The organism is Parasphingorhabdus sp. (assembly GCF_039982395.1).
Lineage (GTDB): Bacteria > Pseudomonadota > Alphaproteobacteria > Sphingomonadales > Sphingomonadaceae > Parasphingorhabdus.
Window position 1 is genome coordinate 513,291 of sequence record NZ_JBDWYO010000001.1, and the last position, 57,671, is coordinate 570,961.

General features: G+C 55.2%; 49 protein-coding genes (2 of these 49 cut by a window edge). 29 read left to right on the plus strand and 20 right to left on the minus strand.

Translation table 11 applies throughout. The features are described 5' to 3' along the window. On the plus strand, window positions 1–384 hold the 3' portion of the coding sequence (locus ABJV08_RS02550; protein ID WP_348038847.1) for a GntR family transcriptional regulator. 270 nt of this gene lie to the left of the window's left edge; the window shows 384 of its 654 coding nt (coding positions 271–654); its start codon lies beyond the left edge, outside the window; the stop codon is at window positions 382–384. A 3-nt stretch (window positions 385–387) separates the two neighbouring features. On the opposite strand, the gene ABJV08_RS02555 is transcribed toward ABJV08_RS02550, so the two are convergent. After that, window positions 388–1,569 (minus strand): CoA transferase, encoded by a 1,182-nt coding sequence (locus ABJV08_RS02555; RefSeq protein WP_348038845.1) that lies wholly within the window; start codon window positions 1,567–1,569, stop codon window positions 388–390. Between the two features lie 64 nt (window positions 1,570–1,633). Here ABJV08_RS02555 and ABJV08_RS02560 point away from each other — a divergent pair, with 64 nt between their 5' ends. The 5 genes from ABJV08_RS02560 to ABJV08_RS02580 all read left to right on the plus strand — a co-directional run bounded on the left by ABJV08_RS02560 (window position 1,634) and on the right by ABJV08_RS02580 (window position 9,021). After that, window positions 1,634–2,554, plus strand: a complete 921-nt coding sequence (locus tag ABJV08_RS02560; RefSeq protein WP_348038843.1) for a hydroxymethylglutaryl-CoA lyase — start codon at window positions 1,634–1,636, stop codon at window positions 2,552–2,554. Between the two features lie 30 nt (window positions 2,555–2,584). Then, complete coding sequence (locus ABJV08_RS02565) at window positions 2,585–4,639, plus strand: hydantoinase/oxoprolinase family protein (RefSeq protein ID WP_348038841.1); 2,055 nt, start codon at window positions 2,585–2,587, stop codon at window positions 4,637–4,639. A gap of 1 nt (window position 4,640) precedes the next feature. After that, window positions 4,641–6,506 carry a hydantoinase B/oxoprolinase family protein gene (locus tag ABJV08_RS02570; protein ID WP_348038839.1) on the plus strand — a complete coding sequence of 622 codons (1,866 nt, stop codon included), beginning with the start codon at window positions 4,641–4,643 and terminating at the stop codon, window positions 6,504–6,506. A gap of 87 nt (window positions 6,507–6,593) precedes the next feature. Beyond that, window positions 6,594–8,222 (plus strand): FAD-dependent oxidoreductase, encoded by a 1,629-nt coding sequence (locus tag ABJV08_RS02575; protein WP_348038837.1) that lies wholly within the window; start codon window positions 6,594–6,596, stop codon window positions 8,220–8,222. Window positions 8,223–8,247: 25 nt separating this feature from the next. Continuing rightward, complete coding sequence (locus ABJV08_RS02580) at window positions 8,248–9,021, plus strand: SDR family oxidoreductase (RefSeq protein WP_348038835.1); 774 nt, start codon at window positions 8,248–8,250, stop codon at window positions 9,019–9,021. A 4-nt stretch (window positions 9,022–9,025) separates the two neighbouring features. Here the strand turns inward: ABJV08_RS02580 and ABJV08_RS02585 are convergent, their stop codons facing one another. Further along, the gene (locus tag ABJV08_RS02585; RefSeq protein WP_348038833.1) at window positions 9,026–10,342 is read right to left on the minus strand and encodes an MFS transporter; all 1,317 of its coding nucleotides are present in this window, start codon (window positions 10,340–10,342) and stop codon (window positions 9,026–9,028) included. A gap of 68 nt (window positions 10,343–10,410) precedes the next feature. Next, entirely contained in the window at window positions 10,411–11,181 is a 771-nt protein-coding gene (locus ABJV08_RS02590) for an SDR family NAD(P)-dependent oxidoreductase (RefSeq protein ID WP_348038831.1), read from the minus strand. 91 nt (window positions 11,182–11,272) lie between these two features. On the opposite strand from ABJV08_RS02590, the gene ABJV08_RS02595 reads away from it, so the two are divergent. Both ABJV08_RS02595 and ABJV08_RS02600 read left to right on the plus strand, forming a co-directional pair. Then, window positions 11,273–12,010, plus strand: a complete 738-nt coding sequence (locus ABJV08_RS02595; RefSeq protein ID WP_348039306.1) for an SDR family oxidoreductase — start codon at window positions 11,273–11,275, stop codon at window positions 12,008–12,010. A 114-nt stretch (window positions 12,011–12,124) separates the two neighbouring features. Then, window positions 12,125–12,556, plus strand: coding sequence for a DNA adenine methylase (locus ABJV08_RS02600; RefSeq protein WP_348114773.1), 432 nt, complete (start codon window positions 12,125–12,127; stop codon window positions 12,554–12,556). Window positions 12,557–12,994: 438 nt separating this feature from the next. Here the strand turns inward: ABJV08_RS02600 and ABJV08_RS02605 are convergent, their stop codons facing one another. The 11 genes from ABJV08_RS02605 to ABJV08_RS02655 form a co-directional block, all read right to left on the minus strand. Continuing rightward, window positions 12,995–13,447 carry a hypothetical protein gene (locus tag ABJV08_RS02605; protein WP_348038829.1) on the minus strand — a complete coding sequence of 151 codons (453 nt, stop codon included), beginning with the start codon at window positions 13,445–13,447 and terminating at the stop codon, window positions 12,995–12,997. Beyond that, window positions 13,444–13,761, minus strand: coding sequence for a hypothetical protein (locus tag ABJV08_RS02610; RefSeq protein WP_348038827.1), 318 nt, complete (start codon window positions 13,759–13,761; stop codon window positions 13,444–13,446). The genes ABJV08_RS02605 and ABJV08_RS02610 overlap by 4 nt, the downstream gene beginning before the upstream one ends. A 343-nt stretch (window positions 13,762–14,104) precedes the next feature. Continuing rightward, window positions 14,105–15,415, minus strand: coding sequence for an MFS transporter (locus ABJV08_RS02615; protein WP_348038825.1), 1,311 nt, complete (start codon window positions 15,413–15,415; stop codon window positions 14,105–14,107). 98 nt (window positions 15,416–15,513) lie between these two features. Then, entirely contained in the window at window positions 15,514–16,647 is a 1,134-nt protein-coding gene (locus tag ABJV08_RS02620) for an acyl-CoA dehydrogenase family protein (RefSeq protein WP_348038823.1), read from the minus strand. A 24-nt stretch (window positions 16,648–16,671) separates the two neighbouring features. Then, window positions 16,672–17,868: an acyl-CoA dehydrogenase family protein gene (locus ABJV08_RS02625; protein ID WP_348038821.1), complete on the minus strand. Its 1,197-nt coding sequence runs from the start codon at window positions 17,866–17,868 to the stop codon at window positions 16,672–16,674. Between the two features lie 119 nt (window positions 17,869–17,987). Further along, window positions 17,988–18,935 (minus strand): RDD family protein, encoded by a 948-nt coding sequence (locus tag ABJV08_RS02630; protein WP_348038819.1) that lies wholly within the window; start codon window positions 18,933–18,935, stop codon window positions 17,988–17,990. After that, entirely contained in the window at window positions 18,932–19,939 is a 1,008-nt protein-coding gene (locus ABJV08_RS02635; protein ID WP_348039304.1) for a stage II sporulation protein M, read from the minus strand. The genes ABJV08_RS02630 and ABJV08_RS02635 overlap by 4 nt, the downstream gene beginning before the upstream one ends. Before the next feature lie 11 nt (window positions 19,940–19,950). After that, entirely contained in the window at window positions 19,951–21,273 is a 1,323-nt protein-coding gene (locus ABJV08_RS02640) for a DUF58 domain-containing protein (protein ID WP_348038817.1), read from the minus strand. Further along, window positions 21,270–22,226, minus strand: a complete 957-nt coding sequence (locus tag ABJV08_RS02645) for a MoxR family ATPase (RefSeq protein WP_348038816.1) — start codon at window positions 22,224–22,226, stop codon at window positions 21,270–21,272. Before ABJV08_RS02645 ends, ABJV08_RS02640 begins: the two co-directional genes overlap by 4 nt. Next, a complete protein-coding gene (locus ABJV08_RS02650) occupies window positions 22,223–23,503 on the minus strand; it encodes a DUF4350 domain-containing protein (RefSeq protein WP_348038815.1) in 1,281 nt (426 codons plus the stop codon). The genes ABJV08_RS02645 and ABJV08_RS02650 overlap by 4 nt, the downstream gene beginning before the upstream one ends. After that, window positions 23,500–24,168, minus strand: coding sequence for a hypothetical protein (locus ABJV08_RS02655; protein WP_348038813.1), 669 nt, complete (start codon window positions 24,166–24,168; stop codon window positions 23,500–23,502). Before ABJV08_RS02655 ends, ABJV08_RS02650 begins: the two co-directional genes overlap by 4 nt. Window positions 24,169–24,288: 120 nt before the next feature. Between ABJV08_RS02655 and ABJV08_RS02660 the strand changes: the two genes are divergently transcribed. The 5 genes from ABJV08_RS02660 to ABJV08_RS02680 all read left to right on the plus strand — a co-directional run bounded on the left by ABJV08_RS02660 (window position 24,289) and on the right by ABJV08_RS02680 (window position 28,929). Further along, a complete protein-coding gene (locus tag ABJV08_RS02660) occupies window positions 24,289–25,050 on the plus strand; it encodes a hypothetical protein (RefSeq protein ID WP_348038811.1) in 762 nt (253 codons plus the stop codon). A 102-nt stretch (window positions 25,051–25,152) separates the two neighbouring features. Further along, window positions 25,153–25,632, plus strand: a complete 480-nt coding sequence (locus ABJV08_RS02665; protein WP_348038809.1) for a (2Fe-2S)-binding protein — start codon at window positions 25,153–25,155, stop codon at window positions 25,630–25,632. Window positions 25,633–25,635: 3 nt separating this feature from the next. After that, a complete protein-coding gene (locus ABJV08_RS02670) occupies window positions 25,636–27,855 on the plus strand; it encodes a molybdopterin cofactor-binding domain-containing protein (protein ID WP_348038807.1) in 2,220 nt (739 codons plus the stop codon). A gap of 1 nt (window position 27,856) precedes the next feature. Next, the gene (locus tag ABJV08_RS02675) at window positions 27,857–28,330 is read left to right on the plus strand and encodes a c-type cytochrome (protein ID WP_348052680.1); all 474 of its coding nucleotides are present in this window, start codon (window positions 27,857–27,859) and stop codon (window positions 28,328–28,330) included. Further along, window positions 28,327–28,929 (plus strand): nucleotidyltransferase family protein, encoded by a 603-nt coding sequence (locus ABJV08_RS02680; RefSeq protein ID WP_348038803.1) that lies wholly within the window; start codon window positions 28,327–28,329, stop codon window positions 28,927–28,929. The genes ABJV08_RS02675 and ABJV08_RS02680 overlap by 4 nt, the downstream gene beginning before the upstream one ends. Here ABJV08_RS02680 and ABJV08_RS02685 read toward each other — a convergent pair whose 3' ends face one another. Both ABJV08_RS02685 and ABJV08_RS02690 read right to left on the minus strand, forming a co-directional pair. Next, window positions 28,930–29,700 (minus strand): hypothetical protein, encoded by a 771-nt coding sequence (locus ABJV08_RS02685; RefSeq protein ID WP_348038801.1) that lies wholly within the window; start codon window positions 29,698–29,700, stop codon window positions 28,930–28,932. Next, entirely contained in the window at window positions 29,697–30,338 is a 642-nt protein-coding gene (locus ABJV08_RS02690) for a queuosine precursor transporter (protein WP_348038799.1), read from the minus strand. Before ABJV08_RS02690 ends, ABJV08_RS02685 begins: the two co-directional genes overlap by 4 nt. Before the next feature lie 125 nt (window positions 30,339–30,463). On the opposite strand from ABJV08_RS02690, the gene ABJV08_RS02695 reads away from it, so the two are divergent. From ABJV08_RS02695 to ABJV08_RS02720, 6 genes are all read left to right on the plus strand, one after another. Further along, window positions 30,464–31,033: a TIGR00730 family Rossman fold protein gene (locus ABJV08_RS02695; RefSeq protein WP_348038797.1), complete on the plus strand. Its 570-nt coding sequence runs from the start codon at window positions 30,464–30,466 to the stop codon at window positions 31,031–31,033. 40 nt (window positions 31,034–31,073) lie between these two features. Next, complete coding sequence (locus tag ABJV08_RS02700) at window positions 31,074–32,306, plus strand: NupC/NupG family nucleoside CNT transporter (protein WP_348039303.1); 1,233 nt, start codon at window positions 31,074–31,076, stop codon at window positions 32,304–32,306. A gap of 44 nt (window positions 32,307–32,350) precedes the next feature. Then, window positions 32,351–33,295 (plus strand): 2-oxoglutarate and iron-dependent oxygenase domain-containing protein, encoded by a 945-nt coding sequence (locus ABJV08_RS02705; RefSeq protein WP_348038795.1) that lies wholly within the window; start codon window positions 32,351–32,353, stop codon window positions 33,293–33,295. Further along, a complete protein-coding gene (gene udk / locus ABJV08_RS02710; protein ID WP_348038793.1) occupies window positions 33,292–33,912 on the plus strand; it encodes a uridine kinase in 621 nt (206 codons plus the stop codon). Before ABJV08_RS02705 ends, udk begins: the two co-directional genes overlap by 4 nt. Window positions 33,913–34,103: 191 nt before the next feature. Next, the gene (locus ABJV08_RS02715) at window positions 34,104–37,628 is read left to right on the plus strand and encodes a carboxypeptidase regulatory-like domain-containing protein (RefSeq protein WP_348038791.1); all 3,525 of its coding nucleotides are present in this window, start codon (window positions 34,104–34,106) and stop codon (window positions 37,626–37,628) included. Between the two features lie 259 nt (window positions 37,629–37,887). Continuing rightward, window positions 37,888–38,889, plus strand: a complete 1,002-nt coding sequence (locus tag ABJV08_RS02720) for an SDR family NAD(P)-dependent oxidoreductase (protein WP_348038789.1) — start codon at window positions 37,888–37,890, stop codon at window positions 38,887–38,889. 13 nt (window positions 38,890–38,902) lie between these two features. Here ABJV08_RS02720 and ABJV08_RS02725 read toward each other — a convergent pair whose 3' ends face one another. After that, entirely contained in the window at window positions 38,903–39,469 is a 567-nt protein-coding gene (locus ABJV08_RS02725; protein ID WP_348038787.1) for an NADPH-dependent FMN reductase, read from the minus strand. A gap of 153 nt (window positions 39,470–39,622) precedes the next feature. Here ABJV08_RS02725 and ABJV08_RS02730 point away from each other — a divergent pair, with 153 nt between their 5' ends. From ABJV08_RS02730 to ABJV08_RS02740, 3 genes are all read left to right on the plus strand, one after another. Beyond that, entirely contained in the window at window positions 39,623–40,783 is a 1,161-nt protein-coding gene (locus ABJV08_RS02730) for an acyl-CoA dehydrogenase family protein (protein WP_348038785.1), read from the plus strand. A 144-nt stretch (window positions 40,784–40,927) separates the two neighbouring features. Then, window positions 40,928–42,142 carry an acetyl-CoA C-acetyltransferase gene (locus ABJV08_RS02735; RefSeq protein ID WP_348038783.1) on the plus strand — a complete coding sequence of 405 codons (1,215 nt, stop codon included), beginning with the start codon at window positions 40,928–40,930 and terminating at the stop codon, window positions 42,140–42,142. Window positions 42,143–42,193: 51 nt separating this feature from the next. Continuing rightward, window positions 42,194–44,383 carry a 3-hydroxyacyl-CoA dehydrogenase NAD-binding domain-containing protein gene (locus ABJV08_RS02740; protein WP_348038781.1) on the plus strand — a complete coding sequence of 730 codons (2,190 nt, stop codon included), beginning with the start codon at window positions 42,194–42,196 and terminating at the stop codon, window positions 44,381–44,383. 54 nt (window positions 44,384–44,437) lie between these two features. On the opposite strand, the gene ABJV08_RS02745 is transcribed toward ABJV08_RS02740, so the two are convergent. Then, complete coding sequence (locus tag ABJV08_RS02745; protein ID WP_348038779.1) at window positions 44,438–45,166, minus strand: TetR/AcrR family transcriptional regulator; 729 nt, start codon at window positions 45,164–45,166, stop codon at window positions 44,438–44,440. Between the two features lie 121 nt (window positions 45,167–45,287). On the opposite strand from ABJV08_RS02745, the gene ABJV08_RS02750 reads away from it, so the two are divergent. From ABJV08_RS02750 to ABJV08_RS02780, 7 genes are all read left to right on the plus strand, one after another. Continuing rightward, window positions 45,288–46,910, plus strand: coding sequence for a carboxyl transferase domain-containing protein (locus ABJV08_RS02750; RefSeq protein ID WP_348038777.1), 1,623 nt, complete (start codon window positions 45,288–45,290; stop codon window positions 46,908–46,910). Continuing rightward, window positions 46,907–47,719, plus strand: coding sequence for an enoyl-CoA hydratase-related protein (locus ABJV08_RS02755; RefSeq protein ID WP_348038775.1), 813 nt, complete (start codon window positions 46,907–46,909; stop codon window positions 47,717–47,719). Before ABJV08_RS02750 ends, ABJV08_RS02755 begins: the two co-directional genes overlap by 4 nt. A gap of 106 nt (window positions 47,720–47,825) precedes the next feature. After that, window positions 47,826–49,823, plus strand: coding sequence for a biotin carboxylase N-terminal domain-containing protein (locus ABJV08_RS02760; RefSeq protein WP_348038773.1), 1,998 nt, complete (start codon window positions 47,826–47,828; stop codon window positions 49,821–49,823). Window positions 49,824–49,914: 91 nt separating this feature from the next. Further along, on the plus strand, window positions 49,915–51,069 hold the full coding sequence (locus ABJV08_RS02765) for a nitronate monooxygenase (RefSeq protein WP_348038771.1): 1,155 nt from the start codon (window positions 49,915–49,917) through the stop codon (window positions 51,067–51,069). A gap of 91 nt (window positions 51,070–51,160) precedes the next feature. Then, window positions 51,161–52,324 (plus strand): CoA transferase, encoded by a 1,164-nt coding sequence (locus ABJV08_RS02770; RefSeq protein WP_348038769.1) that lies wholly within the window; start codon window positions 51,161–51,163, stop codon window positions 52,322–52,324. 86 nt (window positions 52,325–52,410) lie between these two features. Further along, entirely contained in the window at window positions 52,411–54,054 is a 1,644-nt protein-coding gene (locus ABJV08_RS02775) for an acyl-CoA synthetase (protein ID WP_348038767.1), read from the plus strand. A gap of 59 nt (window positions 54,055–54,113) precedes the next feature. Beyond that, window positions 54,114–55,022: a diacylglycerol kinase family protein gene (locus ABJV08_RS02780; RefSeq protein WP_348038765.1), complete on the plus strand. Its 909-nt coding sequence runs from the start codon at window positions 54,114–54,116 to the stop codon at window positions 55,020–55,022. 11 nt (window positions 55,023–55,033) lie between these two features. Here ABJV08_RS02780 and ABJV08_RS02785 read toward each other — a convergent pair whose 3' ends face one another. Next, window positions 55,034–55,924: an alpha/beta hydrolase gene (locus ABJV08_RS02785; protein WP_348038763.1), complete on the minus strand. Its 891-nt coding sequence runs from the start codon at window positions 55,922–55,924 to the stop codon at window positions 55,034–55,036. 74 nt (window positions 55,925–55,998) lie between these two features. Continuing rightward, a protein-coding gene (locus tag ABJV08_RS02790) for a carboxypeptidase-like regulatory domain-containing protein (protein ID WP_348038761.1) crosses the window boundary here: on the minus strand, window positions 55,999–57,671 show its 3' portion. The gene runs 1,063 nt beyond the window's last position; 1,673 of the gene's 2,736 nt are visible here — the last part of the coding sequence; the start codon falls outside the window, past its right edge; its stop codon occupies window positions 55,999–56,001.

Below are 57,671 nucleotides of genomic sequence, written 5' to 3' on the forward strand. Positions count from 1 at the left end.
CGGGCTGCAAAACGGATGGACCCAGAGACCTTAAAAAAACTGCAATCCATCAATGGCGCTCTGACCGAAGCCGTCACGCGACAGCCACCCGACATCGGAAGCTTCCTAAGCGCCAATCGACAATTTCATGACTTGATTCTGCAGCGCGCCCAATCGCCAAGACTGAGCAAATTGCTGCCTGCGCTAGTCGAGCAACCCGTCGTCCGGCGGACCGCCAACCAATATTCCGAGGACGAACTAATGCAGTCCGCCAAGGATCACGATGAGCTAATTTCCGCCTTTACAGCCAAGGACCAAAATTGGGCTGGCGCGGTCATGACCAGTCATATTCGCCGCGCTTTTCACACATTTAGCGTCGCTGCGGGAATTCCAAGCGAGGATTGACCCTTAAATAATACCGCGGTTCCGAAGGTCGGTCATCGTAGCACTATCCATGCCGAGCAGCTCGCCGTAAACCGCTTCGTTATGCGCGCCTAGCTCTGGACCGACACTTTCAATATGGCCCGGCGTTTTCGATAGTTTCGGCGCCACATTCTGCATGACAAAATTATCATGCTGCGGATGGTCTATTTCGACCAATGCTTCTCGCGCTTGAAAATGGGGATCCGCCAGCATTTCAGGCGCTCGATAGACATTGCCAGCCGGAACGCCATGCTCCTCGCACATATCCAGCAATTGCTTGCTTGGGATCGTTTTCGTCCATTCTGAGATCAGCTCATCAAGTTCGGTTTGGTTTTCACCACGCGCGACATGCGTTGCATAGCGCGGATCTTCTCCCAATTCCGGACGCCCCATCATGCCAGCCATGCGCTTCCAGACGCTATCCTGATTGCCACCAATCAGGACGCTACCATCACTGGTGGGGTAAACATTTGAAGGAGCGATCTTAGGCAGAATGGAACCCGTGCGTTCGCGGATATGCCCAGAGACCGTATATTCTGCGACCGTCGATTCCATATTTGCCAGCACCGCCTCATAAATCGCCGAATCGACCACTTGCCCCTCGCCCGTCACGTGCCGGTGTTGCAGTGCCATGAGTCCACCCAGACAAGCATAAGTTGCTGCCAAGGAATCACCAATTGAGAGACCCGCTCGACTAGGCGGCCGATCAGGCTCGCCTATGATGTAACGCATGCCACCCATGGCCTCACCGATACCGCCGTAACCCGCGCGATGCGAATAGGGGCCCGTCTGACCATAGCCAGACACGCGAATCATGATCAGTCCCTTGTTGATCGCGCTCAGTGTTTCGTAATCCAGACCCCATTTTTCCATTGTTCCGGCACGGAAATTTTCGAGGAGAAAATCAGATTTTTCGACCAGTTTTTTGACAATGGCCTGGCCTTCCTTTTCACGCAGATTCAGCGTGATTGACTTTTTGTTACGGCCAACAACGGAAAACCAAAGCGGAGTCCCCTGACCCCAGCTACGCATGGCATCGCCAACCTTGGGCGGTTCGACTTTAATCACTTCAGCGCCGTGGTCACCCATCAACTGACCGCAATATGGGCCCGCAATAAGCTGACCCATTTCGATCAATCGCAATCCTGCCAATGCCCCTTGCGTCATAAGAAATACTCCCGCATCATCCTTTCTTCTATACAAAGCAGGTTCAGGATTGTATACAATTTAAATGAGCAAAGTTAGTCGCACAGCGGTTACTATTCTTGAGGTCGGTCCACGGGACGGACTGCAGAATGAATCCGAAATCATTTCAACAGCGGACAAGCTGGGGCTGATAACGCGCATGATTGATGCCGGAGCCAAGCGGATGGAAGTCGCGAGCTTTGTCCATCCTAAGCGTGTTCCACAAATGGCGGACGCCGAAGCCGTGATTGCCGGATTGCCCGATCGCGATGATGTTTCTTACATCGGATTATGCCTGAACAAGCGCGGAGTGCTGCGAGGCCTCGCAACCCGGGAGGGCAACAAGCGCGGAATCGACGAAGCCGGTTGCGTGATTGTTGCTAGCGACACGTTCGGCCAGAAAAATCAGGGCCAGACCATTAAGGAAGGCATCAAGGAAAACCGTGAGATGATTCGCTTTGCCAAGGCCGAAGGCCTGAAAGCGCAGGTCACTATCTCGGCCGCCTTTGGTTGCCCTTTCGAGGGTGCCGTGAAACCTGAAACGATATTTCAGATCGCGGAAGAAATCGCTGCGGAAGATCCGCTGGAAATTGCGCTAGCCGATACAATCGGCGTCGGGGTTCCTGCGCAGGTTACCGATCTGTTCGGACGGTTACAGGAACTGCTTCCTGACCATATCTCTATGCGGGCGCATTTCCATGATACACGCAACACAGGTATCGCCAATGCCTGGGCCGCCGTTCAAGCGGGTGTGAAAACGCTCGATTCCAGCCTTGGCGGACTGGGCGGCTGTCCGTTTGCTCCCAATGCTACCGGCAATATCGCAACCGAAGATCTGGTAAATCTGCTCGATCGCTCTGGCATCGCGCACGATCTTAATCTCGGCAAAGCTATTTCCACGAACAACTGGTTCGAAGGCGTCCTTGGTCGCCCGTTACCGTCTCTGGTCGCGAGAGCAGAAGCCTGAATGCAACATACACAACAGAAAGATTAAAATATGGGGTATCGATTGGGTGTCGACGTCGGCGGAACATTTACCGACCTGCTGCTGATTGACGAAGCTTCGGGCAAAACTTTCCGAGACAAAGTTCCTTCGACCCCGGCCGATCCGTCTCAGGCCGTCATCAACGGCGCGCGTGGGCTTTGCGAGCGCCAGAATATTGCATCCAGCGAAATAGATTTGTTCCTGCATGGCACGACCGTTGCAACCAATGCGGTGTTGGAAAAGAAGATCGCCAAGGTTGGATTGATTGTCACCGAGGGCCATCGGCATTTGATGCAAATCGCCCGCAGCCTGGTGCCCGGCGGGCTCGCCGCCTGGATCATTTGGCCCAAGCCCGAACCCATGGCAGCCCTACAACGGACCATTGAAGCGCCCGAGCGGATGGACGCCAAGGGCAAGACCGTCCGCAAGCTGGATGAAAAAGAGATGCGCGCCCGTCTCGAGCTTTTGAAATCGACTGAGGAAGTCGAAGCGCTGACGATCTGCCTGATGAACAGCTATGTTGATGGCAAGCATGAAAAGGCTGTCGCCGCGATTTGTGCCGAGGTCTTTCCCAATATTCCCATCTCTATCTCATCGGATATTTTGCCGGAGATGCAAGAATATGAACGCGCGCTCACGACCGTTGCCAATAGCGCGGTCCGGCCAACCGTCGCCCGCTATGTCGGCAATCTCGAAAAAGAACTTGCAGAATGGGGTACGAAGGCAAAACTCAATCTACTCCGCTCTGATGGCGGCTTGATGTCCGCCGAAAAAAGCGCAGAAGCGCCGGTCAATCTTCTGATGTCAGGACCGGCGGGCGGTGTCGCCGGTGCGGTCTGGGTCGCAAAAAGCGCTGGTGTACAGAATATTCTGACACTTGATATGGGGGGCACATCGACCGATGTCGCACTGATTGAAAACGGCGCGGCACGGCTCCAACGAGAAACATCGGTCGGCGACCTGAATGTCCGTGCCTCTTCCATCGACGTCAAAACTGTAGGAGCGGGCGGCGGATCAATCGCTTTCGTTCCTGAACTGACAAAGGCCCTTCGTGTTGGTCCGGAAAGCGCCGGAGCAGAACCCGGACCAGTGGCCTATGGCAAGGGCGGAGAGCAGCCAACGGTGACCGATGCAAATGTCGTGCTTGGCTATCTCCCGGAATCTCTCCTCGGTGGCAGCTTTAAGTTAGACCGCGAGGGAGCTAAAAAAGCTGTGCAGACCATTGCGGATGGACTGGGCATTGATCTGATGGACGCCGCGGCCGGCATTATCGATATCGTGAACGAGAATATGTTCGGAGCGCTCCGCCTGGTATCCGTGCAACAGGGCTATGATCCGCGCGAATTCTCGCTGATGGGCTTTGGCGGAGCCGGGCCCTTGCATGCCAATGCAATGGGCAAGCTGATGAACAGCTGGCCGGTTGTGATACCGCCTTCACCCGGCGTGCTTTGTGCTTATGGCGATGCAACCACGCGTCAGCGCGTTGAAACCCAGCGTAGTTTTAACGAAATGGTTCAAAACACAACCGACGATGAACTTACCGTCTATCTGGATAGTCTTGGCGCTCAGGTAACATTGGAGCTTAAAACCGAAGGCGTTGCGCCCGAGGATATCGAGCTGCTCTACGAAATTGATATTCGCTATGCCGGACAGGCTTTTGAAATTCCATTGTCCGTCCAGCCTGAAGGCCTTTCGATCGAAAGTTTGATCGCGCGCTTTGATACCGAGCACGAGCGATTGTTCACCTTCAATCTGGATGAAACACCGCACGAGATCGTCAATGTCCGCGCTGTCGCGCTGGGCAAGTCCGCGGATGTGGAACCGCCAACCATCGAAAAGGGCGGCCCCGATCCATCAGGCGCCAAGACCCGTGATCACCAGCTCTATATGGACGGCAAGATGCAGGATGCCGTCATCTACGATCGCGCCCTGTTAATGGCCGGCAATCGTATTCCGGGACCTGCGGTCGTAACCGAAATGGATAGCACGACGCTCGTGCACAGCGGCTGTGAAGCATTGGTCGACGACCATGGCAATCTCATCATCAACCTGGTGGAAGGAGCTTAAAATGCCCGCACAGATTATTGAAACCAACAACGCTCCGTTCAACAAGGCTGACGTCGACCCGGTCACGCTGGACATCATGGAAAACGCCCTGCGCAACGCACGTATCGAGATGGATGCAACACTTGTTCGCACCGCAATGTCACCAGGCATTCGCGAACAAGGCGATGCCTTCCCCTTGATCGCCGACCGTGACGGCAAAATGGTCGTTGGCCAGTTTGGCAGCTTCATTGACGGCTTCTTGCGTTCTTATCCCGGAACCATCGAAGAAGGAGACATGATCTTCCTCAGCGACCCCTATAGCTGCGACGGCGCGGTCAGCCATAACAATGACTGGCTGGTATTGTTGCCGGTTTATCGCGGCGGGCGGCTTGTGGCCTGGACCGCCATGTTCGGCCATCAATCGGACATCGGCGGCAAAGTCGCGGGCTCTATCCCGATCGACAGCAAGAGCGTGTTCGAAGAAGGTGTCCGGATTCCACCCGTCAAAATCTATCAAAAGGGTGTTTACAACGAAGAGATGGTGAAGGTCGTCCTGCACCAGAGTCGCAAACCGGACTGGTGTGCTGCCGACCTTAATGCGTTGATCGCCTCCTGCCGGGTTGCCGCCCGCCGGGTCGAGGAAATGTGCGGCCGCTTTGGTGAAGATGAATTTGCCAGCGCCACCGATTTGCTTCTGGCGCGAAACCATCGCGCGATGAAACATCTCATACAGACCAGCATCGGCGAAGAGCCGGTCAGCTTCACCGACTTCATTTGCGACGACGGTGTTGGCTTTGGCCCCTATAAAATCAGCTGCAAGATGTGGCGAGAGGGCGACAAGGTCATTCTCGACTTTGACGGCACCGATCCGCAGGCTCCCAGTTCGATCAACTTCTTCCTCAACGAGAATATGTTCAAGATGTTCTTCGGGATCTATATGATCATGGTCTTCGATCCGCAGATCCTGTTCAACGACGGCTTCTATGATCTGGTGGATGTGCGTATTCCGGAAGGATCTCTGCTCAAGCCGGTATATCCAGCCGCACTGGCAGGACGGACCCATGCACTCGGCCGGATTTTCGATATCCTGGGCGGGCTTTTGGGTCAGCGCCAGCCAGAATTCCTGAACGGTGCCGGATTTTCGTCGAGTCCGCACCTGATGTATTCCGGGTTCGATAAAGGAGGCGAATGGTTCCAGCTGTTCCAGATCGGCTTTGGCGGTATTCCTGGTCGACCCTTTGGAGATGGCCCCGATGGCCATAGCCTCTGGCCGGGCTTCACCAACGTTCCGAACGAGTTTCTGGAAAAATATTTCCCGCTCCGGATCGAGCGCTATGAGGCCAAGCCCGACAGCGGCGGTGCAGGCAGTTTCCGCGGTGGCAACGGTATCCATATGACCTACCGGTTCCTTGAAACGGGAACTGTAGCAATTCATGACGACCGCTGGTTTACTTATCCCTGGGGCGTCAACGGCGGACAGCCCGGTGACCGGGCAACCAAAATCCTGGAACGTGCTGACGGATCGAAAGAGGTGGTCGGCAACAAACAGGATGGTGTCGAAGTGCGCGACGGGGATCTGCTACATTTCATCACCTGGGGCGGCGGCGGATGGGGCAATCCGTTGGAACGCGATCCCGAGCTGGTTGCTTTAGAAATCCGCCAAGGACTGGTCACCGTACAAGGCGCCCGCGACTATGGCGTGGTCATTGCCGATGATGGCACCGTCGACGCTTCCGCAACAGAAAGCCTGCGTACGGAAATGGCGCAAAATGTCGTCGAAACTGACGGGCCGTTCAACTTTGGCCCCGATATTGAAACTTTGCGAGCCAATTGCCTGGAAGAAACCGGATTGCCTGCGCCGATCCAACCCGGGACCGTTGCCGCCTAAAATCACGCGGCTATTCAAAGTGCGGTTTGTGACTGGCTACGCAAAGCCTTAGACCTTCTCCAGGTCCGATGACGGGGAGCAGGTCCAATGGTTGATAGCGAAACAGACGTTCTTGTAATCGGCGGCGGTGCTGCAGGTCTGACTGCGGCTTTGGCGGCTCGGCAATCGGGCGCATCGGTCAGGCTGATCGAAAAGCAAGACCGGCTTGGCGGGACCGCGGCCATATCCGGCGGCGTCGTCTGGTTGCCCGATCATGACCAAATGGCGGCGCAAGGCAAGGACGACAGCCCTGCCGATGCGCTGGCTTACTTCCAGTCTCTCGATCATGGCGAAATGGATACAGCGGTGCTCACGGCCTTTGTCACCGAGGCAAAGCAGATGCTGTCGTTCCTGACCGATCTGGATGCCATCAAGCTTACCATGATGCCGGATTATCCCGACTATTATGAAGATAGGCCTGGCGCGAAAGCCGAAGGTGGCCGCTCGCTCGACAATGAACTGTTCAACTTCACTTCGCTTGGAGACTGGAAAGACCGGGTGTTCCAGCACGGGCCCTTGCCGCGCATGATGCTGCGCGAGACACCGCTTGGTGGCAGCAACGGCATGGTGGAACCGGCAACATTGGAACAACGTGCAACCCAAGATTTGCGCGGCTGGGGACAGGCGCTAATCGGCAGGCTGCTGAAAGCCTGCTTGGACCGCGGCATCGAACCGGCTCTCGGCTGTGGTGGCTATCGGCTCAGCGTGGAAAATGGCCGCGTAACCGGCGCCATTGTCGAACGGGATGGCGAACAGGAAACGATCCTTGCTCGACAAGGCGTCGTCCTGGCCACTGGCGGCTTCGAGTGGAATGAAGATCTAAAAAGCGCTTTTTTGCGCGGCCCGCTGGAGTCCCCTGCCTCCCCGCCAACCAATCGCGGCGATGGGTTGAAAATGGCAATGGCAGCAGGCGCAAGTCTCGGCAATATGACCAGCGCCTGGTGGGTGCCGACACTCGCCATACCAGAAGCCCAGTGGGAGAGCGGCGAAACCCGTTCGATGCCGGTGCTGATTGAACGGACTTTGCCGCACAGCATTTTGGTCAACGGCCAGGGGCAGCGTTTTTGCAACGAAGCAGCCAATTACTCCGCACTCGCCGGGGCCTTTCATAGTTTCGATCCGGCGACTTATGATTATCCCAATCTACCCGCCTATCTCATATTCGATTCCCAATATCGGGAGCGCTATCCGTTGGCGTCCTTCATGCCCGGTGATCCGCTACCATCATGGGTCGCTGAGGCTGACAGCCTGGAAAGCCTTGCCGAAAAAATTGGCCTTGATACGAACAGTCTTGCAATCTCAATCGCCCGCTTCAATGGCCTTGCCGAGAAACTGGACGACAGTGATTTTGGTCGCGGCAAAGCCAATTATGATCATTTCTATGGCGACCGATCCCGCAATGGCGCGGCCGCAACGCTTGGCGCTTTGACCAAAGGGCCGTTTTACGCGGTCGAGATTAAGATGGGAGCCCTTGGCACCAACGGTGGACCGAAAACCAACGCCTCGGCCCAGATTCTGGATGTTGATGGCGAACCGATTGCCGGTCTTTTTGGCGCTGGCAATGTCATCAGCGCGCCCACTGGCAGCGTTTATGCCGGTGCTGGGGGCACATTGGGGCCTGCCCTGACATTTGGCTATATCGCCGGACGTGCGGCAGCCAAACGCACCAATCAGTGAACAAACCTACCAAGGGAATGAAAATATGACTATTTTGGAGCAGTTCAAACTTGAAGGCCAAGTCGCAGTCGTCACCGGTGCGGGCAAGGGGATCGGTCGGGCCATTGCAATCGGTCTCGCCGAAGCCGGAGCCGATGTCGCCGTGGCGGCGCGCTCCGCCGACGACCTGGAGAAAGTTGTCCAGGAAATTCAAGCATTAGGCCGCCGCGCGATTGCTGTGCCGACCGATGTTACCAGCAAGGATGCGCTGGAGAATCTTGCGACACAAACCGTCGAAAAACTGGGTCGCCTCAACATCTGGGTCAGCAATGCAGGCGGTCTGCCCGATGGCACGCCCCGCTATTTAACCCGCACGCCTGAAGCAAGCTGGGATGCCCAGATCGAGCTAAATCTGAAAAGCGTTTGGATGGGGGCCGTTGCCGCAGCCAAGCATATGGATGCTGACGGCGGCGCCATAATCAATATTTCTTCGCGCGCAGCCATGGGCGGGCAAATTAAAAATGCGCCTTATGGCGCGTCCAAGGCAGCGGTGAACAGTCTGACCGCAAGCCTGTCGCTGGAGCTGGCTCCGACGATCCGTGTGAATGCGGTGGCGCCCGGCCCGATTCCGACCGAAAATTTCGATGATTCCATGGGTATTGATTCCGATGAAAAACGCGATCAGCTGTTGAAACAGTTCCAGATACCACTCGCGCGTTTTGGCCGGGAAGAGGATATTGCCGCTGCAGTGGTCTATATGGCCTCACCCGCATCGAGCTGGGTGACCGGCCAGTGTCTTTATGTCACGGGCGGCAAATGATCGCCTAGGTCCGCTGGCGCTTCATCCAGACCCAGACACGCCAATAGTGAAAACCGGCCCATAGATTGAACATGGCAAGAATCATGAGGGCCTCCTGGAGCGCAATGGCTTCCAATTCGCTATGTCCGTTCGCAAAATAGTCCGACAGACCACCCACAAAAACCGGACCAATGCCCAATCCGATCAAGCCCGCCACCATCAGATAGATGGCCACGGCCATCGCCCGTGTCCTATCAGTGGCCAATAGCTGGACCGCGGCAAAGCTCGGGCCAAAATAGAAAGTCGCGGCAAAAGTTGGAAAGCCCAGCAGGATGATCGCTAGGTTGGCATTCCCGGCATTGACGGCGGCGATCATGCCCGGCGCGGCGATAACCAGCACCATTCCGGAAACCAGCAACGGCAGCACCGGATCGCGTTTCCCGATTATATCACCGACCTTGCCGCCAAACCACGCCCCGAAGCCGCCCGTCAAACCGACCATCACGCCAAGCTTCCAGCCCAGTTCCCCATAGTCCATACCATGGACCCGGACAAACAGGCCGCCGTAGAAGCTCGCCAGGCCATAAGAGACAAATTGCACCAGCACGCCAGCGGCGACCAAATGCCAATAGGCCCGTTTACCAGACAGTTCGAGCAAAGCCTGCCGCAAGGTCATCTCACCGGCTACCGGCTGGAAGGCTTTTGCTAGACTGACTTTACCGCGCGGATCCCGCACGGTGAACCAGATCACCACAGCGATGATCAGGCCCGGTAAGCCCGCCAACAGAAACGCCGCCCGCCAGCTAAACATTTCGGTGATATAGCCGCCACCGGCATAAGCCAGAAACGCGCCAACCGGCACGGCTGCCCCCATGATCCCGAGCGCGCCCGCGCGACGTTCCGGCGGGAACAGGTCCGCGATCAAACTATGTGACGCCGGTCCTGATCCAGCCTCGCCAATGCCGACACCCACACGCGCCAGAAACAGCTGCATGAAATTACCCGCCATTCCACATAAGACCGTCATCAGGGACCAGATGGCAATAGAAATGGCGATAATCCGGCTGCGGTTCCAGCGGTCCGCCAGAGCGGCAAGAGGAATAGCTAAAGTTGTATAGAAAATCGCAAAGGACAGGCCGGTCATCAAGCCAAGCTGTGTATCGGAAAGCCCGAGATCGCGCTTGATCGGTTCGGCAACAATCGAGATCACCTGCCGATCAAGGAAGTTGAGCATCATCACGATGAACAGGACGGCGAGCGCATAATTGGCGCGTCGGCGCGAAGCAGATTCAGAATCTGCCGAATTCTCGATACCCTCATTGGGGCGGATGTCCTCTACCATCCGGCGGGTATGGCAGGATTATTTTCTTCCCGGCACCCTTTGTTTAGCTAGGGCGCGCTATCGACCCGTCAGAGCGACTGGCCGTCGTCGATGATGATATCCGACCCCGTCACCATCCGCGACGCATCGGAAGAAAAATAGAGCATCATCGGATCGAGCGATTCGATATCCTGCAAGCGGCGGCGATGGAAACCGGCGATTTGCGCCTCGCCACCTGCGGTCTGGTACCAGTCGCCCTGAATCTCGGTCGGAATATAGCCGGGGTGGATGGTGTTCACGTTCACGCCCATCCGCACCCATTCGCGCGCCAGATTGCGGCCCAGATGGGTCACACCGGCCTTGCTGGCGGCATAGGCGCTGTCCCCTTCCCCGGTTAGCCGCGAGGTGATGGATCCAATGATCACAACACGCCCGTTTTCCTTTTCGCGGCTGCCGCTTGCGATCAATCGTTTGGCGCCTTCACGCGTTACCAGATAAACGCCCTTGAAATTGGTATCGAGAAGGATTTGCAGTCGATCTGCCGGCACCTCGGTCGATCGGCCCGTCGCGGCAACGCCGGCATTGGCGACAATCGTGTCGACCGTTCCGAACCTTGCCTCCGCTGCATCATAGCAAGCGACGATCGAGGCTTCGTCGGTCACATCCAGCGGGACCGCCAAGGCCTCCCCGCCCGAACCATTGATCTTGTCTGCCAGTTCCGCCGTGCGGTCTGTTCGCCGCGCGCCCAGAACCACCCGCGCGCCAGCCGCCGCAAAGAGCTCCGCAAAACGGGCACCGAAACCGGAAGACGCACCTGCTATCAACGCCGTCCGTCCTGCCAGGGAAAAGGGAATGTCCATTTTTCTGCTCCGTAGATGATCAAATATCATGGCGGGTCTAGACGATCCCCAAATGCTCGGCCAATAGTCAATTGCATAGGAGAAGATCATGATAGACACGTCCCTCGATTATACCGGCAAAACCGTCTGCATCATTGGCGGCTCGAGCGGCATCGGCAATGCAACGGCACAGGCCTTTCGCACTTGCGGTGCCGAAGTCCATGTGACGGGCACCCGCGCCAGCACCGATGACTATGACATCGCGGACGGATCCGATCTGACGGGCCTCAGCTATCACCAATTGGACGCAGCGGACGACAAAGCCATCATCGCATTGCGGCAAAAGTTCGAACGCATGGATGTGCTGATCTGCTCTCAAGGCATGGTGCTATACAAACGTGCCGAATTTGAACCGGAAAATTTTGCCAAGGTCGTTCAGGTCAATCTCAACAGTCTGATGACCTGCGCCGGGCAATTTCACGATCTGCTGAAAGAAGCACAGGGTTCGCTCATCATTATCAGCTCGACCGCCGCTTTTCATGCCACTGTTGGCAATCCGGGTTATAACGCATCAAAAGCTGGCGCAGCAGGACTGACCCGAACGCTGGGCAAAGCGTGGGCCCCCGATGGCATCAGAGTGAACGGCATTGCACCGGGCTTGATTGCGACCAAGATGACCAAGGTGACAACCGATAATCCGAAACGACGAGACGCGACAATACAGTCCATTCCACTCGGCCGCATTGGCGATCCAGATGATATGGCCGGACTGTCGCTCTATCTAGCGTCGCCTCTTGCAGGCTATGTCGTGGGACAAACCATCATCGCGGATGGTGGATTGCTGCTTTAGCTTAAGGTGAAGCTGGATGCCCCGGATCAATGCGCACAGCCTTGCCGACCCACCAAAAGAATAGCGCAGCCATGTTCAGGCTCACCACCGCCACCGAAATGACAGGTCCTGTATCTGCAGCGGATGGGCTTTGGTGGCATGGCTCGGAATATGGGGATCGACTTCAATGGCGGCGCGCGCTTCAATCTAACCAAGCTCGAGCCGATGCTGCAAGATGTCCATGAGCGCCTGGCTTCCGTGATCATCGAGTGCATGAACTATGCTGAACTGATCATCAAATATGACAGCCGTCCTGGCACGTTGTTTTATCTCGATCCGCCCTATTGGGGCTGCACCGACGACTATAGTAAAAACCTATTCTCAGAGGACGATTTTACGGTTCTGAGAGACCTCTTATCGTCCATCCAGGGCCGGTTTGTTATGTCGATAAATGCCGTGCCGGAGATCCGTGGCTTGTTCGCCGACTTTGACATCGAGGAGGTAGAATTGAACTATCGGGTCAGTGGGAAGGTGACGCCAGCCAAGGAACTGATCATATCAAACTAGTGGTCAAAATCTGATATTTGGTAACTGATTCCAAGGCGGTTAAATCTATGGAGTTGTTTAGGGAAATGCCATTGAGGTTCACGTTAGCTCATGTCCGCTATATCCCGAAAGCGGACACTAGCTTGATGAACCGGGGCGGCGATCCTTCCATTTTTATTCCAGCGACAAATTGTCAGCCTTCCTCCAGCTCAGCGGACGGATCAACTGGCGCAAGGGATTGACCGCAATCTTAGGCTGCTTCCTGCTATTCGGTGCGAGAGCGATGTGCCGCCAGAACTAGATGTCTACGATCCCTATGCCGGAGCCGCGCCCAATCGGGAAGGCAGTTAAGGAGTATATAAAGGTTTTGACCAACTATTGCCGCAAGCTTGATAGTCAAACAGATGGAGTAAGAAAATTTTTGGCAATCATTGAACCTTGCAATCAAAGCGCATAATCTTACTTTAATTCTAACAAATTTTCTGTTCTATCAAATTGATAGACGGCCGATAGACCGTCAACCCCGTTAACTCCGGGTTGGGTTCTAAAAGCAAGTCTGAAAGACTTTGTATCTCGAAAATCGATCGAAAGGTCTTTAAAACGGTATAAATCGTTTTCCACATACCTAAACTCAATATTTTCAAAACAGAACGGCTCTTCGAATTCCATATCTTGACGAATTGGTGCAGCATTCGTCCGATCTATTACACTTAATCTAGTGACGCAGACTTCGTCTAGCCTCTGAGAAGTAAACAATCCTGGGCGATACGGCGTGGCTCTGAGTATATCTTGCTCCTCATTATACTCGACTTCCATGATCATATCGTTTGAACAGGCTGACAACGCCAAATTTCCAACCAAAATTGCAGATGCGAACTTAATTTTCTCGCCAACTTTAAAAACTTTTCTCATGGAGTCATTTTTTCACTTTTTGTTTGCTCTATTTTTTCTCTTTTTGGAATTAGAGAGCCCGTGACAGTGTACTCTCTAATAAATTGTTTGTCGCGAAATATCACTCGCTCGTTGGCTCTGCCGGTTGGAGAGAATTCACTTTTCAAAGCGGCGCACGAGCCGTCGCCCGACATGCATTTTGCGAAATAGTTCGCCCGCGCTTCAAAACCGTTTTGTAGAAATCCAAGGGATTCTTGGTATTCGTATAGATCATCATTTGATGTTCCACCAAATACCGCGTCTGCAATGGCAGTTCCAATTTGTTGGGCTGCCATGTTAGCAAACGACTCTAAGACGTTTCATCCTCATATTATGCATTAGCGGGTGAATGTCTGCAACTGACTCGTCAACGAAAGTGACGACCGTGGTTTTCTAATGTCCGCTTTTGCGCCCAAAGCGGACACTAGCGCAAGCTTGAAGAAACGTCGGCGATTGAGGCGGAAGCGGTCGTATGCTATCTGGATGACAGGTGTCAGATTTTACCACTAATACTGCGCCAATTTTTGCTAACTAGGATAGACATGATGATTTCCAGTGCTCTAAAACCTCTTGTCTCGATACAAGCGGGCTATCTCGCAGGACAAACCATCATCGCGGATGGTGGATTGCTGCTTTAGCTTAAGGTGAAGCTGGGTGCCCCGAATCGATGCGCACAGCCTTGCCGACCCACCAAAAGAACAGCGCAGCCATGTTCAAGCTCACGACCGCCACCGAAATGACAGAATAGTTAAGCGACATGGTGCCGTAAGAGTTAGCCCAATTGTCGCTCATCACTCCGATGAGCGCAGGCCCGATGCCGTAACCGAGTAAATTGGTCAACAGGCTGCTGATCGCTCCAGCCGTGCCGCGTTCCGTTGGCAAGACCGACGACTGGACCAACGAAATCGCTGCGCCTTGCGTCGATACCAGCAGTATATAGCCGCAGATATAAAGGGCGAGCGTCATTTCCAGGCTGTTTGACAACAGGCAGAACGTCCAAAAGGGTATCGTCAGCAACACGGCAAAAGCACAATACCATGGCCGCCATTTCGGATTTTTCTTCGCTAGAAAATCGGCAAGAAATCCGCCCAGAATCATCGCAGGCACGCCGCCAACAAGCAGGGCCCCTCCCAGATACACACCTACCTCTCCGGATGTGACTCCAAAATTACGCATCAAAGTCGGGGCAAGCCATATGGCAAATGCAAAGGAGGGAATATTGGTGAAGGCATTGGCCAGAACGACCCGGAAGAATATATTGTTCGCCCACAGCGACCGCATAGTGGTCATGAACGGTTCTTGCGTGTCGACACCTTTGCTTGGACCGGACAGCTCAGCCGCTTGTTGGTAGAAACGACCACGCCTGGGTTCACGGATGGTCAAATAAATCACCACACCCAATAAAATGCCTGGCACGCCCAAAATCACAAAAGTCCATCGCCAGCCATATACTTCTGCGATCAAACCACCCGCCGCATAGCCGAGCGCCGGGCCGAGCACTGCTCCGACTGCGAATATCCCCATTGCCCGGGACAATTCATGCGGTTCAAAATAGTCTGTTATGATGGACGCAGAAGGCGGGCCACCGCCGGCTTCGCCGACCCCGACGCCCAATCGGGCCAAAAGCAAGGTCCAGAAACCAACGGCAGCGCCACATAGCGCCGACATCAGACTCCACAAGGACAAAGAAATGGCCACCATCGTCTTGCGATTGGTGCGGTCAGCCAAACGTCCGGCCGGAACGCCGAGAAGCAGATAGAAAACCGTAAACGCGGTGCCCGCCAGCAAACCGATTTGCGTGTCGCTCAGCGCAAATTCGGCTTTGATGTCTTCGATCAGAACCGACATCACTAAACGATCGGCGATGTTGAACATGAAGGTCAACATCAGCATGGTCAGGACATAATAGCGATAGACACCGCCGCCGGTCGAAACGGAACTTTTGTTCATTTGCATCCTCTCCAAAGGATGACAACGGCCTAGCGTGAAAAAGGGGACAGAACCAGCATGGCTCTATCCCCTTAATTGATAGGACTATTTCGGATCAGTTAAGCTGCGGTCAGTGCAACGTGCCGCCGCATGTGATGATCAACACTGCCAAACTCTCCCTCAAAGATCGACAGGCGTTTGAAATAACTGCCCACAGCAAGCTCGTCGGTCATGCCCATGCCACCATGGGTCTGAATCGCGGACTGACCGACAAAACGCGCGGCCTGGCCGATGCGAACCTTGGCTGCTGACACGTTTTTCATGCGGGTCGCATCATCTTCGTCAAGCTTGATCGTCGCAAGATAGCACATTGACATCGACTGCTCATATTCCATCAACATGTCCGCCATGCGGTGCTGAAGTACCTGGAAGGAGCCGATCGGCGCACCAAATTGTTTGCGCTGACGGGAATATTCAACCGTGGTTTCGTTGGTCACTTTCATCGCGCCAACCGCTTCGGCGCAAAGCGCGGCGGTCGCCTCATCCATGACTTTCTCGATCAGCGGCAGGCCATTGTCGGCATCGCCAATCAAAGCATCGCCGGAGACTTTCACATTTTCGAAATAGACTTCCGAAGCCCGGCGGCCATCGACTGTTGCATAATCGCGCGTGCTCACGCCTTGTGCGGCTTTATCGACAACAAATACGGACACGCCGTTCTTGTCCGTCTGCCCGCCTGATGTGCGAGCCGTAACCACCAGATGCGTGGCCCAAGGCGCGCCGATGACAACCGCTTTATGACCGTTGAGAACATAGTCCCCGCCATCGGCCTTTGCGGTTGTTTCGAGGTTGGCCAGATCATAGCGACCACGCGGTTCTGCATAAGCAAATGCAAAAACCATCTCGCCGGAAATAATGCCGCCGATATATTCTTCACGCTGCGCGGCATTGCCGCCATGTTTCAGAGCGCCACCAGCACAGACCACGGTCGGAATGAAAGGCTCGACCGCGAGGCCTTTGCCAAATTCTTCCATGATGATCATGGCTTCGGTCGCGCCGCCAAATCCACCATCTTCTTCTGAAAACGGCGCAGCCAACATGCCGAGTTCGGCCAATTGCGCCCAAAGCTCTGGTCGCCAGCCCGCTTCGCTTGCGATCACGCCACAGCGCGTATCCCAGTCATATTGTTCGCGGATCAAGCGTGAAATGCCGTCACGCACCATATTTTGTTCGTCGGTAAAATCGAAATCCATTTTGGTTCCCCTATATCGTCCCGGTTAAAGGCCGAGGATCATTTTCGTGATGATGTTGCGCTGGATCTCGTTGGATCCGCCGTAGATCGAAGTCTTGCGCATATTGAAATAGGTCGGCGCCGCATGATGGGCGTAATCCGGACCAATCGGGAAGTCATTCGAACCATCATCCGGGAAGCTGCGGAAGTCGGGCGTACCATAATGGCCAACCGCTTCCAGAGTCAGTTCCGTCAGACGCTGCTGAATTTCCGTCCCCTTGACCTTGAGCAAAGAGCTTTCCGGTCCCGGGCCCTTGCCAGCCTGCTCACCGGCCAATGTCCGCAACTCGGTGATTTCGAGAGCCGATAGATCAATCTCCAACTGGCTGATCTTTGTGGCGAAACCCATGTCTTCAATCAATGGCTTGCCATCCAGCATTTCGGCTTCAGCAATTTCCTTGAGCTGTTCGACGCCGCGCTTGGAACGGGCCACACCGGCAATGCCAGAGCGCTCGTGCGCGAGCAGGAACTTGGCATAGGTCCAGCCCTTATTCTCTTCACCAATCAAGTTGGTCGCTGGCACGCGGACATCGGTGAGCCACACTTCGTTGACTTCATAACCGCCGTCGATGAGCTTGATCGGGCGGACTTCAATGCCGGGAGTCTTCATGTCGACCAGAATGAAGCTGATCCCCATTTGTGGCTTCGGTGCGTCCGAGTCGGTGCGGCAAAGGAAGAAACCCCAATCGGCGTGCTGCGCCAATGTGGTCCAAGTCTTCTGGCCATTGATGATATAGTCATCACCATCACGAACCGCAGTGGTTTTCAGCGACGCCAGATCCGAGCCAGCACCGGGTTCCGAATAGCCCTGACACCACCATACTTCGCCGGACTGGATGCCTGGAAGATGCTGTGCTTTTTGCTCTTCATTGCCAAATGTGTAGATCACTGGAGCAACCATCGCGACACCGAAGGGCAAAGGCATCACGGTGTTTTTCCGCGCATTTTCTTCTGACCAGATATAGCGTTGTGTCGGCGTCCAGTCGGTTCCGCCATATTCCGCAGGCCAAGCCGGCGTCGACCAGCCCTTTTTGCCGAGAATCTTGTGCCATGCGAGCATATCCTCGCGGCTCATTTCATCTTGCACACCGCGAGTCCCGATATGCTCCGGGTAATTATTTTCAATAAAATCACGCACTTCGGCGCGAAACGCCTTTTCTTCTTCTGTGAATTCCAGATTCATGGGAGAGCTCCTTGGTCAGAATTTGGCCGGACTATAGGACGAAAACCGCGCAAAACAAGCAATTAACCGAGCAATTAAGCTGACGCTACGGCAGCGCCGGATCAGCGCGGTCCCGTACACTATTCATGTGGGGAAAACTTGTCCTTGCGGCGCTTGCCAAACCTCATGCTGCGCTCCAGTCGGGCGCGCAACGCTGTATAATATGCCTCAAGGAAAACACGCTCGTCGCCGCTGCCCGGCTCCCAACCAATTTTCGCACAGATGGAGTTTGCCACTTTCTCCAGGGCTGCATCCTGACCGCTGCGCAGGACATTTTCCAAAGTTTGCAATTCATATTCGCCATAGACCGACAGATCGTCATCGGAAAATTGATAGCGCGATGCCGGCGCGGCGCTTCCGGGTTCTGCCGATGTTGCCGCCGGGGCTACGATATCTCCCAGATTCTTTTTAACATTCTGGATCACCCACGTTCCGGCAATCACGTCGCCGCCCCGAAGCCGGTCCTTGTTGAAAAGCGGAAATAGCAGAAACATCAAAACCCAGAGAAAGCCGGACCAGGCCGTCAAATCGGTCATGGTTCCGCTGGCTTCGCCCGAACTGATAAACATCAGAGGCAGGAAAAGTTCAACATCGCGGACAATATTCCGCGCAATTACCGATTCCGCCGTCAATCGGCCGCCATCTCTTGCCGCCACTCTGATGCCTACGGCCCGTTTCCCCCAAGTTGCAGCCCGATCGCCCAATTCAAAATACAGAAAATAGGCATTGCGAAACAGGAATATAGCAATGATCCAGACGACAATCAGAAACTGAAATGGCCCGCTGGCATTTTCCAGATCGCCTTCAACCGCCACCCCTAGAGCCCATAAGAGCAATAAACCGATCACCGTCACCAGAAAAATCAGACCCAATATGATAGCAATGTCGAGCGCAAGCGCTGCTGCCCTTGCGCCCGCCGCAGCCACCGTAACGTTCAGCGACACACCTTCAGGTGTGACCATAACCCGGTCCAGTTTCGGGTTGGCCGATCGCCGGATCCATGGCTCAACGGAGCTGCTATCGCTCATGCACCTGGTCTCCGTCGTTCACGGCCAAAGCCGACAAAATAGATGAGCCACAGAAGCAGCATCGAGCCGCCTACAGCGAAGCGACCGGCCGTATTGTCAATCAACTGTCGGGCAAAGCCTTCGAGCAACCCGGCGCAGATCAGCATGACGATGACGCCCACCATGACAAGCGCCGCCCTTTTACCCGCATCGCTTGCGGCTTTGAGATGCGACTTTCCTCCAGGAAAAGCGATTGAACGGCCAACATGAATGCCCGCAGCGCCAGCCAGAAGAATGGCGAAAAGCTCGGTTGTCCCGTGAATGGACAGCCAACCAATGAAATCAACCGTCAGACCCCGTTGCGCAAACACCCAGATCATTGCGCCGAGCAGCGCCATATTGTGAACCAGCAGCAATATGCTCGGGATCGCGAAGGCAAAGCCAAGCGCAAAGGCGAGGATCGCGACCTGCGCGTTATTGCTGAACAAAAATGCGGCAAAGACACCCAGTCCTTCCTCGTCTTGCGATCCAAAAAGTGTGCCGCGCAAGGCTTCCTCGGTTGCCCCCGGCACACGAACGTCCGACATGTCTCCCGGCACCAAAGCATAGAACCAGTCACTGTCTCCCGCGACCAATATATACCCAACCGCCGCGCCAGCGATCATCACGAATAAAGCAATCCAGATGTCGAACTGGATCGCGCGGACCGCCCGACTCCAACCGCCGCCAAAGAAGCTGGAAAGCCAGCGGCCGAAACTGGTCTGGGTGCCGTAGACCAAAAAATAGGATCGCAGCGCCAGCCCCTCAAGATAGTCGATCAGGCCAGCATCAAGGGAATTTTCTCTCGCGATCGAGAGGCTCGACAAGAGCGTCCGGTATAACGTCGGCAGAGCCAGCACATCATCATCCGAAAGGCGGCGGGCCTTGCCCTTTTCCATTTTCGTCACAATCTCTTCCAGCCGGACCCAGTCGGCTTCCCGTTCCAGCCGGAAACGGTCGCTGCGCAGCATCGCTGCGCTCAACATTTGATCCGTGCTCACAGCTGGCCTCGCCTTTTGATGTTGAGATAGCCGTTGATGAGACGGGTTCCGATATCCTGGTGCGCGCCTTCAATCACGTCGATCCCCATATGTTTGAGCTTGGTCACAACCAGTTTTTTCTGATCGAGGAGATTCTGTGCCGTCACCGCCCGCGCAACATCTTCTGCGCTTTCGGGAGACTTGGTGATAAGCTCCGTCAGTTCCCGGTCTTCCAGAACCACGAACAGCACCAGATGCTTGTCAATCAACCGCCCCGCCGCTTCAAGCATCAACTCGGCCGCTGTCGGATCGGTAAAATCGGTGAATATGATAATCAACGAGCGTCGCCGGAGCCGGCCCTGCAACGTTGACAGCGCCAATGTATAATTGCTCTCCTGATGCCGATAATCAATCGTCGCGGCTTCCTGTTGCAGCCGAAAAAAATTGCGGCTGCCAGAAAGAAACGGCGTCGACAATTCCGGCTTTGCAGCAAAGCTGAACAGGCTGCTCCGGTCACCCGCCTTCAAGCTAATATATGCGGTCAGCAAAGCTGCAGACACAGCGCGATCAATACGCGGCAGGCCGTCAATCGGTTCGCACATGGAAGAACCGCAATCCAGCGCGAAGACAATTTGATTGTTCCGTTCGGTATCATATTCCTTGGCCAGCAATTTGCTGTGACGCGCTGATCCCTTCCAGTCGATACTGCGACGGTCCATGCCAGGCCGATATTCCGCAAGCGCCTCAAATTCGCTGCCTTCGCCACGGAATTTCCGGGCGAGTAAACCGAATAGGGAATCCTTCAGAAACATCTGGATGGTCGGGCTGCGCACAGCTGAAATGTTCGGAATCACCGCCACTGACTGCGCGCTTTGCTTTTGAATCTGACGCCACGCGAGACCAAGCGGCCCTTTCCATCTCAGCCAAAGCTTGCCGACTTCCGCTGTCCCGCGCCGGGCAGGAACAATGGTCGCTTGGCCCGCAAAACCATCCTTCTTGGCTTTGTCGCGTACGAGCGAAAATTTGACCGTTCCCCCTTCCGCCAATCGCTCGTCCATCCCGAGATTGCCGAACACATTTTGCGGAGCGATCTTACCGTGAAAGTCCGCCTCTAGGCCCAATGTCATGGGCGTTCCAATTTCGGCACTGTCGGCCACCGCGAGCCGAACCTCATTCGCCTTGGCAGCAACCAGTCCGTCGAGCATCAGCAGACAGAGAAGCATCAGCGCCCAGGCAGCCCCGATGGCCCATAGAGACGGGATGATCGCCGCCAGCACGGCGGCAATCGGCGCCCCTAATGCAATGAGCCAGATGGCCCGACCAGTGGGGTAAAAATTCAACGGGGTGCTTCCGTCCGTTCAACCAGACCCGTGATAATATTATCGACCTGCCGGCCTTCAATTTCCGCAGCCGGAGAGAGCATTGTGCGGTGGCGCAGCACCGATGGCGCTAGCGCTTTCACATCATCAGGGATCACATAATCACGCCCCGAAATGGCAGCCCTTGCGCGCGCTGCATTGGCCAGCATGATCGCGGCGCGCGGACTGGCTCCATTTTCAAGGTCAGCCGTCTCGCGGGTCGCGCGAATCAGGCTCACCACATAATCGACGACATCATCCACCAACTTCACCGACTTCACGACCTCGCTGGCGGCGGCGAGTATTTTGCTGTCAGCTTGCTTTTCAATGCCGAAATCTGCCGGTGTCGATGCGCCAATGCGTTCGCCATATTGGGCAACAATCTTCTTTTCCTCTTCAACCTCTGGATATTCGACCAAAAGTTTGAACAGAAAGCGATCAAGCTGGGCCTCCGGCAGCGGATAGACGCCTTGCTGCTCGATCGGGTTTTGGGTGGCAACAACCATGAATTGTGGACTCAGAGCATGCGTCTCGCCATCAATCGTCACGGATCGTTCCTGCATTGCCTCGAGCATCGCTGCCTGCGTCTTGGGCGGGGTCCGGTTGATTTCATCGGCGAGCAACAGGTCGCAAAAAATCGGCCCCCGGGTGAGCGTGAAGCTGCTGGTCTGGAAATTGAAAAGATTGGATCCGATAATATCACCGGGCATCAGATCCGGGGTGAACTGGACACGCCCGAAATCGAGACCCAATGTCGCGGAAAAAGATTGTGCGAGAAAAGTTTTGGCAGTCCCCGGCGGGCCTTCGAGAAGCACATGGCCAGAAGAGAAAAGCGCGATCAGAAGATGATCGACAATGTCCTCCTGTCCGATGATTGCCTTGGCCACCTGGCCCCGGATATTATCCGCCAGAGTTTTCAGTTCGTCGATGTTCATCCGATAATTTCCTTTTTCCAGGCGTGGAGGGCCGCGGCCCCGTCGGCGATTTCTTGAGGTTTTTGAGCGCGAACCAATTGTTGGAACAATGCAGAGAAACGGTTGCCGTCACTTTCTCCCAGCGCATCCAGCTTTGTATGGATTTCCTGTTCGTCGGCTTGCGGATTGATTCCGATGGCTTCGGCCGACTCCGTTCGAATCATTTCGGCATAGGGATCGGTCACCAAATATCCGCGCTGCATCCGGTTGATGAAAGCAGCGCTGTTGTTGACCAACGCGGTTTTGCCAAAATCGATACTACGCCGCTCCGCGATTGGCGGTCCAAAGCGGTTAAATGCCATCCAAGCCGCTGCCAATGCCGCTATGACCATACAAATGGTGGCCGACAGAAAGGGCGGCGTAAACGCCAGGGTCAACAAATTCTCCGGACTCCCCAGCCCGTTGAGCGTCAAATCAAAAGTCACATCCTCTCCGTCGGCAAGCGACGCTGCCCTGATCAACGCGAGCGCGTGACGAGCCGTCTGCTTTTCGGCCATCCCAGCGTTGTTCAAAAGATCGGCATCGGCAACGATGATCACGGGATAGAAGGATTCATCAATCTCTTCTTCGTCGATGATTTGCGATTCATCCAGACTATCCAGTTGCGCATAAACACCGCCGTCATCGAGATAGGCGATCAACGCGCCCTGGGTAGACGGTTCGCGCACAATTGCTCGGATGAAATCACCTTTGATGGTCACTGGCATCGCGGGGGTTTTGATCGTCGTGCCAAAAGCCGATTCCATCGGTTGGCCAGCGGGAATTTTGTCTTCGATCCTCAGGTCAGCCTCGGCCAGCTCGGCGAGCATTTCTGTTCCCGGCTCCTCACCCCAAACATCACCGCGCACCACCCAGCCCTTTTGAAGCGTCTGGCTCTTCGAGACTTGCCATTTCGGCAATATGATCATCGTCGGCCCAACATAGGCACGTTGCTGGACGATGGCGTCAATATCTTCGGCCGAGGCGTTGGGCCTAGGCGTTAAAACCAGCAGACCGGCTTTTTCCAAACCTGCCTTAGATCGCGAATATCGAACCGGTATACCGGTATTTTCGAGCAGGTTGGCCAGCGCCTTATAGCCGACGCTGCTGTTGGACGCACCATGTGCTTCGCCATTGTTGCCCGATGCCAAGCGGTTCCCCATGCCCAGTCCATAAAGGAGGAGGACGAAAGCCGCGAAGCCGACAGCGAACATGATGATGATCGTGGTGCGCTGGAAAGGATTGGACTGGACGCTCATCTTTTCGCCACCGCCCGCCAAGTCTCCTTCAGCGCAAAACCGGCATAAGCATCGCGCGACGTCTGCCACCCGGCCTCGTCAATCGGCAGGGCTGCAAACAGACCGCGTTCAACCTGCTCCGCGATCACCGCAAACATTGTACGCGAAGCTTCGGGCAGACTGTCAAACCGTTCAATTTCGCGTGATGTATTGGATGGTCGCAACAGATCTGGGCGACGTTTCTCAATATCCGCTATGCTGCGATGCAGCAACAGACGGACCGCTTGGTCAAACTGACCTCTCGACGCCAATGCCTCCGCCTCAGCAAGCAATTCCCGGGCGGCGGCCGGTTGCGGTTGCCAAACGTCCTCCACTATAGGCTTTCTCCCGCGCCATTGCTCTAGATAGGGCGACAAGATCACCCACAATAAGGTCAGCACGCCAAACGCAAGCAAAACCAGCAAAATGATGCGCAAAACCGGCCATGCTGCCGCAATTGCTTCCATCACCGGCGCGAGAAAATCACCCAGGGATTCAAGGAAGTCGCGCCACCATTGCGGAATCTCCGGAGCTTTGGGCGGTTCGCTGGGTGTAAATTGGATGTCATCATCCGCGCGCACATCGCCCCATGCATCGTTGAACGAAGCGTTGCTATTGTCACCCTGTTCTTGTGCGTCCGTTGCCACGCTTTGGATTTCGCAGAAACAAACCGATTGGGCAAGTCCGAAGATCGTTGTTTTGTAAAGCTTTACCTTGGGTTCAATATCTGACAACTTGGGTACGAATAAAGACAAGGGGAAATGGAAATGGCAGACGCAGCAGAGCATTTGGATATTGGCCGGGTGATGAACAACACCTTTGGGGTGATCAAACGCAATCCGTTGATTTTTTTGGGTCTGTCATTTTTGATCGTCGCACTGCCACAGGCGCTGATTCAAATGGCAACCGGCGTATCGGCCGCCAGTGGCGGCGACGCGGAAGCTGTGTTTGAGATGTTCAATTCCCCATCGGTCATTGTCACCGCAGCGGCCGGATGGCTCCTGCTGATCATCTTTTCGGTTTTGCTGCAGGCGACCTTCATCATCGCTACGGTCAAGGACCTCAACGGCCAGCAGGTCAGCCTTGGCGAATGCATCAGCCAGGCGATTGGCAAGATATTGCCTTTGATCGGTCTGGGCATATTGATGACCATCGGTATCATGTTTGGCATGATATTGCTCGTCATCCCGGGCCTCATTCTCGCACTGATGTGGATTGTCGCCTCGCCGGTAATGATGGCCGAAGACAAAGGTATTGTAGAGTCATTGAAACGAAGCGCCGAGTTGACCAAGGGTTCCAAACGCTGGATTGCCCTTTTGTTCGTCGTTTATATGGTTATTGCCGTGGTTCTAGGCTTTTTGATGGTGCCGTTCACTTTTGCTGGTACTGTTGCGGTGGGACTGGTGGGCCTTGTCATCAACACGCTGACGGGCGCGATACAGGGCACCGGTATTGCTGCGGTCTATGTTGACCTTCGTATCGTGAAAGAAGGCGGGAATACGGACGCACTGGCAGACGTATTCGCCTAATTTGACATATTTGACACCGCCTAGCGAATAGATTGGTTGGCATGATAAGCGTCCTTGCCTATCGGTTGCATATTGCCATTCAAACATCCGGGTGAAAATTCCATGATTATGCTGAACGTCAACGGGCAGGACAAAGAGGTCGATGCCGACCCGGCAACGCCGATTTTGTGGGTCGTACGGGAAAAGCTGAAAATGCCGGGCACCAAATTCGGTTGTGGCATCGCGCAATGCGGGGCCTGCACGGTGCATCTGGATGGCAAACCCATCCGCAGCTGCTCGACCCCAATTTCTGCGGCAGCAGGCAAGGCTCTAACCACGATCGAAGGCATAGCCAGCGAAGACGGAACATTGCACAAGGTCCAGCAAGCCTGGATCGAAGCGCAGGTGCCGCAATGCGGCTATTGCCAGTCCGGCCAGATCATGGCGGCAGCGGCGTTGTTGAAGAGCAACCCGAAGCCAACCGACGCACAGATCGATAGCGCGATGGCGGGCAACGTCTGCCGTTGCGGTATGTACGGCCGCATCCGCAGCGCAATAAAGACGGCAGCCGGAATCGAACAACCGTCGAAAGTGGAGGCGTAGATCATGGGAAAATGGTCAAGACGTGCCTTCATCGGAGCCGGCGTAGCAGCTGGCGGCGCTTTGGTGGTCGGCATTGCTGTCCGGCCGGGCAATCCGACAGACAAGCTCAAGCCATCTGTGGCCAGTGGCGATGGGGAACAGCTGGTCAACAGCTGGGTCAAAATTGCGCCGGACAACACCGTCACCGCCATCGTTCCCCATGCAGAAATGGGTCAGGGTGCACACAGCGTGCTGGCGCAGATGCTGGCCGACGAGCTGGATGCGGACTGGGACAAGATTGAAATTCTCGAAGCACCTGGCCTGCCCGATTATGCCGGTGCCGATATCGTACGAGACTTCCTCGCGCCCACGCTTCAAGTCCCCAATATTCTTGAGCCGACCGTTCAGGGCGGTTTTCTGACGCTGGCTGACATGATGTCGATCGGCTTTACCGGCGGTAGTTTTTCCATTCGTGGCGCAGGACAGCGCAGTATCCGCATGGCCGGTGCAGCAGCCCGGCAAATGCTGATCGCTGCTGCGGCTGACAAATGGGGCGTTGCGGCTGAAGAAATTACAACTGCAGACAGCCTACTAAACCACCAGCCCTCTGGCCAATCAGGCACCTATGGCGAATTTGCCGAAGCCGCCGCAGAGCAATCGCTGCCCGTTAAACCGAAGCGCAAGGCCATCAACGAATATAAGCTGATGGGCAAGCCCATCCCGCGCAAGGATATCCCGTCAAAGGTCGATGGTACCGCCAGCTTCGGCATTGATGTCGAAGTTGAAGGCATGAAATATGCGGCGGTCAAGGCGCCGCCAGTGATTGGCGCCAGCGTTGAAAAAATCAACGCCACGACAGCCAAATCTATGCCCGGTGTCCTGCAAATTTTGAACATGGGCAATTTTGTCGCGGTCATCGCCGATGGCTATTGGCGGGCGCAACAGGCCCTTAGCACCATTGAAGCGACCTATTCTGTTACCGAGGCAGACACGCTCGATACCGAAGCCATATTCGCGCGCTATGCGGCGGCGCTTGACGAAGCCGGCAAAGATGGCGGCGATTTCGAAACCGAAGACGGCGATGCTATCGGCGCAATGGCAGAGGCGGCAAAAACCCTGAAGGCTGAATATAGGGCGCCTTTTCTGGCCCATGCCACGATGGAGCCAATGAACTGCACCGCCCAGGTCACGGACGATCGATGCGATCTTTGGCTCGGCAGCCAAAACCCTCTAGGTATGCGCCGAGAAGTTGCCGATGCGCTCGGCATGGATGAAGACAGCGTGCATGTCGAAAATCAATATCTTGGCGGTGGTTTTGGACGGCGATCCTATACCGATGTTCCGATCATGGCAGCCCGGCTTGCCAAAGCGGCGGGCTATCCAATTAAAATGATCTGGTCCCGTGAAGAAGACACGGCACAAGATTATTTCCGTCCTTCGGCAACCAGCCGCTTCGAAGCAGGCCTGGATGCCGATGGAAAATTGATCAGCTGGGACAATATCCATGTCCATCTGTTCGATCCGTCCGAAGCGCCGAAGATAGACCATTATGCGGTTGCCAATAAGTTGATCCGCAAAGTCGATGTCCCGATGCATTTGCGCTTTGGCGCATGGCGATCCGTAGATCACAGCCAGCAGGCCTGGTTTGTCGAAAGCTTTATAGACGAAGTGGCGGCAGAGTCCGGAAAGGACCCGCTAGCGTTGCGTCAGGAATTGCTGGCCAATGAGCCACGCCTTCTTACCGTGCTCAACAAGGCGGCCGAAATGGCCGATTGGGGCGGTTCGATGCCCGAGGGCCATGGCCGCGGCATCGCGCTGGTGCCAGGCTTTGGTTCGATCGTAGCGCAAGTGGCCGAAGTCGACATGACCGGCAAAAAGCCGCACGTGACAAAAGTCTATTGTTGTACCGATGTCGGCTTTGCGATGAACCCCGATGGCGTCATTGCGCAAATGGAAAGCGCCATTGTCTATGGCCTGACCGCAGCGCTCTACGGCGACATTACCGTCAAGGACGGAGCGGTTCAGCAAAGCAATTTCCACGACTACCCCATGTTGCGGATCGACGAAATGCCAGAGGTTGAGGTGGCCTTGATCAACGGGGATCCCGAACGGATTGGCGGCGCAGGGGAGCCCGGACTGCCGCCGATCGCACCCGCCGTGACCAACGCGATATTCGCGGCCACGGGCAAACGGATCCGCGAGCTGCCCATTGCCAAGCATGATTTTGCCGGATCGGAGACCTGAAATGCTGAAATTGATTCGTGCGGTCGCCCTGCCTTCCCTCTTTGCCCTGACGGCTTGCGGCACGGATCCCGCGCCCGAACCGGTAGAGCAGATCATCGTTCGCGAACCCGGAGCGGCGCCGGCAGCAACCGCTGCGGCTTCTGTTGCCAACGATCCTGCCGCCACACTCATCGCAGAAGGCAAAGCAGCCTTTGCCAATTGCGCCGCCTGCCACACAGTGGAGAAAGGTGCGGCCAGCGGCGCCGGCCCCAATCTCTTCGGGATTGTCGGTACAAAGGCTGGCCAAGTCGCTGGATTCAGCTATTCGGACGCTCTGAAAGCGTCAGGCATCACCTGGACCGCATCGGAACTTAATGGCTATATCGCCAACCCGGCAACGAAAGTCCCGGGCACGACAATGATCGCCGGAGCCATTGCGGAACCGGCAAAAAGGCAAGCGGTCATTGCCTATATCGAGAGCGTTGCCGCCAATTGAGCAGCAACTCCGGCATCATGCTGGCACTGTTGGCGGCCGGCCAATCCCGCAGATTCGGCGGTCGAGACAAGCTCGGCGCATTGCTGGGCGACAAAATGCTTGGACTGCATGCAGCAGAGACCGGAGCAACCTCTCCCTTCCGGCATAAGCTGGTGATCGGTTCACCCGATCATCCCTGCGCGGCACAATGGAGCGATCTCGGCTATCGAATCATTGCCAATGAGCAAGCGGCCATGGGCCAAGCAACATCGGTCCGGCTTGCCGCGGCTAGCGCGATTGAAGCAGGAGCGGCAGCGCTTTGCATCATGCTGGCCGATATGCCCTTTGTGACCAGCGACCATATCGGCAGATTGATGAAGGCCTTCGAGACAACAGACGGAACAACCATCTTGGCTTCCAGCCGCAATGGACTAGCGATGCCGCCAGCAATATTTCCTCATCGGACGCTGGAGACATTGCTGGCGCTGGAAGGGGATGCTGGCGCTCGAACCTTGTTGGAGGACGCCCAATTGATAGCCGGTGACGATCCCCTGTTGATGGACATTGATAGCGAAGCGGACTTGGCTCAAGCCCATATCATGGGGCCTGGCGTCCAATAATCACCGGTCGAACAAAGGTCGGGAATCAGCCAGAAAAACGTCTGGCCTGGCCTGCAGACCTTCGATGATCTTATATTTATGCCATGCGCCAAACAGGATCAAAATGCGCTTCTCTTCTCCCGTCACCGCATCAAGGGCGGCGTTGATATTCTGAAGGTGGGCGGCATTGATAGCGCGCCATCCACCGGGGCCCAGATCATTGCCAAAGAGTCGCTCGTAGATCTCCTGACGATCTTTCACCGCCGCATCATAGCCGTTCGAATGGATGAACAGAGGATCATCTGAACGGCCCAAAACCGCATTGCCATAACGCTGGATGGCGGTTTGATAATCCGTCCAATCCTCCGCCCGCGCCGGATCGGCTTCCAGCCGCCTCAATATAGCCCGTCGGTTGCCGGCAATATCTGCCGTCCAGGCGGCAACCGGCACCATGGTAAAGCCCATTTGGCTGCGCAACGGAAACACGACTTCTGTCAGTTCCGGAAAATCATCGGCCCGGCTTTCACGCACATCGCCAAATTGGTCGAAATTCATGGAGGCTGTGGCAAAGCGATCAGGCGGCAATTCCACCAGCACGATATCGGGGTTAAATTCGATCATCGCACCGCGCAAAATGTCGAGCGAATAAGCTTCGCTGCTGCGGTGCTGCCCATGAATGGCACCAACCACCGCGACGATGGTTGCGCCTTGCCGCGGAGAATCAGCCGAAGGCGCCGTACATGCTGTCAGCCCAAGGAAAAGAACGAATAGACTGGCAGCCCATGGCCTCATTCACGATCCAGTCTTTGACCCAGTTTCACGAAAAACAGGATCAGGAAGGGCACCAGCAAGAAGGACAGAACCACCTTGGCCGACCCTTGGCCGAGCAACAATTCTCCAATCGGCCGCTCTCCATAGAAGGCGATGCTGATGAAAATCAACGTATCAACTATCTGCGACAACGCGCTGGCAATGGCGGCACGCAAAGCCAGCAGGCCGCCCTTCATATTGGCCAGGCGGGAAAAGATATAGACATTGAGAAATTGCGATACGCCATAGGCGATGATCCCGGCGAACATCAGGCGCGCGCCCTGCGACAGGATGATCGGAAACGCTTCTTTGGCCGGTTCGTACATCCCCGGATCGGTCGGCAGCGCCAAGACGATCTGAATCAGAACAATCGCCGTGATCAAAGGAATGAAACCGAGGCGGACCAAACGGTTCGCCACTTCACGACCGTGCAATTCGGCCACCGAGCTGGACAGTACCACCAGAAGCAGAAATGGAAATATCCCCGCTTCCACGGCCAGCGGGCCGATTGCGACCTGCTTCGCCCCCAATATTCCGGCAATGCAAGTCATGCCGCCGTAGAGAACAGCAAATACAAAAAGAGATCGGGGGATGAGGTTGGTTTTTGAATTTTCGGTCATTGCAATTGCCTAGCGCGGTCGGCGACGAAAAAAAAGAAATAGTAACACAGCATACTTTTTCTATAGGAGATGCAAATGGACGATAGCAGACCGCGACCGGCTTTGTCGCGCGATCGGGGGAAGTTTTGCAGAGACTAGCAGTTTATTGTGGCGCCAACGCGGGCCAGGACCCGGCTTATGCTGAAGCGACGATCTCGCTCGGCAAAGCCATGGCGGCGCGTAATGTTGATCTCGTCTATGGCGGCGGCCGGCTCGGTTTGATGGGCATTATCGCCGACACCGTGCTCGCGGATGGCGGCAAGGTCCATGGCGTGATCCCGGAAATGCTGAAAGATCTAGAGGTCGCGCACAAGGGCGTCACAGAGCTTCACATCGTCCAGAATATGCACGAGCGCAAAGCCAAGATGACCGACCTAACCGATGCATTTGTTGCTTTACCCGGTGGTGTTGGAACGATGGATGAATTGTTTGAGGCTTGGAGCTGGAATGCACTCGGCTATCACAACAAGCCCTTCGCCATACTGAACATCGCCGGTTATTGGGATTCGCTCATCTCCTTTCTCGACACAATGTCGGAACAGGGTTTCGTATCTGCCGAACGCCGCAAGCAATTGATCATAGCCGACACTATCGAAGACTGCCTCGACCGCCTTGCAGCCGCCTGCACATCAGAGACAGGCAGTTTTACCTGGTGAATTTCGCGCAGCCCAAAAATTTGACCGGGAGACTCCCATGATACCGATCCTGACCAGCATTGCCGGCATGGCATTGATCCTGCTGATAGCCTTTGGCCTCTCGACCGGACGGCGGAACATCAAGCTCCGCGTGGTTGGCGCTGCCTTCGCGCTGCAAGCAGGTATCGCGATCATCGTGCTCTATATACCAGCCGGAAAACGGATCATCGAGGCCATGGCTTTCGGCGTGTCAAATCTGCTGGGCTATGCTTCGGCTGGCACCAATTTCATTTTCGGGCCGCTTGCCGATCCGTCGATTGGCGGCAATAGTTTTGCGATTGCCGCGCTGCCGGTGATCATCTTTTTCTCGGCGCTGATTTCGATCCTCTATTATCTCAACATCATGCAGTTCATCATCAAATGGGTGGGCGGTGCGATCCAGAAAATCACCGGCATTTCAAAAGTTGAATCGCTCTGCGCCGCCGCGAATATCTTCGTCGGCCAGTCTGAATCGCCATTGGTGATCCGTCCCTATCTCGCTAGCTTGACCCAGTCACAGCTGTTCACGGTGATGAGCGTTGGCATGGCCGGCGTGGCCGGAACGATTTTGGCCGCTTATGCTGCCATGGGCATCCGCATCGACTATCTGCTTGCTGCAGCCTTCATGTCGGCTCCGGGCGGAATCTTGATGGCCAAGATCATCATGCCGGACAATCCCGAAGATCCGGATCCCGAAGAGTTGGTTGTTTCCGTCGAATATGAAGACGAGAAGCCCGCCAATATCATCATGGCAGCGGCCATGGGCGCACAAACCGGCGTCAAGCTGGCTGTCGCGGTCGGCGCAATGGTGCTGGCTTTCGTAGCATTGGTCGCGCTCGCCAATGGAGTCCTCGGCGGCATTGGCGGATGGTTCGGCATGCCGGATCTCAGCTTCCAGCAAATCATCGGCTATATTTTTGCGCCGATCATGTTTCTGCTCGGCGTGCCTTGGGAAGAAGCGCTCAACGCGGGCGGACTGTTTGGCACCAAAGTGGTTCTCAACGAATTTGTTGCCTTCATCGAACTGGGCAAAATGCAGGAGGGTATTTCTCCTCTGACCAACGCTATTGTGATCTTCGCCCTATGTGGTTTCGCCAATTTCAGTAGCATTGCGATCCAGCTTGCCGTGACCGGCGGACTGGCGCCCAATCAGCGTCCGGTCATTGCCCGCCTGGGCCTTCGAGCGCTGGCCGCCGGATCGTTGGCCAATTTGATGAGCGCGGCGCTCGCCGGTATCTTCCTGTCGCTCGGCTGATTCATCGCGATTGACAAAAAAGCACGAGAGCGCATTTTAAGACCATGACCCAGACCCAGGATACATTGGCTGCCGTTTCACTCGCAATGGCAGATGACGATAGCGACGCTTTTGCCGAACAGATCGGACGCAGCTTTTCAGACTGGGGTTTCGCCGTGGTGGCCGATCACGGCATTCCTGCAGAACTGATAGAGCGCGCCGAAGCCATGTCCCGCGCCTATTTCGCGCTGCCCGAGGATGTGAAACGCAGCTATCATATTCCGGGCGGCGGCGGCGCCCGCGGCTATACGCCATTCGGGACGGAAAGCGCCAAGGACTCCGACATTCACGATCTCAAGGAATTCTGGCATATCGGCCGCGAACTGCCGGCCGGTCACGCGTTTGAACCCTATATGCCAGCCAATATCTGGCCAAAAGAACTCGAAGGATTTCGCGAAACCTATCTCGAAATGTTTGCCGCCTTTGACAAAGCCGGCGCGCGCATCCTGGAAGCAATCGCCCGCTATCTCGATCTGGCACCGGATTTCTTTGTCGATACCGTCCGCGATGGCAATTCGGTGATGCGACTGATCCACTATCCGCCGGTGCCCAAAGATTCGCCAGCGGTCCGGGCGGCAGCGCATGAGGATATCAACACCATCACATTGTTGATCGGTGCAGAGGAAGCCGGCCTGGAGCTGCTCGACAAGAGCGGTAACTGGCGACCTGTGACCCCGAAATCGGGCGAGCTCGCTGTCAATATCGGCGACATGCTGCAGCGACTGACCAACAACCGGTTGCCATCGACCACGCATCGCGTGGTCAACCCTCCACCGGAACGCCGCAGGCATTCGCGCTATTCCATGCCCTTCTTCCTGCATTTCCGGCCGGATTATGCGATCGAGACACTATCGAGCTGTATCAGCGACGCCGTGCCGGATCGATATCCGGAACCGATCACAGCGCATGACTATCTTATGCAACGCCTGCGCGAAATCGGCCTTATATGACTCCCCAAGCGGTTGGTATCAGCGGCGGCAGCTGTTCGGGAAAGTCGACTTTCGCTACGAAAATATTCGACCGGCTGGGCCCTGCGCAATGCGTGATCCTGCCACAGGATGATTATTTCTTCGGCCTGGGCGATGCACCAGAAGGCAAAGGCGGGCCCAATTTTGATCATCCCGATGCAGTGGACTTTGATCAGCTCTGCAAACAACTTGCTCAGTTGAAAGACGGACAAGCCATTGACCGGCCGCTCTATGATTTCCCCACCCATTTGCCCAAGTTAGAAACCGTCCGAACCGAACCACGCCCGGTGATCCTGATCGACGGCATCTTGATTCTGCAACACAAGCCATTGCGCGCGCTTCTCGATTTCAGCATTTTTGTGGAATGTGATTCCGAAACGCGCTTTGCCCGCCGACTCGAGCGCGACGTACGCGAACGGGGCCGCACCGCGCAATCCGTGCACGAACAATTCGCCAATCAGGTCGGTCCGATGCACGATCTCTACGTCGAGCCCTCCAAAGCTCACGCAAACATCGTGGTAAATTCGCAACAGTCAAAACATGGGTTTGATGCTGCAGTAGAGATGGCCCTGAAGAATATTCGAGCGTTATCTCAATAGTTTACCTGTAGTTCTCTGACAGACAGTCATCGGAAAACAGGTGCAATTCACATGTGAAGAAAACTGTGGATAAAAACTAAATGCTGCATCGCAACAAAAAGTCGTTGCAGTTGAGACAAAACTGTCATTTTTGGGACCTAGGGGGGCTGTGCTTTGGTGTGGCTGCGGAGAATTTCTGCGCGAGCAACCAAATGACAGTTCTTACGCGGATCATGTACGGGGAAATTTATACCATGAAAATCAAATATCTTTTGGCTGCCAGCGTTGTCAGCCTTTCGACGGCGGGCCTGATGGCATCGCCGGCTGCGGCTCAACAGATTACGTCCGGTGTTGAAGGACAGGTCACAGACGCAAGCGGAACACCATTGGCTGGTGCTACCGTGGTCGTTCTCGATACACGTACCGGTCAAGAGCGGACCAGCATCACAGACGGCAACGGCCAATTCCGCGCCGGATCTTTGGTTCCTGGTGGACCATATTCCATCACTGCCCGTGCCAGTGGCTTTGAAGGTCAAACCGTCGAAAACCAGTTTATCAATTTGCAGGGTAACAGAGATTTCACATTTGAATTGGCAACGTCGACCGCCGATGATCAAGTGATTGTTGTCACCGGCAGCCGCGCCAACGCAACCCAGTTGGCTGTCGGACCGGGCCAGTCTTTCGGTACCGCAGAGCTCGAAGGCTTTCCATCCTTGTCCCGCGACGTTCGCGACATCATTCGCCTCGATCCGCGCGTCAGCCTTGATCGTGCCAATGAAGTTGACCGGATCAGCTGCCTCGGCGGCAATGACCGTTCGAACACGTTCACGGTTGATGGTATTGTACAAGCCGATACGTTCGGATTGAACGGCACCCCCTTCGCAGCGCGTAATGCTCTTCCGTTGCCTTATGATGCGATCCGCGAAACCTCGGTTGAATTTGCACCGTTCGATGTCGAATATTCAGACTTTACCGGCTGTGCCGTGAACGTTGTCACCAAATCCGGTGAAAACCAGTTCCACGGCAGCGCCTTTTTCACCTATCGTGATTCAGGCCTCCGCGGCGATACAGTCGACGGAAGAACCTCCAACATCGATCCGTTCAATGAAAAGCGTTGGGGCGCAACTCTTTCTGGCCCAATCATTCCGGACCGTCTGTTCTTCTTCGCCGGTTACGAAGAAACCGATCTTGGCGGCGCCAATGAATTCGGTCCCAACGGCGGCGGTTTCCCGAATGAAGCCACTTTTGTTACCCAGGCGCAGTTCGACCAGTTCGCGAATATCGCCAATACGGTCTACGGGGTCGATGTGGGCGGTTATCCAACAACTCTACCACAATCCAGCGTTCGCTATTTTGGTCGTCTAGACGCCTATTTGAGCGATAATCATCGCCTTGAGGCAACGTATCAGCGTCTTGAAGAAACGAATGTTGAATCCGACTTTGGCGGTCAGGAATTGACCGGCCTCAACAGCTTTGAAGATGAAGGCACGATTTCTGACTATTACTCACTTCGTCTCTATTCGGACTGGAGCGACAATGTCTCCACCGAGCTTCGCCTTTCGCGTTCGGAAGTTGGCGACGTTCAAGGCCCTGTCGGTGGTGGTGAAGCGCAGTCGGCTAACCCGATTGTTCGCCTTTCCGTCGGTGTTGCACCGGTAGCTGGCCAAACAACCCAGGCTGGTAGATTGTCCACCGGCCCGGGCATCTTCCGTTCTGCCAACCAACTCGATCAGACGGTTGATCAAGCCAAGTTCCAGATGAATATTGGCGCCGGAGATCACCAGATTAAACTGGGCGCAGAACTGAATGATCTGAAAGTGTTCAACCTGTTCGCGATCAACGCAACCGGAACAATCTTCTTCCGTAACCTCACCGACTTCCAAAACGGCGTCGTTGCAAACGGCGGATTCTCAAGCGTTTTCGGAAGCTCCGATGATTTGGTCAACGGCGGACTGGGCGGTGCTACAATCGCAGCAACCCCGTCGGGTGACATAAACCAGGCGGCTGCTCAATTTGGGCGTCAGATCTATTCCTTCTATGCTCAGGACGAATGGCAGGCGACGGATCAGCTGAACCTGACCGCCGGGCTTCGCGTTCAAATGTATGCCGGCGATGCACCAAGAGCCAACCCAAGCTTTCTGCAGCGTTTTGGTTTCACCAACGCCAATAGCTTCAGCAAGCTTGACCCGGTCATCTTGCCGCGTTTTTCGGCAACCTATGATCTGGACAATGATGGGTTCTTCCACAGCACCACCCTTACCGGCGGTGTAGGCATGTTCTCAGGCGGCGATCCTGTCGTGTTCTTCTCCAATGCTTTCTCCAACAACGGCTTTTCTTCGGCCAATGGAGATACTTTCTCTGGAGATTGCGCAGGCTTGCTGGATGTCAATGGCAACTTCAATGTCTTGAGCGGTGGCGCATTTACCGGTTTCCCGGGATGTGCAATTCAAGCGGCGTCCAATCGGGCTGCCGTAGGTGGTGCTGACACCCAATCCACTGATCCGGATCTTGATGTTCCAACAGTCTTCCGTCTAAACCTTGGCGTTGACACCATGTTCGGAACCGATGGCGGGTTTTTCTCCGACTGGAACATGAAGTTCGATTATATCTATTCGCGCTTCATTGATCCGCTGAACTTTGTTGATCTCGTGCAGGTTCCAGACATTCGCACCAACAATGGCTTCACCGTCGATGGTCGTCCTATCTATGCAGCAATCGATCCGTTGAATGCTGGATGTGGCGCCCAACTTCAAGGTAACGGCGGTACGCCACCAACCTATACCGGCGTAACAGCGGCTTGTTTCGGAACGCGTTTGGATGATTTCATCCAGCTGACCAATGGTCGCTCCTATGACAGCCATGTTGCATCCTTCGCCCTTTCCAAATATTTTGATCAGGGCATCATCACCGATGGCGGCAGTGTCAGCGTCAACTTTGGTTACGCGTTCACCGATTCCAACAACTATCGCGATGTTGGCAGCTCGACCGCAACGTCAAACTTTGACGTGACGGCTGCTTTTGATCGGCAAAACCCGGCAACATCAACATCGAACTTCGAAACACGGCACAGCCTGACTTTCGCGGTAAACTGGAAAGAACAGTTTATTGATGAATATGATACGTCGCTCGGCCTTTTCTTCTCGGCCCGGTCTGGACGTCCGTTCAGCCTGACCTTTGATGGCGGCGGTGTCTTCGCTGATAGTTCATCAGGCAATGACAATGCATTGCTCTATATCCCGACGGGTATAAACGATCCGAACCTCTCGGTTCGTCCTACTGCTGCATTACAGGCAACACAGGATGCAGCCGTGACATCGTTGCTGGGCTATCTAAACAATGGCGAACTTTCCAGCACGGACTCAGACGGAAATCCTCAGAACAATGTGTTCGGCAAATGTAAGTTTAGCGGCGGACAGACGATCAGCCGGAACAGCTGCCGGAATGACTGGGTATTCGATCTGGATATGCGGTTCAGTCAGGAAATCCCTGGACCGGGAAGCCTTTTCGGAGTTGACGACAAAATCGAACTGTTTGCAGATTTCGACAATGTCCTGAACATGCTGGATAGCGGCTGGAACACGTTCAATCCGGTCAACAGCCTGGTTGATCTGGTAGACGGCGGCGTGGATGCACAGGGTCGTTACATTATCTCTGGCTTCAACCCGGATGATAACAACAATGTTGGCTTCTCATCCTCCATCTGGCGGATCCAACTGGGTGTTCGCTACGAATTCTAGTCGAACCAAAAACAGATAAGAAAACGGCGGTGCTGAAAAGTGCCGCCGTTTTTGGTTAGAGGGTCGAGAGAAGCCGGAGTCCTCTTGGACAAGCGCCAGACTGGCACTAAGCTATTCTTGCTCTAACCGATTATTTGGTAAATTTTTATTATGGCCTTTAACCAAATTGGTTTTCGAGAATTTTCACCATTCCACTGTCAAAATTTTTACCTGTTCGTGCTAGGTCCTTCGGGAGCCAAGTCGTTGACAGGAAAAGCATATGGGTGAGTTGAACAAAGATCCGGTATTGGTGACCGGTGCCGCCGGGTTTATCGGCCATGCCGTTTCCACACGGCTGGTAGAACGCGGGGAATCGGTGATCGGGATTGATAATCTGAATGATTATTATGATCCTGCGCTTAAAGCCGCGCGGCTCGCCAATCTTAAAGCGCTGGACGGATTCCATTTTGAACAGATGGATGTGTCCGATGCCGACGGCGTCAAGGCGTTGGTGCAGAAACACGGCGTTCAGCGTATTGTCCATCTCGCCGCTCAGGCCGGGGTACGCTATAGTATTGAAAACCCGTTCGCTTATCAAAAATCCAATCTGCAAGGTCATTTGTCGCTGCTTGAAGCCAGCCGCCATGCAGAGAATTTTCAACATCTGGTCTACGCATCCTCCAGCTCTGTCTATGGTGACAAGCCCATGGGCGGGGAGGGGTTTACCGAGGACGAACCGGCAAATGATCCGGTATCACTTTATGCCGCTACCAAACGCTCCGGCGAGATGATGAGCCAGTCCTACGCAAAGCTATACGGCTTTCCGCTGACCGGATTGCGCTTCTTCACCGTCTATGGCCCGTGGGGCCGGCCGGACATGGCCTATTTCGGTTTCACCCAGAAGATTTTGGCCGGAGAACCGATAGAGGTGTACGGCGAAGGCCGCATGGCACGGGATTTCACCTATATTGATGATATCGTCGACGGGATTTTGGGGGCCTTGGACCACCCACCGGAACAGCATGGCCATCGCATCCTGAATATTGGCGACAGCCGCCCGGTTGGGCTGATGGAAATGATAAAGGCGCTGGAAGACGCGCTTGGCATGGAAGCGGAAAAGATCATGCGTCCAATGCAACCAGGAGACGTGACGTCAACCTATGCGGATATTTCGCGACTGCATGACCTCACCGGCTATGCACCAAAAGTCATGTTGGAAGACGGGTTGAAGCGCTTTGCCAGCTGGTATGGTGACTTTTACGGCAATCTGCCGCCACAATGAGCCAAAACAGCGCTCAGCGCGTTTCGGCGCGCTGCATGACCTGCTGGGCGACCAGTTTCAGTTGATCGTTCACCGCCGGGTCCTTGCAGACACCATCGCTGAACATGCCGCCCGATGCGTTGATACCCACACCCAGTGGAGTCGGCCAACCGCGTAGAGAATGGACGATGGAACGCAACGCCGCCAAGGTGCTGCCAACCGCCTGCCAGCCATAAGCCGTGACGATGAGGCCGATCGGCAAACCGTCTAAATAGATGCGGTCGTCCGAAGAGGTTTCTTCGACATAATCAATGGCGTTTTTCACTAGACCAGAAATGGTACCATGATAGCCCGGGCTAGATAATATCACGCCATCGGCGCGACGCACCAGCGCGACCAAATCCTTGCCGGTCTGATTGAGGCCCGCGGGGTCCGAACGATAATGCGGAAGCGCCATCAAGCGGTCGGATCCGAACAATTCGATTTCCGCTCCGGCCGCAGCGGCGGCTTCGAGAGAAATGGACAGGGCGACTTCGGTAGAGGATACGGGACTAGTTGTGCCGCCAAGACCGAGGATGAAAGGTTTTTTTGTCTGTTCCACAGGAACGCCATAACGATGGTTGATGGGCAATTGCAACGGCTTATGCAGAGAGCCCGTTTCTTAATTGACCGATTAAATCCGGACCATTAAGACCGGCAACAAATAGCGGGCTTTGAGTAAGCTTCTCTCCCCCTCTGACCAAAGGACCATTTCATGCGCAAATTTACCGAAGAACAACATATGTTCCGGGACGCCTATCGCCGTTTCCTCGCCGACGAGGTCGCGCCGCGGATGGACGAATTTCGGGAAGCCGGCATTGTCGACCGTGAGATTTTCAAAAAGGCCGGCGATCAAGGTTTTCTGATGATCTGGCCGGATGAAAAATATGGCGGCATGGGCGACAGTGACTTTCGCTATGAACAGATCATCATCGAGGAAACCACCCGTGCAGGCTGCGCCGAATGGTATAATACCCTGCATAGCCGCTTGGTTGGGCCTTATCTGCAGAATATCGGCAATGAAGAGCAGCGAGAAAGGTTCTTGCCCAAATGTGTGAGCGGCGAGACGATATTGGCAGTGGCTATGACCGAACCCGGTGCCGGCAGCGATTTGTCCGGCATGAAAAGCACAGCAAAGGATATGGGCGACCATTGGCTGCTCAACGGCTCCAAAACCTATATCTCCAACGGCATTAACGCTGACATCGTGATCGTCGCGGCTAAAATGGACGGTGTCGACGATAAGCATGCCATGGTCTTGCTGATCTTGGAGCGCGGGATGGAAGGCTTTGAGCGCGGACAGAATCTCGAGAAAATTGGTCTGCATGCACAAGACACGGCCGAGCTATTTTTCAACAACGTCAAGATACCCAAAGAAAACACGCTGGGCACACCCGGGAAAGGCTTTATCCATTTAATGGAAGGACTGGCCGAAGAACGCCTGATTGGGATGGTCGGCTATGGCGCATCCGCACGCCGGGCCTTTGATGTCACCCGGGAATTCGTCATGGAACGCGATGTTTTCGGCAAAAAACTGTCAGATATGCAGAATACACAGTTTAAAATGGCCGAAATGGATGCCAAAATCGACATGCTGCAAGTCTATATCGACCATTGTGTCGAGATCCACAATCAAGGCGGCCTCAACGCCAATATCGCGGCCAAAGGCAAGATGCTGGGTAGCGAAATCGAATGGGAAATGGCCGACCTCGGTCTCCAGCTCCATGGCGGTGCCGGCTATATGAAAGAATATGAAATCAGCCGGATTTTCACAGATGCCCGGATGAGTCGCATCTATGCCGGGTCGAGTGAGATCATGCGCTATATCGTGGGCCGCGATGTGTTCAGCCAGAAATATCAATCAATCCTTGAATAGGATAGAGAGACGGCAAGACAGCAATTGACCGAGTCGATATGCGAACCATGGTTGACGTTTACGTAAACTGCTTGACTATGCTGCAGCGCAACATTAGCTATATATGAAACATACCTCCAATTCTTCCAGTAGAAGGAACCTGATATGACCGAAGCCTTTATCTATGATGCGGTAAGAAGCCCGCGCGGCAAAGGCCGCAGCGATGGCAGCCTGCACGAAATCACGGCCCTTGATCTGGCATCGCAAGTGCTTGCCTCGGTCAACGATCGCAACGGGCTGGAAGGCCATGAAGTCGAAGACGTGGCCTTTGGTTGCGTCTCACCGGTCGGAGAGCAAGGCGCTGTTATCAGCCGTTCTGCGGTCTTGAAAGCCGGCTATTCGGAGACAACCTCCGCCATTCAGGTCAACCGTTTCTGCGGTTCGGGCCTGGAAGCCGTCAATATCGCGGCGGCCAAAGTCAAAGCGGGTGAAACCGATCTGGCCGTTGGTGGTGGTATCGAATCCATGAGCCGCGTCCCGATGGGCAGCGACGGTATGGGCGGTATGGCCGACCCGACCCTGGTCTTTCAGGAATATTTCGTGCCGCAGGGAATTTCTGCCGATCTGATCGCCACCAAATATGGATATAGCCGCGATGATGTCGACGCCTATGCTGTCGAAAGCCAGAAACGCGCCGCCCAAGCCTGGGACGAGAAACGTTTTGCAAAATCTATTCTCCCGATTCGCGATGTTATCGGCGAAGTCGTTCTGGACCGCGATGAACTGATGCGGCCCGAAACCAACATGCAGTCGCTCGGCTCGCTCAACCCGGCTTTCATCGGCATGGGTGAACAAATGCCTGGCTTCAACGATGTCGCGATCCTCAAACATCCTGATGTCGAAAAAATGAATCATGTCCATCATGCGGGCAACAGTTCCGGCATCGTCGATGGTTCTGCAGCCGTATTGCTTGGCAATGAATCGGCTGGCGAAAAATATGGCCTGAAGCCGCGTGCGCGTATCGTTTCGATGGCAGCGATCGGCAGCGAGCCAACGATCATGCTGACCGGCCCTGAATTTGCCGCAAAGAAAGCGCTGGCCCGTGCCGGTATGACCGCAGATGATATTGATGTGTGGGAACTCAACGAAGCTTTTGCCGCTGTCGTTTTGCGCTTCATGGAAGCCATGAATGTCGATCACAGCGATATGAACGTCAACGGCGGTGCCATTGCGATGGGTCACCCCCTTGGTGCAACCGGCGCAATGATCCTTGGCACGGTGCTTGATGAGCTGGAGCGCTCGAACAAGACCACAGCTCTGTCGACGCTTTGCATCGGCGGCGGCATGGGCATTGCCACCATCATCGAGCGTGTGAACTAGACACATCGACGCGTTCACCGAAAACACAAATTATCCAGCAGGACAGACAACATGACCTACGAAACATTTACCGTTGATATCGATAGCGATGGCATTGCCCTCGTCACCATCGACGTTCCCGGCGTATCCATGAACGTATGGAACGAAGCGCTCATTGCCGACTTCAAAGCCTTTGTTCCCGAACTGAACAGCAATGACGCCATCAAAGGCGCGGTTATCACATCCGGCAAAAAATCCGGCTTTCTCGCCGGTGCGGACCTCAATATGCTGGGTGGTTCCAAGGCGGCTAGCATGGCCGAAGCCTTTGAAAGCGCCTGGGAGCTCAATGGCATGCTCCGGATGATGGAAACCGGCGGCCATAGTGCGAAAGACCTGCTCAAAGGCAAGGCACATGCGAAACCCGTTGTATGCGCCCTCAACGGCTTGGCTCTTGGCGGTGGTCTGGAACTCGCTTTGGCCTGCCACTATCGCGTTTGTGCAGACAATCCGAAAATCCAACTCGGCCTCCCCGAAGTCCAAGTCGGTTTGCTGCCTGGCGGCGGCGGAACACAGCGCTTGCCGCGCCTTTCGGGACTGCAAGCCGCCGGCATGATGATCATGACCGGTGCTCCAGCAAACCCGCAGGCTGCTAAAGCACAAGGCTTTATCGATGAAGTCGTTCCTGCTGATGAAGTCATCGCCAAGGCGAAAGAATGGGTCAAAGCCAATCCGAAAGCTGCTGCGCCTTGGGACAAAAGGGGTTATAAATTCCCCGGTGGTGCGGGTTCAATGGATCCCCGCGCCGTGCCGCTCTACATGGGTTCGTCCGCCATTGCGCTCAAACAGAGCAAGGGCAATTTCGAAGCCGTTAAAGCAATTCTGTCTTGCCTCTATGAAGGCTCGATGCTCCCCATGGACACCGCCTTGCGCGTCGAAAGCAAATATTTCACCAAGCTGCTCTCCGGCCCACAAGCCAAGAATATGATCCGCACCTTGTTCATCAACAAACAGGCAGCGGAAAAAGGCGCGGCCCGTCCGAAAGACGTCCCGGCAACCGACCTCAAAACCGTCGGCGTTCTTGGTGCCGGCCTGATGGGTTCGGGTATCACCCATGTTACGGCGAAAGGTGGCATGAATGTCATCGTTCTCGATCGCAGCATGGAAGAAGCGCAAAAAGCCATCGCTTACAGCCAGAAGATCGTCGACAAAGGCGTGAAGCGCGGCAAAATGACCCAGGAAAAAGCCGATGCCTTCATGGCGCGGATCAAACCCACCGACAATTATGATGATCTCAAAAATGTCGACCTGATCATCGAAGCGGTTTTCGAACGCCCGGATATCAAAGCCGACGTGATCAAGAAAACCGAAGCGGTTATCGGCAAAGATGTTGTTTTTGCTTCCAATACGTCGACACTGCCGATCACTGGCCTTGCCAAGAATAGCGACCGGCCAGACCAGTTCATCGGGATGCACTTTTTCTCACCCGTTGAAAAAATGCCATTGCTGGAAATCATTCCCGGTGATGAAACGGGTGACAAGGCCTTGGCCGTTGCGCTCGACTATAATGCAAAGATCCGGAAAACACCGATTGTGGTCAAGGACGTTCGCGGTTTCTATACCAACCGCGTGTTCCCGCCTTATGCCAATGAGGCGATGCTGATGGTTGCCGAAGGCGTTAAGCCAGCATTGATCGAAAATGCCGCAGTGGCCATGGGCATGCCCATTGGTCCGCTGGCGATTGTCGACGAAACCACGTTGCAACTCGGCTACGACATCATGACATCAACCAAAGAAGAAATGGGTGATGCCTATGTTCCGAGCGGCACCGAGGATCTGATGGAATTGATGGTCAAGACCATCGATCGTCGCGGGCGTCGCTTTGGTGGTGGATTCTACGAATATAGCGACGATGGTTCCAAGAAATTATGGCCTGGCCTTAGCGAGCATTTCCCGCTGGCCGACGAACAGCCTGATGTTGAGGAAGTCAAACAGCGTTTGATGTACATCCAGTTGATCGCCACCGCCCAATGTTTCCATGAAGAGGTTGTAACCGATCCGCAATCGGCTGATCTGGGCGCTATTTTCGGTTGGGGCTTTGCACCATGGACCGGCGGCCCGATGAGCCATATCGATACGATTGGCGTCGACAATTTTGTGCGCACAGCCGACAATATGGCACAGCAATATGGCGAGCGGTTCAAGCCTCCCATGAGTTTCCGTGAAAAGGCGGATGCGGGCGAGAGCTTTTACAAAGCGGCTTAAACCGAACCAAAACCAAATAAGAAAGAGCTCCTTCGGGGGCTCTTTTTTTGTCTGCTACGAAAGGCGCTTGGTCAGCATGTCTATTTGAGCGGAAAGCTGATCCACTTGTTGCGACAGTCGCCCGACAGCAGAATTGTTAGCGAACTCAACGCCATCACCCGCGCCGTAATGCGCCTGGAATAGTCCCACCATCTGCTCAACAACCGGACTTTGTTCCCGTAGCATATGTTCGCTGTTCAGCGTCATCTCGATAGACCGCGCACTATATTCCAGACTGCCATAAAATATGTCGCGTGCTTGCCACAGGACGGCATTCCCCCTGAGTTCACCACGATCCTGTCCACGGCGAAACAACTGATCAAAGACAGCAACATATTGGCGCAAATGGTCGCGTGAGACGCTGACCTCGCTGTTGTTGCGCCGCAGAGCAAAGCTCAGATTGATGAAATCGGCGTTCACGATCACAGTATTCAGATGATATTGCGCCAAAGCCCGTAAACGGTCAAAAAACCCTTCCGCCTTGGTAGACGCCATGACGGCTTTGGCTTCCAGGGTCAGGCCATCCCAGAATTGTTTGAGCACGGCGAGCATCAATTCTGCCTTGGATTCATAATAGCTGTAGATTGTTCCTTCGCCGATATTGGCCCGGCGGGCGATCTCGGACATGCGCGCACCGTCAAAACCATGTTCCACAAAGACACCGCGCGCGGCATCCAATATCGCCCGCTCCTTGCGCTCCAGCTTGATGCGCTGCGTTTCCAGATTGACCGCCTTAGTCGCCAAAATCCGTCCTTTATTGAACTTGACTCGGAAATACCGAGTGCTATTCAAATAGCCACAGGAGACTCGACGTGTCAAATGACCAATATTCAGCCATGCCATTTCCCGCAAAGGCGCCTTGAACATGCCCCAGTTTAAATCGAAAATCGCCACCGGTTCGGATAGTTTTGCGCAAAATCGCAAAGATATGCTGACGTTGATTGATCATCTCCGCGGTCTAGAAAAGCGTGCAGTCGACGCCTCCGAGAAACGGCGGCCGACCTTTGAGAAACGCGGTCAATTGACTCCGCACGAGCGGCTGAAACGTCTGTTGGATCCCGGCATGCCCTGGCTGCAGCTCTACAATATGGCCAACTATATGGTCGAAGACAGCAACCCCGACACCAGCATACCGGGCGGCAGCGTGATATTGGGTATCGGCTTTGTCAAAGGCGTACGCTGCATGATCTGGGTTGACGACAGCGGGATTCGGGCGGGCGCCGCGACCACTGGAGGCTGGGACGCTAGCAAAGGCGCGCAAAAAATGGCGCAAGACCTGAAGCTTCCCTTCATCCATCTGGTGGAAAGCGCTGGCGCAAATCTGATGGAATATAAGGTCGAGCTTTGGGCTCATGGCGGCATGTTATTCCGCAACCTGGCTTGGCTCAGCGCGGCAGGTGTTCCCACAATGGTTGTCCTACATGGCCCGTCCACCGCGGGCGGCGCCTATATGCCCGGCATGTCGGATTATGTCGTTGGCATTAGAGACAATGGCATGGCCGCGCTTGGTGGCGCGGCACTTGTGCATGCGGCTACTGGAGAAGTGGCCGATGATCGCGAACTGGGTGGCACCGAAATGCATGCCAGCACAACCGGGTCGGTAGAATATCTAGCGGACGATGACGCGCACGGCATTGCGATCGCACGCGACACCATGGGTCGTCTGGACTGGAACAAGAATACCACGCCTATCCGTCGCAATGATTATGAAGAGCCGGTCTATGACATAGACGAGATCGCAGGCGTGGTTCCAACAGACTATACCATTCCTTATGATGTCCGCGAAGTTGCGGCACGTATCGTCGATGGATCCGATTTCGAGGAGTTCAAGTCGCGCTATGGCCCCGGAACGGTGTGCATGCAGGCCAGCATCATGGGACATGCGGTGGGACTGATCGGCAACAATGGCCCCTTCGACCCGGAAGCGGCCGCCAAGGCGACGCATTTCTTCCAGCTGTGTGACCAGTCCGAACTGCCGATCATCTTCCTGAACAACACAACCGGCTATATCGTCGGCACCGAGTCCGAACATAAAGGCATGATCAAACTGGGCAGCAAGATGATCCAGGCCGTATCCAATGTTCGGGTACCAAAATTGTCCCTCTATATCGGGGCAAGCTTTGGCGCTGGCAATTACGGGATGAGCGGCATCGCATTCGAACCGGATTTCCTGTTCAGCTGGCCCAATGCAAAAACCGGAGTGATGGCTGGCGCATCCGCGGCCAACACGATGAGCCATGTTGCGCGGGTCCAAGCGAAACGCAAAGGTGTGGAGCCCGATGAAGCGATGATCGCCAAGCAGGAACGGCGGATCAAGGATATTTTTGAATCCCAGGAAAGCGCCTTCTTCACCTCTGGCCGTTGCCTAGACAATGGTGTGATTGACCCGCGCGATAGCCGTAAGGTGCTGGGCTTTGCGCTGGAGACCATATTCGAAGCGAAAAACCGGACGCTCCATCCCAATGCTTTTGGCGTGGCGCGCATATGACCGATCTCCCGAAAACCGAAACACTGGAGCTCGAGCTCCAACAGGGCTGGCTTACTATCTGGTTCAATCAGCCGGACAATCGTAACGCGTTGAGCGACGCCTTGGTGGCAGAGTTGGGCGCTGTTTTAAAAGGCATTCGCGATGATCGCACCGTCCGTGGCATTACCCTGAGAGGGCGCGGTGGGGTGTTTTGTGCAGGAGCGGATCTAAAGAATTTCAAAGAGAATTTTCAGAAGAGCGGCGACCGCACGGCAATCATCACGATGTCCAGCGGCGCGGCTGAAATTTTTGACCTGGTGAACACAGCACCACAGGTTGTGATCGTATTGATCGAAGGCGCCGCGATGGCCGGCGGATTTGGATTGAGCTGCTGCGCCGACGTTGTGATCTGCGACAGCGGCGCGCGTTTCGCGATGACCGAGACCGCCATTGGTGTTTCACCGGCGCAAATATCCCCCTTTGTGATTCAAAAGCTGGGCTATGCCACGGGCCGTCGCTTGATGCTCACCGCTGCGCGCTTTGATGGAACGGAAGCGCATAAGCTGGGCTTTGCCGATTTCATTGCAGATGATGTTCCCGGGCTCGAAGCAATTGAAATGCAGATCCGCAAACAAGTGCTGGGGGCAGCTCCCGGTGCTGTCGCGGCGACCAAGGAATTGCTCGGACAAATAGCCGGCAAGCCGCGCGAAGAGGTGGTCCGTCTAGCCGCAGAGAATTTTGCCGATCGCATGGTGAGTGACGAAGCCAAGGAAGGCGTCGCCAGTTTCTTTGAAAAACGCAAACCCAATTGGGTGGTGAAGCCGGAATGAACAAATTTTCGGAAATTCTTCCGTTCGACCTTAGCTTGTCGATCGACAGTTGCTGTGATGCCTCGCTTCGACAGGCTCAGCACGAACGGGGTGAAGGAAAAACAATATGACCAAGATCAATACGCTCCTTGTCGCCAATCGCGGAGAAATCGCTTGCCGCATCATGCGCACAGCCAAAGCACAAGGTATCCGAACCGTCGCCGTCTATTCCAGTGCCGATGCGGAGGCTCCCCATGTAAAAATGGCGGATGATGCGGTGCATATTGGCCCCGCTCCAGTTAATGAATCCTATCTGTTGATTGACAAAATCATCCAGGCGGCAAAGGATACCGGCGCTGATGCCATCCATCCTGGCTATGGCTTCCTGTCTGAAAATGCAGCCTTTTCGAAAGCTTGTGCCGGGGCTGGAATCATCTTTGTCGGGCCTCCGGAAAAAGCAATCGACGTGATGGGCGACAAGGCCCGGTCAAAACGTGCCATGATCGCCGCCGGCGTGCCTTGCGTTCCAGGCTATCAGGGCGATGATCAGGCAGACGGCGTGTTGATCTCCGAAGCGGAGAAGATCGGTGTACCGCTGATGGTCAAGGCAGCGGCTGGCGGCGGCGGCCGTGGCATGCGGCTGGTCCATGATCTTGGCGACGTTGCCAATGCGATCAAGCTGGCGCGGTCCGAGGCGGAAAATGCCTTTGGCAATGGCGAGTTGATCCTCGAAAAAGCGATCATCAAACCGCGCCACGTCGAGATTCAGGTCTTTGCCGACAGCCAGGGCAACACCATTCATCTTGGCGAACGCGATTGTTCGGTGCAGCGGCGGCATCAAAAAGTAATCGAGGAAGCACCATGTCCCGTCATGACGCCAAAGCTACGACAAGAAATGGGTGCGGCAGCAGTAGAAGCGGCAAAAGCCGTTGATTATATCGGTGCCGGCACGGTTGAATTCCTGCTCGATCCGTCGGGTGCCTTCTATTTTCTGGAAATGAACACGAGGCTTCAGGTCGAGCATCCGGTGACCGAGGAAATTACCGGTCATGATCTGGTTGCGCTGCAACTCAAAGTCGCGTCAGGCGACTTGCTGGGGCTCGAACAGCAGGACATCACCCTGAGTGGTCATGCGATGGAAGTCCGGCTCTATGCCGAAGATCCTGCGGATGATTTTCTGCCCAGCACGGGACCGGTTCATCTGTGGAAACCATCCGGTCTGGCGCGGGTGGATAGCGGCATTGAAACCGGTGGCGAAGTATCGCCTTTCTACGATTCCATGGTCGCCAAGATCATCACCCATGGTGCTACGCGAGACGAAGCCCGGCGCCGGATGATCAAGGCCTTGTCGGAAACCGCCTTATTCGGTCCCAAGACCAACCGCGATTTCCTGATCGATGCGCTCGACAAGCCTGATTTCGTGAATGGCGAAGCGACCACCGCTTTCATTGCCGAAAATTATGGCGAAGGCGGAGTCGACCTCGGTAGCCATGATTTTTCAGCTTATACCATCGCAGCAGTGATCCATCATAGGTTGCGCCAGCAGGCGTCGCATCGCTTGGCTCTCAACGTGAACGCGGAGATGCTCGACTGGTCGAACAGCGGCGCACTGGAAACCGTGATGCAATATGCCGACGGGGAAGACGCCCAGACCATCCATGTCCATGTCGACAAGCCTGACTATTATCGAGTGAATGCGGGTGACAAGAGCGCTGATATTGTCTTGATGTCCCTAACCAGCGATCGCGCGAAATTGCGGGTCGACGGACGAACCATCGAAGCCATTTACTATGCCGATCATCGCACGCTTCACCTGGCTCTGCCCAGCCGGTCGCTGGCGGTTACCGACCTCAGCGGGGTCAGTGCGATGGAGGATGCAGGCGGCGGCGGAACGGTGGTCGCGCCGATGCACGGGCTGTTGCTGGAAATATTGGTCGAAACCGGAATACAGGTCGCCAAAGGCGACAAGCTTGCGGTTCTCGAAGCGATGAAGATGCAGCACGAGATACTCGCTGAAATCGACGGCACGGTTGAAACCATCGCTGCCACAGCTGGCAAGCAAATTGCCGCCGATGACCTGATCATGGAGATTGCCGCGCTGGAGACGGAAGAAACCGAAACTTGATAACCGCCGTTCCTGTTGAGCTTGTCCAAATGCGATTGCTCGTAAAGGGCCCTTCGACAGGTTCAGGGCGGACGGCAAAAGGAAACCGCCTATGACCAATAAGATCTGCGACCTGCTGGGAATCGAATTTCCGCTTCTTGCTTTTTCCCACTGCCGTGATGTTGTGGCCGCTGTCTCCAGAGCTGGCGGCATGGGTGTGTTTGGCGGGGTCAATTGCTCTCCCGAAATGCTCGAAGAGGAACTCAGCTGGATTGATGCGCATGTCGATGGCAAACCTTATGGCCTTGATATCATCGTTCCAAACAAGGTCGAAGGTAAGGGCGAAAGTCCGGATCCGGAGGCGGTGCTAGCCTCCATTCCGGAAGAACATAAGCAATTTACCAACGAGATATTGGAACGCCATGGTGTCGATTCCGAGCGAAGCGCCGGAGACATCGAGGCCGTCCGCTTGGAACAGGTCGCTTCCACAGAAAATTTGCGCGGCGGCACCGCAGCTGCAATTCTGGAGGTCGCCTTCCGGCATCCGATCGGTCTGGTCGCCAATGCTCTAGGCATACCGCCCCAGGTGATGCTCGATCTGGGCCAGAAACATAATGTGCCGGTTGCTGCGCTGGTCGGCACCAAAGAACATGCAATGACTCAGGTCGCCGCCGGAGTCGATATCATCGTCGCGGTAGGCGGTGAGGCGGGTGGTCATACCGGTGATATATCCACCTTGGTGCTGATCCCCGAAATCTGCAACATGCTCGACGCCATCGGCGACGATACGCCGGTACTCGCAGCAGGCGGCATCGCAACCGGCGCTCAGATGGCCGCCACCATGGCCATGGGCGCCAGCGGTGCTTGGTGCGGGTCGGTATGGTTGACCACGGCCGAAGCCGAAACCAATCCGGTCGTGAAAGAAAAAATGCTCGCCGCCAGCTCGCGGGATACAGTGCGGGCGCGGTCGCGCACAGGCAAGCCTTCCCGTCAATTGCGTTCACCCTGGACCGACGCATGGCAGGCAGAAGGCGCGCCATCAGCGCTTCCCATGCCGCTACAGTCTCTGGTGGCAGAACCCCCGCTGCGCGTGATCGACAAGCTTAGCCAGGGAGACAATCAGGGCGCCAAGGATCTCGCCACCTATTGGGTTGGACAAGGTGTGGGCCTGATGAACGAACAGATGACCGCGGGACAGGTGGTGCAAGGCTTCAAGGAAGATTTTATCACCGCTTATGAGAGGCTCGCGACCAATTTGGGCGAATGACAAACCCCTATCCATCCTGAGCTTGTCGCGGGACTAATTGCTCCATATGCTCTGCCTCGCTCACCATCACGGGGCTGGGATTGAGGACGACATGACAGAAGCAACGCTCACGCAGCCTTTGGCAGGAATCAAGGTTGTCGAATTTTCTACGATGATCACGGCATCGCTAGCGACGATGATGTTCGCCCAGCAAGGCGCGGATGTCATCAAGGTCGAGCCGCCCGGCATTGGCGATCCGATGCGCTGGCTGGGTAGCCAGAAAGCCGGTATTTCGGGCCTGTTCCACAATTGCAATCGGGCGAAGCGGTCGATCACGCTCGATCTCAAATCGGATGAAGGCGTCGCCCGTGCACGGCAGCTCTGCCTGGCAGCAGATGTCGTCATCCACAATTACCGGCCGGGGGTCATGGATCGTCTGGGACTGGGCAGCGAAGCATTGCGCAAGGAACATCCCGAACTCATCTATTGTGCCATCACCGGTTTTGGCCATGAAGGGCCGCTGGCAGGTCGCCCGGCCTATGACCATGTGATGCAAGCCATGGCCGGGTTCATGACCCTGCAGGGCCACCCTGACGGCTTTGCTTATGTCAAAACCCTGATCTGCGACAAGGTCACCGCCTATACCGCGGCCCAGGCTATTACCGCTGCCCTGTTCGCACGAGAACGGATCGGCGTGGGTCAGCATATTGACCTTTCGATGTTCGAAAGCTGTGTGGCGTTCCTCTGGCCTGACGCCGGCATGCATCTTACCCTAAAAGCGGATGACGTGACTCATGGCGCGCCCTTTGCGGATTATTATCAGCTGCCTTTGCGTTCAACGGATGGTGCCATTGCCTATGCCGCGATGACCGATGCCCATTGGGATGCGGTGTTCGATATCGTCGATCGGGGAGATCTCAAAACCGAAGAGAAATATAAGGGCATGGCCAACCGTAGCGTCCATATGGCAGAGCTTGCCGCAATCATTGCCAGCGAGAAACCTGACCTGACCAGCGCCGAGATGGTTGCTGGTCTCGCCGAACAAGATGTTCCCGCAGCACCCTGTCTGGCCTTGGAGGACCTCCCTGCCCATCAACAAGCCATCGCAATCGGTATATTTGAACAGGCCGACCATCCGCTGTTGGGACCAATCCAACATGTCACAGCCCCCGCTCGCTTTGATGGGCGCAAGCTGGAAGATTGCGGCCCCAGTCCAACGCTTGGCGAACATAGCGAGGATATCCTCGCCGAACTAGAGGCCCGACTCCAAAGATAGATTGATTCAATCGGTACCGACCATCGCCATCCGGTTGCCTATGCCCGCAATCTAGCTATTCTCTCGGAAAAATAGGAGAGATTCGTATGACCTGGCAGATGGCTGATATCTGGGAAAATATTGCAGCAGCAATTCCAGAAAAACCCGCAATTGTTGATGGCAATAAACGCTACAATTGGGCTGAATATGAGAATCGGGCGGCCCGCGTGGCGCAAGTGCTTGTCGACCATGGCCTCGATGCCGGCGCAAAACTCTCCATCTATTCCTTCAATTCTGCAGAATATTTGGAGACTCAATTCGGCGCCTTCAAAGCGCGCGTCTGTCCCGTCAATGTGAACTACCGCTATCTCGAGGCGGAACTAACCCATGTCATCAACAACAGCGACAGCGAAGCATTGGTGTTTCAGGCGCAATTTGCTCCGCGCGTTGCCGCGATCCGCGACCAGCTTGACCAAGTGAAACTGTTTCTCGAGATCGACGATGGATCGGGCGAGCATTTGGAAGGTGCGATTTCCTATGAAGCGGCTCTGCACGCTGCCAAGCCGATGCCGCCGATCGAACGGTCGGATGATGACCTTTATATGCTGTATACCGGCGGTACGACCGGCATGCCCAAGGGCGTGATGTATGATCATAAAAGCTTTGCCAGCGCTCTCCTCGCAAAGGGTTTTGAAATGCGCGAAATGGAGCCGCCAACAGATTCATCCAGTTTCGGCCCCTTGGTTCAGCAACTCCATGCTGCTGGTGCGACCGGCCGCTCCATTCCCGCTTGCCCTATCATGCACGGTACAGGCATGTGGATCGGAGCGATGATCCCGCACAGCCTGGGGGGCTGCGTGATCTTGTTCGACAATAGCCATTTTAACCCAGTCGCACTCTGGCAGCTGGCCGAAAACGAAAAAGTCACCGATATCACGATCGTCGGCGATGTCTTTGCCAAGCCGATGCTCGCGGCTCTTGATGATGCCAAGACGGCAGGGAAAACCTTTGATCTATCTGCGCTTCAGATGATGGGTTCTTCAGGCGTGATGTGGTCAACGGAAGTGAAACGCGGCCTGTTAGATTATATTCCGCATATGGCCATCGTCGACAGCATGGGCTCGACTGAAGGGAGCATGGGCAGTTCGATCACTACGGCCGAAAATGTGAATATCGACAAGACAGCCAAGTTCGAAATGAACCCCACGACCAAAGTGCTGACAGAAGAAGGCAGGCCTGTCGCTCCCGGCTCTGGCGAAATGGGCCTGATTTGTAACGGCGGGATGGTTCCTCTCGGCTATTATAAGGATGAAGCCAAAAGCGCGGCTACATTCAAAACCTTTGATGGCGTCCGCTATTCTATCCCCGGTGACTTTGCGACAGTCGAGGAAGACGGGTCGATCACCTTGCTCGGACGCGGTTCGGCCTGCATCAACAGCGGCGGCGAGAAAATCTTTCCCGAAGAAGTGGAAGAAGCCCTCAAAACCCATGACAGTGTCTATGATTGCCTGGTTGTGGGCATTCCGGATGACCGGTTCGGGCAAAAAATCACCGCGGTTCTCTCGCTAAGCGAAGGTGCGGTCTTTGATGAAGCATCGCTCACCGCCCATGTCCGCACGCAGCTTGCAGATTATAAGACTCCGCGCGCAATCTTGGTGGTCAACACGGTTCCGCGCGCCGCCAATGGCAAGGCTGGCTATAAAGCCGCCAAAGAAACAGCCTTGAAAATGCTTGAACCCGTCGCGGCCTAGACAGGCTTTGGTCACGCTTAATCATTGACGTTGCTGGCAAAACATCGCCAGAAGCGCATATGCTTGTTCAACTGATCCACAACCCTGCATCGGGGACGCATGATGAGAGCCGTCTGTCGATATTGGAACAGGCATTTGAGGCTTGCGGCGCATCGGTGGTTTCAGGCCAGACCTCCCTTGCCGGTGAAATCAACTTCTCCGGCAATATCGACCTAATCTGCGTATCGGGGGGAGACGGTGCGCTGCGGCAAGTGGTTGCAGAGATGGCACGACAGGACATCTCCGCGTCAATCTGCGTCTTTCCGGCCGGAACAGTCAATTTGGTCGCTAAGGAACTCGGCTATTCCAGCGATCCTGAGCTGTTTGCACGCGAGATCATGGCAGGCTTTCTCGACAGGGATGACGGAAGGCTGGAGGCCCCGCTGATCACCAGTGACGATCAACCCTTTGTGGCCTGCATCAGTGCCGGTCCGGATGGGCAAGCTGTGGCTAGACACAGCCCCGCGCTGAAGAAACGCATTGGTGGGGCGGCTTATGCCTGGTCCTTGGTAAAATTGCTCGGTAACTGGCCAAAGCTCAGCTTTTCCTTGGCATTGGAAACGCCCGACGGATCGACAAGACAGATGACCAGCAGCGCCTTTTACGTGATCAAGGCCCATCATTATGCCGGGAAATGGACGCTGGCGCCAGCCGCCGGCTTGGCGACAGACATATTCCATATTATATCGCTAAACCGCGGGCGGCGGCGGGATTTTATACGATTCATTATCGGCGTAGCGATCGGCCGAGATCCGGCAAAATTTGATTTTATACAGACTCTAACCGCGCATAGCCTGTCGATAACGCCTGATGATGAGGAATCCAGGCTCGCCGCTTTTCAAGTGGACGGAGATATGCTGTCAGAGCAACCACGTTTGATCAAAATGGCAAAGCGTCGGATAACATATTGCCTGCCACGCCCTGATTAAGGGCTGTTTTTTCAGGCTGCCTTACAATGGGCCCCGATAAGCTCGGCCAACATCGGCAATTTGCTCGGCGGCAGATCATGCCCCATGCCCTCAACCAATTCAAAGCGGGCATTTTTAACATGTTCCGCGATATCCTGTCCGCAAGCAGAAGGGATAAGCGGGTCATCCGCACCGTGGATGACCAAGGTCGGTACCGCGATCCTCTGAGCCACCGGCCGCAAATTTCCCGTGTCTATAATGGCGGCCATCTGACGCTTGGGGCCCGGCGGGTAAAAGGCCCGTTCCTGGGCCAATTTCATCATCGCTCTGCGTTCATCCGGACGTCCACGCCCTTCTTCCGAAGCGATAAGCGAAGAAAAAGCCAACCCCAGTTCCAGGGCCTCGTCCGGGGTTTTCGTTTTTGCACGGGCCGTCCGCATCAGCACTGTCCGAACTTCGGCACTGGCACCCGGCAGACCCGGACCGTTGGTCGATGACATGATCGGCGTGAAAGACAGCACCCGATCGGCATGATTCGCTGCGATCAACTGGCCGATCATCCCGCCCATCGACGCGCCAACAATATGGGCGCGATCGATTTTGAGCGCATCGAGAACGCCAACGGCGTCTCTCGCCATGTCGCTCAAATTATAGGGTGCCATCTGGCGTTTGGCGAAAAAGCGTTTGGTGATCATCTGCCGGATCGGATGCGGTGCGCGCACCCCGTCATATTTATAGGAAAGACCGACATCCCGGTTGTCAAAAGTGACGACCCTAAACCCTTGTTCGACCAGAGCGTTGACGAAATCCATCGGCCAATAGACCAGTTGCGCGGTATAGCCCATCACCAGCAATATGGCTGGGTCTTCGGGGTTTCCGTGATCTTCTACTTCGATATTGATGCCATTGGAGGTGACTTGCATGGACGGTTCCTGATCTGCACAAAACAGGATCAGTAACAGAAAGCCCATAGGTTACAAGACGCGCCTCTGCCGCCCTAAGGCGTATTTAGCCGGCCAGATGGCGCGGTTTCATTATTCGCCATATTGGCATTGCTGCCGACGGTCACTGCGCCCAATCGGGCGACCTGATTGTCCTCGTCGACCACCACGCTCGCCCCCAGATTCACGGGCACTTTGATGGCCTGGGCCGAAAGCTTGGCGATCCGGACCGTGTAATTGCCATATGGTACCCCATCAAACAGGAAGAAACCGTCAAATTCGGTCTGGGTCTCTCGCACAACCCGGCCTTCAACATTGACCAGTTCCATTCCGACACCAGCGATGGAGCCGCCGCCTCTGCGCATCAATGTGCCCTCAACCTCGCCGGCACTGACCAATGGCAACTCGACCGTCACCGCAACGCCGGGTCGCGGCGTGATGACAATACCGGGCAGAGCCGGCTGGACATAAGGGTTTGGCAGACTGCTGCTATCAATCCCGATCAATACCGCTCGGAAAGGTTGCAGATTGTCGATGATCGCACTGCCATTTTCATCGGTGGCGTTAAGCGCGACCGATTGCCCGGCGGTCAATTCTACATTTTTCGCCAAGGCCTCTCCCGGTTGGCGGATGCCATCCCGGTTTTCATCATGATATACAATGGCCAGCGCCTGTCCGTTGTTCGCCAGCTTGTTGCTGGAGAGACGGAACTTGCCATTGCGCGGATCAGGTCCGAGACTGAACGCCAGATTGAGGCCCGCCGCCACAGATCCATCGGTCGCAGCTTCAGCGGTAGCGGTAACCGCAAAGCGATCGAAGCGGCGAATAATCCCAATTCCAGCGCGTCCGCGATCAAGCCCCGCGTCATAGCCAAGCTCCGCACGCCAGTCGGATCGCTCACCAGCCCGCCATTCACCGATCAAATCCACCCGCTCAAAACGCTTTTCCGGAGCCAGGCGGTAAACCGCCTCGCCACGCAAGCGAACCTTGCCAATCCGTCCATTGGCGAGCAATCGTGCTTCCAAACGATCCGGGGGATCGGGACCAATATCGCTAAACCTCTTCTCCCAGTTCAGTTCGCCGGTTAGAGATAAACGTCTGAGATTAAAGGATAATCTTCCCGTTATATCCAGGCTATCCCGGCCATCAGACCGCGTCTCATATTGCGCGTCTATATGGACAGGCACCAGCTTGCTGCCAATTTTAAAGCCTTGGTCAATCGCAAGGCTGTGCCGGGATTCGACATTTTTTTCGACCTGGTCGGAGATGAAACCACCGCGGGCAAAGATTGATTCAGCGGTAATATAGCTATTGCCGAGCTGACCGAGCAGCTGGCCGCGAAACGCCATGCCGCTGCCGAGATCCGATGAAGCCGACAATTCCACTAGCGCCGGTCCCACCGCTCGCCGAACCGATCCTTCGAGATAGTCATGCCGAATACCGTCGATTTGCAGGCTGAACAATGAGGCCGCAACCGAGGTTTTGGCGTTGAGACCACGTTCCACCCCGACGCCGCCACGCCAGCCGGCCTGGCGTATGGGCACAAGATTTCCAAGTTGGATCAAATCCGCGCCTGCTTCGTGGACCCCAGCCCAATAATAGGTTTTCCGGGGCGGAATGGAATCCAGACCCACAGGAATGGATTTCGTATCGCGGCGAATCTGCCCCTGCGGGCCGTAGAGCACGACTTCAAACCGGTTTTGACCGTAAAGCAGTGGCACATCGATAA

Bases quoted from the DNA above. Each gene is read 5' to 3' on its own strand.
- ABJV08_RS02780 (WP_348038765.1), top strand. From the start codon at position 54,114: ATGCTTGTTCAACTGATCCACAACCCTGCATCGGGGACGCATGATGAG.
- ABJV08_RS02605 (WP_348038829.1), bottom strand. From the start codon at position 13,447: ATGAGAAAAGTTTTTAAAGTTGGCGAGAAAATTAAGTTCGCATCTGCA.
- ABJV08_RS02645 (WP_348038816.1), bottom strand. From the start codon at position 22,226: ATGAACATCGACGAACTGAAAACTCTGGCGGATAATATCCGGGGCCAG.
- ABJV08_RS02770 (WP_348038769.1), top strand. From the start codon at position 51,161: ATGACAGAAGCAACGCTCACGCAGCCTTTGGCAGGAATCAAGGTTGTC.
- ABJV08_RS02775 (WP_348038767.1), top strand. From the start codon at position 52,411: ATGACCTGGCAGATGGCTGATATCTGGGAAAATATTGCAGCAGCAATT.
- ABJV08_RS02610 (WP_348038827.1), bottom strand. From the start codon at position 13,761: ATGGCAGCCCAACAAATTGGAACTGCCATTGCAGACGCGGTATTTGGT.
- ABJV08_RS02755 (WP_348038775.1), top strand. From the start codon at position 46,907: ATGACCGATCTCCCGAAAACCGAAACACTGGAGCTCGAGCTCCAACAG.
- ABJV08_RS02555 (WP_348038845.1), bottom strand. From the start codon at position 1,569: ATGACGCAAGGGGCATTGGCAGGATTGCGATTGATCGAAATGGGTCAG.
- ABJV08_RS02670 (WP_348038807.1), top strand. From the start codon at position 25,636: ATGGGAAAATGGTCAAGACGTGCCTTCATCGGAGCCGGCGTAGCAGCT.
- ABJV08_RS02630 (WP_348038819.1), bottom strand. From the start codon at position 18,935: ATGAGCGATAGCAGCTCCGTTGAGCCATGGATCCGGCGATCGGCCAAC.
- ABJV08_RS02765 (WP_348038771.1), top strand. From the start codon at position 49,915: ATGACCAATAAGATCTGCGACCTGCTGGGAATCGAATTTCCGCTTCTT.
- ABJV08_RS02690 (WP_348038799.1), bottom strand. From the start codon at position 30,338: ATGACCGAAAATTCAAAAACCAACCTCATCCCCCGATCTCTTTTTGTA.
- ABJV08_RS02705 (WP_348038795.1), top strand. From the start codon at position 32,351: ATGACCCAGACCCAGGATACATTGGCTGCCGTTTCACTCGCAATGGCA.
- ABJV08_RS02735 (WP_348038783.1), top strand. From the start codon at position 40,928: ATGACCGAAGCCTTTATCTATGATGCGGTAAGAAGCCCGCGCGGCAAA.
- ABJV08_RS02660 (WP_348038811.1), top strand. From the start codon at position 24,289: ATGGCAGACGCAGCAGAGCATTTGGATATTGGCCGGGTGATGAACAAC.
- ABJV08_RS02565 (WP_348038841.1), top strand. From the start codon at position 2,585: ATGGGGTATCGATTGGGTGTCGACGTCGGCGGAACATTTACCGACCTG.
- ABJV08_RS02650 (WP_348038815.1), bottom strand. From the start codon at position 23,503: ATGAGCGTCCAGTCCAATCCTTTCCAGCGCACCACGATCATCATCATG.
- ABJV08_RS02625 (WP_348038821.1), bottom strand. From the start codon at position 17,868: ATGAATCTGGAATTCACAGAAGAAGAAAAGGCGTTTCGCGCCGAAGTG.
- ABJV08_RS02560 (WP_348038843.1), top strand. From the start codon at position 1,634: ATGAGCAAAGTTAGTCGCACAGCGGTTACTATTCTTGAGGTCGGTCCA.
- ABJV08_RS02590 (WP_348038831.1), bottom strand. From the start codon at position 11,181: ATGGACATTCCCTTTTCCCTGGCAGGACGGACGGCGTTGATAGCAGGT.
- ABJV08_RS02730 (WP_348038785.1), top strand. From the start codon at position 39,623: ATGCGCAAATTTACCGAAGAACAACATATGTTCCGGGACGCCTATCGC.
- ABJV08_RS02580 (WP_348038835.1), top strand. From the start codon at position 8,248: ATGACTATTTTGGAGCAGTTCAAACTTGAAGGCCAAGTCGCAGTCGTC.
- ABJV08_RS02675 (WP_348052680.1), top strand. From the start codon at position 27,857: ATGCTGAAATTGATTCGTGCGGTCGCCCTGCCTTCCCTCTTTGCCCTG.
- udk (WP_348038793.1), top strand. From the start codon at position 33,292: ATGACTCCCCAAGCGGTTGGTATCAGCGGCGGCAGCTGTTCGGGAAAG.
- ABJV08_RS02620 (WP_348038823.1), bottom strand. From the start codon at position 16,647: ATGGATTTCGATTTTACCGACGAACAAAATATGGTGCGTGACGGCATT.
- ABJV08_RS02715 (WP_348038791.1), top strand. From the start codon at position 34,104: ATGACAGTTCTTACGCGGATCATGTACGGGGAAATTTATACCATGAAA.
- ABJV08_RS02615 (WP_348038825.1), bottom strand. From the start codon at position 15,415: ATGAACAAAAGTTCCGTTTCGACCGGCGGCGGTGTCTATCGCTATTAT.
- ABJV08_RS02750 (WP_348038777.1), top strand. From the start codon at position 45,288: ATGCCCCAGTTTAAATCGAAAATCGCCACCGGTTCGGATAGTTTTGCG.
- ABJV08_RS02635 (WP_348039304.1), bottom strand. From the start codon at position 19,939: ATGTTGAGCGCAGCGATGCTGCGCAGCGACCGTTTCCGGCTGGAACGG.
- ABJV08_RS02665 (WP_348038809.1), top strand. From the start codon at position 25,153: ATGATTATGCTGAACGTCAACGGGCAGGACAAAGAGGTCGATGCCGAC.
- ABJV08_RS02740 (WP_348038781.1), top strand. From the start codon at position 42,194: ATGACCTACGAAACATTTACCGTTGATATCGATAGCGATGGCATTGCC.
- ABJV08_RS02720 (WP_348038789.1), top strand. From the start codon at position 37,888: ATGGGTGAGTTGAACAAAGATCCGGTATTGGTGACCGGTGCCGCCGGG.
- ABJV08_RS02685 (WP_348038801.1), bottom strand. From the start codon at position 29,700: ATGAGGCCATGGGCTGCCAGTCTATTCGTTCTTTTCCTTGGGCTGACA.
- ABJV08_RS02585 (WP_348038833.1), bottom strand. From the start codon at position 10,342: ATGGTAGAGGACATCCGCCCCAATGAGGGTATCGAGAATTCGGCAGAT.
- ABJV08_RS02785 (WP_348038763.1), bottom strand. From the start codon at position 55,924: ATGCAAGTCACCTCCAATGGCATCAATATCGAAGTAGAAGATCACGGA.
- ABJV08_RS02570 (WP_348038839.1), top strand. From the start codon at position 4,641: ATGCCCGCACAGATTATTGAAACCAACAACGCTCCGTTCAACAAGGCT.
- ABJV08_RS02575 (WP_348038837.1), top strand. From the start codon at position 6,594: ATGGTTGATAGCGAAACAGACGTTCTTGTAATCGGCGGCGGTGCTGCA.
- ABJV08_RS02760 (WP_348038773.1), top strand. From the start codon at position 47,826: ATGACCAAGATCAATACGCTCCTTGTCGCCAATCGCGGAGAAATCGCT.